The organism is Lactobacillus sp. WILCCON 0059 (assembly GCF_057197985.1).
In genome coordinates this window covers 114,397-171,325 of sequence record NZ_JBUBHN010000001.1, presented here as the reverse complement: position 1 = coordinate 171,325, position 56,929 = coordinate 114,397, and the positions used below count along the sequence as shown (strand labels likewise).

General features: G+C 50.0%; 54 protein-coding genes and 1 tRNA gene. 24 read left to right on the top strand and 31 right to left on the bottom strand.

Features of this window, described 5'->3' with window-relative positions; translation table 11 throughout:
- Positions 1-91 precede the first annotated feature (91 nt).
- The 4 genes from ACYVUT_RS00850 to ACYVUT_RS00835 all read left to right on the top strand — a co-directional run bounded on the left by ACYVUT_RS00850 (position 92) and on the right by ACYVUT_RS00835 (position 3,851).
- Entirely contained in the window at positions 92-1,237 is a 1,146-nt protein-coding gene (locus ACYVUT_RS00850; protein WP_484501357.1) for an SLC13 family permease, read from the top strand.
- A gap of 157 nt (positions 1,238-1,394) precedes the next feature.
- Positions 1,395-1,949 carry a LemA family protein gene (locus ACYVUT_RS00845; RefSeq protein ID WP_484499667.1) on the top strand — a complete coding sequence of 185 codons (555 nt, stop codon included), beginning with the start codon at positions 1,395-1,397 and terminating at the stop codon, positions 1,947-1,949.
- A gap of 16 nt (positions 1,950-1,965) precedes the next feature.
- Positions 1,966-2,865 (top strand): zinc metalloprotease HtpX, encoded by a 900-nt coding sequence (htpX, locus tag ACYVUT_RS00840; protein ID WP_484501356.1) that lies wholly within the window; start codon positions 1,966-1,968, stop codon positions 2,863-2,865.
- A 134-nt stretch (positions 2,866-2,999) separates the two neighbouring features.
- On the top strand, positions 3,000-3,851 hold the full coding sequence (locus ACYVUT_RS00835; protein ID WP_484499304.1) for an Rgg/GadR/MutR family transcriptional regulator: 852 nt from the start codon (positions 3,000-3,002) through the stop codon (positions 3,849-3,851).
- On the opposite strand, the gene ACYVUT_RS00830 is transcribed toward ACYVUT_RS00835, so the two are convergent.
- The 7 genes from ACYVUT_RS00830 to ACYVUT_RS00800 form a co-directional block, all read right to left on the bottom strand.
- Positions 3,845-5,068 carry a YcaO-like family protein gene (locus ACYVUT_RS00830; protein ID WP_439776139.1) on the bottom strand — a complete coding sequence of 408 codons (1,224 nt, stop codon included), beginning with the start codon at positions 5,066-5,068 and terminating at the stop codon, positions 3,845-3,847. The genes ACYVUT_RS00835 and ACYVUT_RS00830 overlap by 7 nt on opposite strands.
- A 45-nt stretch (positions 5,069-5,113) precedes the next feature.
- Positions 5,114-5,266 (bottom strand): hypothetical protein, encoded by a 153-nt coding sequence (locus ACYVUT_RS00825; protein WP_484501355.1) that lies wholly within the window; start codon positions 5,264-5,266, stop codon positions 5,114-5,116.
- 32 nt (positions 5,267-5,298) lie between these two features.
- Positions 5,299-6,063, bottom strand: coding sequence for an ABC-2 family transporter protein (locus tag ACYVUT_RS00820; protein WP_439776140.1), 765 nt, complete (start codon positions 6,061-6,063; stop codon positions 5,299-5,301).
- Positions 6,060-6,806: an ABC-2 family transporter protein gene (locus tag ACYVUT_RS00815; RefSeq protein ID WP_439776141.1), complete on the bottom strand. Its 747-nt coding sequence runs from the start codon at positions 6,804-6,806 to the stop codon at positions 6,060-6,062. Before ACYVUT_RS00815 ends, ACYVUT_RS00820 begins: the two co-directional genes overlap by 4 nt.
- Positions 6,803-7,735 (bottom strand): ABC transporter ATP-binding protein, encoded by a 933-nt coding sequence (locus tag ACYVUT_RS00810; protein WP_484501354.1) that lies wholly within the window; start codon positions 7,733-7,735, stop codon positions 6,803-6,805. The genes ACYVUT_RS00815 and ACYVUT_RS00810 overlap by 4 nt, the downstream gene beginning before the upstream one ends.
- Before the next feature lie 144 nt (positions 7,736-7,879).
- Positions 7,880-8,728, bottom strand: a complete 849-nt coding sequence (locus ACYVUT_RS00805) for an AraC family transcriptional regulator (protein WP_484501353.1) — start codon at positions 8,726-8,728, stop codon at positions 7,880-7,882.
- 22 nt (positions 8,729-8,750) lie between these two features.
- A complete protein-coding gene (locus tag ACYVUT_RS00800; protein ID WP_484501352.1) occupies positions 8,751-10,226 on the bottom strand; it encodes an MFS transporter in 1,476 nt (491 codons plus the stop codon).
- A 305-nt stretch (positions 10,227-10,531) separates the two neighbouring features.
- Here ACYVUT_RS00800 and ACYVUT_RS00795 point away from each other — a divergent pair, with 305 nt between their 5' ends.
- From ACYVUT_RS00795 to ACYVUT_RS00785, 3 genes are all read left to right on the top strand, one after another.
- The gene (locus ACYVUT_RS00795; RefSeq protein ID WP_484499663.1) at positions 10,532-11,887 is read left to right on the top strand and encodes an ATP-binding cassette domain-containing protein; all 1,356 of its coding nucleotides are present in this window, start codon (positions 10,532-10,534) and stop codon (positions 11,885-11,887) included.
- Positions 11,888-11,899: 12 nt separating this feature from the next.
- Entirely contained in the window at positions 11,900-12,568 is a 669-nt protein-coding gene (locus tag ACYVUT_RS00790; protein WP_484499306.1) for an energy-coupling factor transporter transmembrane component T family protein, read from the top strand.
- Between the two features lie 134 nt (positions 12,569-12,702).
- On the top strand, positions 12,703-13,071 hold the full coding sequence (locus ACYVUT_RS00785) for a pyridoxamine 5'-phosphate oxidase family protein (RefSeq protein ID WP_439776147.1): 369 nt from the start codon (positions 12,703-12,705) through the stop codon (positions 13,069-13,071).
- Between the two features lie 65 nt (positions 13,072-13,136).
- Here the strand turns inward: ACYVUT_RS00785 and ACYVUT_RS00780 are convergent, their stop codons facing one another.
- From ACYVUT_RS00780 to yycF, 11 genes are all read right to left on the bottom strand, one after another.
- Positions 13,137-13,478 carry a hypothetical protein gene (locus tag ACYVUT_RS00780; RefSeq protein WP_484499662.1) on the bottom strand — a complete coding sequence of 114 codons (342 nt, stop codon included), beginning with the start codon at positions 13,476-13,478 and terminating at the stop codon, positions 13,137-13,139.
- 171 nt (positions 13,479-13,649) lie between these two features.
- Positions 13,650-14,030, bottom strand: coding sequence for a hypothetical protein (locus ACYVUT_RS00775; RefSeq protein ID WP_484499661.1), 381 nt, complete (start codon positions 14,028-14,030; stop codon positions 13,650-13,652).
- Between the two features lie 17 nt (positions 14,031-14,047).
- Positions 14,048-14,491, bottom strand: a complete 444-nt coding sequence (locus ACYVUT_RS00770; RefSeq protein ID WP_484499660.1) for a hypothetical protein — start codon at positions 14,489-14,491, stop codon at positions 14,048-14,050.
- Positions 14,492-14,605: 114 nt separating this feature from the next.
- Complete coding sequence (locus ACYVUT_RS00765; protein WP_484499659.1) at positions 14,606-15,421, bottom strand: helix-turn-helix domain-containing protein; 816 nt, start codon at positions 15,419-15,421, stop codon at positions 14,606-14,608.
- Between the two features lie 114 nt (positions 15,422-15,535).
- Entirely contained in the window at positions 15,536-16,015 is a 480-nt protein-coding gene (rlmH, locus tag ACYVUT_RS00760; RefSeq protein ID WP_003620648.1) for a 23S rRNA (pseudouridine(1915)-N(3))-methyltransferase RlmH, read from the bottom strand.
- Between the two features lie 491 nt (positions 16,016-16,506).
- Entirely contained in the window at positions 16,507-17,793 is a 1,287-nt protein-coding gene (locus ACYVUT_RS00755; RefSeq protein WP_484499657.1) for a S1C family serine protease, read from the bottom strand.
- A 90-nt stretch (positions 17,794-17,883) separates the two neighbouring features.
- Positions 17,884-18,681, bottom strand: coding sequence for an MBL fold metallo-hydrolase (locus ACYVUT_RS00750; RefSeq protein ID WP_439776163.1), 798 nt, complete (start codon positions 18,679-18,681; stop codon positions 17,884-17,886).
- Between the two features lie 18 nt (positions 18,682-18,699).
- Positions 18,700-19,500 (bottom strand): two-component system regulatory protein YycI, encoded by an 801-nt coding sequence (locus tag ACYVUT_RS00745; RefSeq protein ID WP_439776153.1) that lies wholly within the window; start codon positions 19,498-19,500, stop codon positions 18,700-18,702.
- Entirely contained in the window at positions 19,500-21,065 is a 1,566-nt protein-coding gene (gene yycH / locus ACYVUT_RS00740; protein ID WP_484499656.1) for a two-component system activity regulator YycH, read from the bottom strand. The genes ACYVUT_RS00745 and yycH overlap by 1 nt, the downstream gene beginning before the upstream one ends.
- Complete coding sequence (gene walK / locus ACYVUT_RS00735) at positions 21,055-22,950, bottom strand: cell wall metabolism sensor histidine kinase WalK (protein WP_484499655.1); 1,896 nt, start codon at positions 22,948-22,950, stop codon at positions 21,055-21,057. Before walK ends, yycH begins: the two co-directional genes overlap by 11 nt.
- A gap of 48 nt (positions 22,951-22,998) precedes the next feature.
- Positions 22,999-23,727, bottom strand: a complete 729-nt coding sequence (gene yycF, locus ACYVUT_RS00730) for a response regulator YycF (protein WP_270448343.1) — start codon at positions 23,725-23,727, stop codon at positions 22,999-23,001.
- A gap of 126 nt (positions 23,728-23,853) precedes the next feature.
- Between yycF and ACYVUT_RS00725 the strand changes: the two genes are divergently transcribed.
- From ACYVUT_RS00725 to ACYVUT_RS00705, 5 genes are all read left to right on the top strand, one after another.
- Positions 23,854-23,926: transfer RNA gene (locus ACYVUT_RS00725), tRNA-Lys, on the top strand.
- Between the two features lie 60 nt (positions 23,927-23,986).
- The gene (locus ACYVUT_RS00720) at positions 23,987-24,763 is read left to right on the top strand and encodes a lysophospholipid acyltransferase family protein (protein WP_484499654.1); all 777 of its coding nucleotides are present in this window, start codon (positions 23,987-23,989) and stop codon (positions 24,761-24,763) included.
- Between the two features lie 31 nt (positions 24,764-24,794).
- Positions 24,795-25,619: a glycosyltransferase gene (locus ACYVUT_RS00715; RefSeq protein ID WP_484499653.1), complete on the top strand. Its 825-nt coding sequence runs from the start codon at positions 24,795-24,797 to the stop codon at positions 25,617-25,619.
- Between the two features lie 35 nt (positions 25,620-25,654).
- A complete protein-coding gene (locus ACYVUT_RS00710) occupies positions 25,655-26,602 on the top strand; it encodes a glycosyltransferase family 8 protein (protein WP_484499652.1) in 948 nt (315 codons plus the stop codon).
- 18 nt (positions 26,603-26,620) lie between these two features.
- On the top strand, positions 26,621-27,484 hold the full coding sequence (locus ACYVUT_RS00705) for a lysophospholipid acyltransferase family protein (RefSeq protein ID WP_484499651.1): 864 nt from the start codon (positions 26,621-26,623) through the stop codon (positions 27,482-27,484).
- Between the two features lie 67 nt (positions 27,485-27,551).
- Here the strand turns inward: ACYVUT_RS00705 and ACYVUT_RS00700 are convergent, their stop codons facing one another.
- The 5 genes from ACYVUT_RS00700 to ACYVUT_RS00680 all read right to left on the bottom strand — a co-directional run bounded on the left by ACYVUT_RS00700 (position 27,552) and on the right by ACYVUT_RS00680 (position 32,970).
- Positions 27,552-28,019, bottom strand: a complete 468-nt coding sequence (locus ACYVUT_RS00700) for a hypothetical protein (RefSeq protein ID WP_484499650.1) — start codon at positions 28,017-28,019, stop codon at positions 27,552-27,554.
- 38 nt (positions 28,020-28,057) lie between these two features.
- The gene (locus ACYVUT_RS00695) at positions 28,058-28,966 is read right to left on the bottom strand and encodes an alpha/beta hydrolase (RefSeq protein ID WP_484499649.1); all 909 of its coding nucleotides are present in this window, start codon (positions 28,964-28,966) and stop codon (positions 28,058-28,060) included.
- 63 nt (positions 28,967-29,029) lie between these two features.
- Entirely contained in the window at positions 29,030-29,779 is a 750-nt protein-coding gene (locus ACYVUT_RS00690) for an alpha/beta hydrolase (RefSeq protein ID WP_484499648.1), read from the bottom strand.
- Positions 29,780-29,797: 18 nt separating this feature from the next.
- Complete coding sequence (locus ACYVUT_RS00685) at positions 29,798-31,039, bottom strand: MFS transporter (protein ID WP_484499647.1); 1,242 nt, start codon at positions 31,037-31,039, stop codon at positions 29,798-29,800.
- A gap of 50 nt (positions 31,040-31,089) precedes the next feature.
- Positions 31,090-32,970 carry a flavocytochrome c gene (locus ACYVUT_RS00680; protein ID WP_484500877.1) on the bottom strand — a complete coding sequence of 627 codons (1,881 nt, stop codon included), beginning with the start codon at positions 32,968-32,970 and terminating at the stop codon, positions 31,090-31,092.
- Positions 32,971-33,150: 180 nt separating this feature from the next.
- On the opposite strand from ACYVUT_RS00680, the gene ACYVUT_RS00675 reads away from it, so the two are divergent.
- On the top strand, positions 33,151-34,077 hold the full coding sequence (locus tag ACYVUT_RS00675) for a LysR family transcriptional regulator (RefSeq protein ID WP_484499646.1): 927 nt from the start codon (positions 33,151-33,153) through the stop codon (positions 34,075-34,077).
- Positions 34,078-34,206: 129 nt separating this feature from the next.
- A complete protein-coding gene (locus tag ACYVUT_RS00670) occupies positions 34,207-34,497 on the top strand; it encodes a hypothetical protein (protein WP_484501351.1) in 291 nt (96 codons plus the stop codon).
- Positions 34,498-34,536: 39 nt separating this feature from the next.
- On the opposite strand, the gene ACYVUT_RS00665 is transcribed toward ACYVUT_RS00670, so the two are convergent.
- On the bottom strand, positions 34,537-35,469 hold the full coding sequence (locus tag ACYVUT_RS00665) for a shikimate dehydrogenase (RefSeq protein WP_484501350.1): 933 nt from the start codon (positions 35,467-35,469) through the stop codon (positions 34,537-34,539).
- 224 nt (positions 35,470-35,693) lie between these two features.
- Here ACYVUT_RS00665 and ACYVUT_RS00660 point away from each other — a divergent pair, with 224 nt between their 5' ends.
- The 3 genes from ACYVUT_RS00660 (at position 35,694) to ACYVUT_RS00650 (ending at position 40,343) form a co-directional block, all read left to right on the top strand.
- Positions 35,694-36,530, top strand: coding sequence for a PRD domain-containing protein (locus ACYVUT_RS00660; RefSeq protein ID WP_484501349.1), 837 nt, complete (start codon positions 35,694-35,696; stop codon positions 36,528-36,530).
- Between the two features lie 305 nt (positions 36,531-36,835).
- The gene (locus ACYVUT_RS00655) at positions 36,836-38,722 is read left to right on the top strand and encodes a beta-glucoside-specific PTS transporter subunit IIABC (RefSeq protein WP_484501348.1); all 1,887 of its coding nucleotides are present in this window, start codon (positions 36,836-36,838) and stop codon (positions 38,720-38,722) included.
- Positions 38,723-38,855: 133 nt separating this feature from the next.
- On the top strand, positions 38,856-40,343 hold the full coding sequence (locus ACYVUT_RS00650; protein ID WP_484499642.1) for a glycoside hydrolase family 1 protein: 1,488 nt from the start codon (positions 38,856-38,858) through the stop codon (positions 40,341-40,343).
- An 82-nt stretch (positions 40,344-40,425) separates the two neighbouring features.
- Here ACYVUT_RS00650 and aroD read toward each other — a convergent pair whose 3' ends face one another.
- The 3 genes from aroD to ACYVUT_RS00635 all read right to left on the bottom strand — a co-directional run bounded on the left by aroD (position 40,426) and on the right by ACYVUT_RS00635 (position 43,478).
- Entirely contained in the window at positions 40,426-41,184 is a 759-nt protein-coding gene (gene aroD / locus ACYVUT_RS00645) for a type I 3-dehydroquinate dehydratase (protein WP_412136795.1), read from the bottom strand.
- A 35-nt stretch (positions 41,185-41,219) separates the two neighbouring features.
- Positions 41,220-42,440, bottom strand: a complete 1,221-nt coding sequence (locus ACYVUT_RS00640) for an MFS transporter (RefSeq protein ID WP_484499641.1) — start codon at positions 42,438-42,440, stop codon at positions 41,220-41,222.
- A 102-nt stretch (positions 42,441-42,542) separates the two neighbouring features.
- A complete protein-coding gene (locus tag ACYVUT_RS00635) occupies positions 42,543-43,478 on the bottom strand; it encodes a shikimate dehydrogenase (RefSeq protein ID WP_484499640.1) in 936 nt (311 codons plus the stop codon).
- Between the two features lie 182 nt (positions 43,479-43,660).
- On the opposite strand from ACYVUT_RS00635, the gene ACYVUT_RS00630 reads away from it, so the two are divergent.
- Positions 43,661-44,581: a LysR family transcriptional regulator gene (locus ACYVUT_RS00630; protein WP_484499639.1), complete on the top strand. Its 921-nt coding sequence runs from the start codon at positions 43,661-43,663 to the stop codon at positions 44,579-44,581.
- Positions 44,582-44,724: 143 nt separating this feature from the next.
- Here the strand turns inward: ACYVUT_RS00630 and ACYVUT_RS00625 are convergent, their stop codons facing one another.
- Both ACYVUT_RS00625 and ACYVUT_RS00620 read right to left on the bottom strand, forming a co-directional pair.
- The gene (locus tag ACYVUT_RS00625) at positions 44,725-46,509 is read right to left on the bottom strand and encodes an FAD-dependent oxidoreductase (protein WP_439774688.1); all 1,785 of its coding nucleotides are present in this window, start codon (positions 46,507-46,509) and stop codon (positions 44,725-44,727) included.
- A 118-nt stretch (positions 46,510-46,627) separates the two neighbouring features.
- Positions 46,628-47,809: an MFS transporter gene (locus ACYVUT_RS00620; RefSeq protein WP_439774687.1), complete on the bottom strand. Its 1,182-nt coding sequence runs from the start codon at positions 47,807-47,809 to the stop codon at positions 46,628-46,630.
- A gap of 217 nt (positions 47,810-48,026) precedes the next feature.
- On the opposite strand from ACYVUT_RS00620, the gene ACYVUT_RS00615 reads away from it, so the two are divergent.
- From ACYVUT_RS00615 to ACYVUT_RS00595, 5 genes are all read left to right on the top strand, one after another.
- Positions 48,027-48,773, top strand: coding sequence for a YczE/YyaS/YitT family protein (locus ACYVUT_RS00615; RefSeq protein ID WP_484499638.1), 747 nt, complete (start codon positions 48,027-48,029; stop codon positions 48,771-48,773).
- A 117-nt stretch (positions 48,774-48,890) separates the two neighbouring features.
- Positions 48,891-50,117, top strand: a complete 1,227-nt coding sequence (locus ACYVUT_RS00610) for an MFS transporter (RefSeq protein WP_484499636.1) — start codon at positions 48,891-48,893, stop codon at positions 50,115-50,117.
- Between the two features lie 722 nt (positions 50,118-50,839).
- Positions 50,840-51,763 carry an L-lactate dehydrogenase gene (locus ACYVUT_RS00605; RefSeq protein WP_484499635.1) on the top strand — a complete coding sequence of 308 codons (924 nt, stop codon included), beginning with the start codon at positions 50,840-50,842 and terminating at the stop codon, positions 51,761-51,763.
- A 241-nt stretch (positions 51,764-52,004) separates the two neighbouring features.
- Positions 52,005-52,889 (top strand): hypothetical protein, encoded by an 885-nt coding sequence (locus ACYVUT_RS00600; protein WP_484499634.1) that lies wholly within the window; start codon positions 52,005-52,007, stop codon positions 52,887-52,889.
- A gap of 12 nt (positions 52,890-52,901) precedes the next feature.
- The gene (locus ACYVUT_RS00595) at positions 52,902-53,240 is read left to right on the top strand and encodes a hypothetical protein (RefSeq protein WP_484499633.1); all 339 of its coding nucleotides are present in this window, start codon (positions 52,902-52,904) and stop codon (positions 53,238-53,240) included.
- A gap of 42 nt (positions 53,241-53,282) precedes the next feature.
- On the opposite strand, the gene ACYVUT_RS00590 is transcribed toward ACYVUT_RS00595, so the two are convergent.
- Positions 53,283-54,200 (bottom strand): LysR family transcriptional regulator, encoded by a 918-nt coding sequence (locus ACYVUT_RS00590; RefSeq protein ID WP_484501347.1) that lies wholly within the window; start codon positions 54,198-54,200, stop codon positions 53,283-53,285.
- 101 nt (positions 54,201-54,301) lie between these two features.
- Between ACYVUT_RS00590 and vprA the strand changes: the two genes are divergently transcribed.
- Entirely contained in the window at positions 54,302-55,744 is a 1,443-nt protein-coding gene (gene vprA / locus ACYVUT_RS00585) for a vinyl phenol reductase (RefSeq protein ID WP_439775095.1), read from the top strand.
- A 135-nt stretch (positions 55,745-55,879) separates the two neighbouring features.
- On the opposite strand, the gene ACYVUT_RS00580 is transcribed toward vprA, so the two are convergent.
- Positions 55,880-56,818 carry an ROK family glucokinase gene (locus ACYVUT_RS00580; RefSeq protein WP_484499629.1) on the bottom strand — a complete coding sequence of 313 codons (939 nt, stop codon included), beginning with the start codon at positions 56,816-56,818 and terminating at the stop codon, positions 55,880-55,882.
- Between the last annotated feature and the right edge of the window lie 111 nt (positions 56,819-56,929).

Sequence of the window (56,929 nt, the reverse complement as noted above, 5' to 3'; positions counted from 1 at the left end):
ACAATGGAACTACACGAAAGTAAAGTCCGTTTTCGCTTTTCGTTAACTTTACGTAAATTTTGTAAGCATGATTCTGAGTAGAGGAATTTATATGGAAGCCGCCAAAAGCAAAAGTTCAAATAATTTTTTGACCGTCTTAAAGAAAATTTTTAGCGACCGAATTCTGCAGATCACCATCGTGATCACCATCATCAGTCTCTTCTTTGCCCGGCCGCGCAGCGCCGACATGAACTGGCACACGATTGAGTCCGTCACGACCATGCTGGTCTTGATCCAGGTCTACAGCTACCTGCACGTCTTGGATATTATTGCCTATAAACTGACGGCGATCGCTGACTCCACCCGGAAACTGATCCTCCTTTTTACTCTCTTGTCCGTCTTCTCGGGCATGTTCCTGGGCAACGACATCACCTGCTTGACTATGATTCCCCTGTACTTGAACATCGCCAAGAAGTACAAGTTGCCGGAAATCCTGCCAGCCACCTTGATCGGGATGGGGGCCAACATCGGGGCGGCCTTCACCCCATGGGGCAACCCCCACAACATCTTCGTGGTCTCCAACTACCACTTGATGCCAGCCACCTTCTTTAAGTGGACCCTGCCTTACTTGATCGCGGCCATGGTTGTCTTTCTCTGCGTCTTCTTCTTTATTCCAAAGAAGGACATCCCAACCCAGGAAGTGGTTGAAATCGACGTCAGCTGGCCAATGACGATGATCACCACGGTCATCTTCGCCTTCTTCTTCGTCGGCGTCTTCAAGTTCGTTCCCATCTGGATGCCAATGCTGGCTTCCATCATCTGGGCCTTGATCGTCAACTGGAAGATCCTGCTCCACATTGACTACTCACTCTTGCTGACCTTTACCCTGTTCTTCGTCTTCATCAGCGACATCCAGCAGATTCCTTTTGTCGTGACCTTGATCCACGGCCTGGTCGGCACTGAAATGAGCACTTACTGGACGGCCATCCTGTCCAGCCAGGTCATGAGCAACGTCCCGTCCACCATCCTGGTCGGCAAGTTCTCCAAGTACGCTGAAGCCTTGACTTTAGGTTCCAACATTGGTGGCTTCGGGTCACCAATCGGGTCCATGGCCAACATGCTGGTTATGCGGACCTTCTACGCCCACGCTTCCAAGGATGCTAAGAAGAAGTTCTTCCCGAAGTGGCTGGGCTACCAGATCGCCGGCTTGATCATCCTCTCCCTTATCGGCTGGATCATCGTCAAGCTGAACCTGTAGCAACATTTCAAATCTCTCAAGCGTCTCCTTAGGAGGCGTTTTTTGTTTAAAAACTAGTGCTCAGTTAGCTTTTAATATATAATCTTATTAAAACGGCCGGAAGCATCTGGCCAAAGTGAATTCACGCCCCTCTGGGGCCTAGAAAGGGAGGCAAAAAATGGCAGTCTGGATTATTGCTATTTTAGTCGTATTAATCGTTATTTTTTACATTTCAGCCTACAACGGCCTGCAAAAGGCCAAGGTTAACACTGAAGAGGCCTGGAGTCAGATCAGCGTTCAGCTCAAGCGGCGGAACGACTTGATCCCTAACCTGGTGGAAACCGTCAAAGGCTACGCCAAGCACGAAAAGGAAACTTTGAGCAAGGTGGTTGAACTCAGAAACCAGCTGACTCAAATTCCGGCTGACGACCACGAAGGGGCCATGAAGGTCTCCAACCAAATCACTGACAGCTTGAAGACCATCTTCGCCTTGTCTGAAAGCTACCCGGACCTGAAGGCCAACACCAACTTCGCCAACCTGCAGGAAGAACTGACCAACACGGAAAACAAGATTGCCTACTCACGGCAATTGTTCAACTCCAGCGCGGCTGTCTACAACAAGATGCTGGTGGTCTTCCCATCCAACATCGTAGCCAACATTCACCACTTCACCAAGGTTGACTACCTGGACATCCCTGAAGAAGAAACCAAGGTACCAAAGGTATCCTTTTAAAGATTAAGGGATCGCCATGCTATATCAACAAATTGCCCAAAACAAGCGGAAAACGGCCGGGGTCCTGGTCGTTTTCGTTTTGATCTTTGCCCTGGTGGGCGCTGGGTTAGGCCAGCTGATGTGGGACAAGCCCCTGCCAGGCATTTTGACCGCCGGCGTCATTGCCTTGATTTACTCTTTCCTGGTCTTCCAGGATCCGGTCAATGTCGTCATGAGCATGAACCATGCCCAGCATTTAAATAAAGAGGACAATCCCCAGCTTTTTCACATCGTGGAAGACATGGCCTTAGTAGCCAATATTCCCATGCCTGAGGTCTACTTGATTCCGGACAAGAGCCCCAACGCTTTCGCAACCGGCCTGTCCCCGGACAAGTCAGCCATCGCTGTTACCCAGGGTCTCTTAGACATGATGAACAGAGAAGAGCTGGAAGGGGTCCTGGGCCACGAGATTTCCCATATCCGCAACTATGACATCCGCCTGTCCATGGTGGCCCTGGTTTTGGTCAGCGCCATCAGCTTTATCGCTGACTTTGCCCAAAACTGGGTCTGGTTCGGCTTTGGCATTGACAGAGACGATGACGACGACCGGGAAGGCGGAACGCTTGGGATGATCATCGGCGTGATCGGGGTTATTTTCGTTCTGATCCTGGGTCCGCTGGCGGCCAGCCTGGCTCAGATGGCCTTGTCCAGAAACCGGGAATACCTGGCTGACGCCAGTTCAGTTGAATTGACCCGGAACCCGCACGGCTTGATCAGCGCCTTGACCAAGATTGAGAACAGCCAGCCCATGCAGGCGGCCAACAGCGCCAGCGCGTCTTTGTATATTGAGGACCCGATCAGACGGCACAGCTTAAGCCACTTGTTTGACACCCACCCGCCAACGGCTGACCGGATCAAGCGCTTGGAAAAAATGTAATTTCAACACAAAAGCTTCCAGATTTTTCTGGAAGCTTTTTTGCTCTACCTAAATTTAAGTTATATTTATCTTCCGTCTTCTATTTGTTATAATGCACGTATTAAATTGCTACCTTTTTCAAAAATGTGTATTAGATGAAAGAAAAAATGTACGGACAATATTTTAAAAGGCTACGGAATTATAAGAAGATGACGCTGCAGAAAGCAGCGAAAGATATCACTTCAAGCCCTGCCTTGTCACGCTGGGAAAATGATGTCGACGATATTCGGCTCAAAAAGTTTTTAGCCTTATTAGACCGGGTGGGAGTCACCCCCCGGGAGTTTTTTGCGTATACGGAAGTCCAAGGATATCTAGACAACTCCTACTATGATGAGCTGCAATTGCTCATCCAGCAAAAAGACAGCCGGAGGCTTCATCAGATCTTTTTACGGCAAATCAGCAGCTTTCATCAAACAAAAGATCCAGATATTTTAGGAAAGGCAGTCGCCGCGGCCAACAGCTATTTTACTTTGACTAAAATAAATTGTTTAACAGAAGCTGACCTAGAGATTTTTAAAGATTTACTGCTTGATAGCGAGTACTTAGATTTCAAAAGCCTACGTTTTCTTGAGAATTCTGTTTATTTGCTTGACTCTGACCTACTCATTTCATACAGCAGTAAAATCATCCACCAACTCAACCACTTAGAACAGGTAGACTATGAACTGTATTTGAATGCCTGGACGGCTCTGACCAATATTGTTTTCAGCTTGATCCAACAAAAACAAAACTCTGTCGCAAGCCACGTTTTGAATCAGCTTCTGACAATTGATTTGCCACAGCAAATGGCCGCTTTTAAAATCAGAATCGTTTTTTTAAAAAAATTGCTGGCTTACCGGGAAAGCGGCGATGACCGGGAAATCAATGCTTATTTAAAATCTCTAACTGAAATTGGCTTAAGCAATTTGGTAAGTGAACTATTGGATTATTGGGGTAGCGTTTACTGATAGCCGTTGCTACTCAGCCTAGGCGTTACAATTTGACCTTCAAAAACCAGATTGAAGCGTTCAAAATGAGGTATTAACGACTGAACGAGTACAAAGCCCGGATCTTCTTTCACCACTCGATAATAAATTTTCCTGCCTTCTTGTTTAAGCCTCTCCCTCTCATAGCTGATCATCTGGTCAACTTCTTTTGCATATATATCATATTGACGATATCTCACGCTAGCCAACTTTTTTGTAAAAGTTAGAGACAGCATCTTCTTCATAGGAGAGATTTCAGACCATATCAAGTTCAAACGTTTCCGTAATTGTTGACTTTCGCTTTCTTTTTTTACGGATACTAATTGGTATGCCTCCGTGAGCGATCTCATTATAGCGTATCGCTCATCTACTGAGCTCCCTGAACCGTAAATTGGGAGAATATCGCTACCTTGAGATAGAACAGCGGTAAAATAGGTCGGTATTTGATAGCTATTAATTACTTTTACCAGTATTACTTCTGTATCTGCCGTATCTTTTAGTCCTAGATAGATTTTATACAAATCTTTAGGCAAGGATTTAGGAATTATCTTAAATGCAGTTACCGAGTTTTCCTTAAGACCTAAGCCATACTTGATGATGAACCTTGAAATACTGTCTCTTTCAATCAATTCGTTAATGGAATGAAGCAAAGCTTCATTTACAGTTGATCCACTTGCATAACCACTATCAGAAGCATACTGGTAGGCATGATTGTTTATCGAAACACCATCGTCTATGAAATTAACGTCGCTTAAAAAGGATGGATAATAGACTTCTTTTGAGCTTTCGATATCGACAAAAGAATCTACTGTCAGCTTTGTGCTTTTTGAAAGCTGATTTAAAGCTGGATCATCCAAAAAATCAAGATCTTGTTCCATAATCTGCGACACAAGCACTCGTTGCTTAGCCGAATGTATCTGCGAGTTATAAAACAAATGCTCTATACTCTCGAATTCAGCTCCTAATACGGGCATATGACTCATCCCTTTGCCCATTCCAACGGAAACTTGTTTCTTTTTTGAGTCCCTTAAAATACACTGAACGGTTTGCAAGGCTAGATTAGCAGAAACCCACATTCTATAGTCAGCAGTTAAATGCAGTCGATTGATTAACTCAAGCCAATTAGTGTGTGCATCAGTATCTGGCACTTCTCTCTCAATTTGCAAATCTTTCCCTCCATAAAATAAAAGATCACGCAATATTGGCTTTCCTAAAAGATGCCATTAGCCGTGATCTTTTCTACTCTACTTAACTACTTCTGTTTTAAAATTGTTTAATTGGTCAGATAATTCTTTCGGACTGCTCATTAAAGCGTTGAAGAAGTTTAATTCTTCATCATTTAAGCCTTCCACAAGAAATGGTCCGCCTTTCGTTAATTCAGTTCTAGTACGTCCCATATCGCAACACCTCCTTTCTAGATAATCATTTCTCAATTAGCCGATGAATAACGCCTCAGCCCCCGCTGCCAAAACTTAACCGAGAGCCAGTAAAGGATGGGCAAAAAAACGAGCAGATACAAGAGCAGGATTTTTCCCCGTCCTAGCAGCCAGTCCACTGGCAAATTGCTGACTAGCAAAAGTGGAATGATCCATGTAAAAAACTGCTGAATAACTCGGGGGAAAATCTGTTTTGGCCGTCCGGCCAAACTGACCAGGTCCTCTACAATACCCCCCAAGGCCGTTAAGCCCTCAAACCAAAAAAGCAAAGTTAAGCACAATTGGTTCAAAATGAAAATCAAGGCTGCGGGTAAAACGATCATGCAATTGATCAGCATGATCTGGCCAAAACTTGCCCCTTCATGAGTAAGGTAATAAGCCAGTAATCCAAGCGAAAGCAGCAAGTTGAAAAAACTTGGAATATCCAAACTTCTGCCAACTGCCAGCCAGTAACTCGAACTGGGCCTAACCAACAGATAGTCGAGATTACCTTCAAGGATGTCTTCACCCAGTCCTTCATGGCCTAAAATGAAAAACAAATTGTAAAGATAGGTCGCGCTATTCATGAAACTGATCATGACGTAGTAGCGGTTCGCTGTCCAGCCAGCCAAGTTCTCACGCTGACTAAAATAAACTTGCCCCGCAAGCAGCTCAATCAACAGAAAGACAGTTGCCAAAAGAAAAGTAATAATGCTAGTACCACGGTAGATCATAAACTCAGCTAAGCTTTGCCGCCAAATAGCCTTGACCTTTCTCATGCTCCTGCCCCCTCAAAAGTTTTAATGCCTTTTTTGAACAACGCTTTTCCTAGCAGCACGCTAAGAAGCAGCCAGCAGCAAACGGCTAGGCAATTTGCGAAAAAATCGCGCTGGCTTATTGTTCCCGTCAACAAGCGCGCTGGAAAATCCGTCACCAAGGAAAAAGGGTTGTATTTCAAATACTGGTAAACCGGGCCCAATAAATTCAAAGGAAAATATAATCCTCCTAGCAAGAGGTAAACTGCGTTAATTCCGCTTCTAAGCGGCCACATATTGATCAACCAAAAGCTGAGCATAGCCAGGACCATCATCAAACTGAAAAACATCAGACTGCTCAAAAGAAGGTAGATCAAGAGCAAAAACACTGGTCCAGCGCTTTTTACCAAGAACAGAAGCAAGATAAAATACAACAGCAATAGTGGCGTCTGCAGGCCTAAATTGTAATTGAACAGGTACCAGTACAAGGATAAAGGTCTCGTTAAATAGAGGGAAAGATTCCCAGATTCGACCATGTCCGCGAATTGAAAAACCGGCCCGGTTGTAAAAATTAAACTAATCAAATTGGTTGCCAGCAGATAACGGGCCATTTGCTGAAAGTTGCCGGACTCTGCCAAGATAAACTTCCACATTAAAACTGTAACCAGCAGACTCGCCAATTGCAGGACCAGCTTCATGATCATATTAGCCCGGTAGATCAAACTGTTCTTCAAGCCAAGATAATAAACAGGCAGATATCTTTTCATTGTTTCTCTCTTTGATATATTTTCAAGATGACCTCTTCGGCTGATATTCCACTTTTGCTTAAAGAAATGATCTGTTCCGGCTGGAATTTTTCCATCTTCACAAAAAGCTGCTGAGGATCATGAATGATTTCTTCCCGCACGTCAGTCTGGTCATTGATCCAATACTTCAAGCAATAGCTATCGGATTGATCGATCTGAAGAGGCAACTTATTCAAGCTGTCATTAAAAATCAACTCTCCTTTGCTCAAAATCAGCAAACGCTGGGCTAAGGCCTCAATATCACGGACATTGTGCGAAGTTAAAATAATCGTCGTCTGATGCAGTCTGTTTTCAGTTTTTAAAAAATTGTAGATTTTTTCCTGCGTTAATAGGTCCAGGCCAATGGTTGGTTCATCCAGAAACAGGTAGCTTGGTTCATGGATCAAGGAACAAGCAAGTTCACAGCGGATCCGCTGGCCCAAAGACAATTTGCGGACCGGCGTTTTTACGATCTCGCCAATATCCAGTAAATCGCACAACTCCCGCAATCTGGCTTGATAACGGTCTGGCTTTAATTGATAAATGGCCGCCAGCATATTCAAAGTGTCAACAGCAGGCAAGTTCCAAGACAGCTGCGACTTTTGCCCAAACATGACCCCAATTTGCCGCAACAGCTTCTTTTGACGACTTCCTGGAATAAGCCCAGCTACTTTCACGCTGCCACTGCTTGGCTGAATAATCCCCGTCAGCAGTTTGGTCAATGTCGTCTTCCCTGCTCCATTTGGTCCAATCAAGCCAATAATTTCACCATCTTTTATAGTCAAATTCAGATCTTTCAAGGCAGGCACCAGCTGGTATTTCCGGTGGAAGATATCCTGCAGAGCTCCCTTTAATCCCGGTTCCTTGCTAAAAGTCCGATAATCAAAAGAAAGCTGGTTGATTTCAATCATTCTTTCTCCTCCTCATATTTAGTTAATAATTGTCTAATATTCTAACACTCAAACTGTTCCTGCATCCTTACTTTTCATATTTGAAAATTTCTATTTCTTTTCATGCAAAAACCGCTGAACTTACAGTTCAGCGGTTTTCTCTCTTTATAAATTGATGCCCTGCTGGCGGAAGAGCTCCTTGCGCTTGGCCGCCGGTGACATCCCATAGTACTTGCCGAATTTTTCATAAAAGAAGGACTTGCCCCGGTAGCCAACCAGGCCGATGATCTGCTTGATCGACAGGTCTGGCCGGGCCAAAAGGCGGACGGCCGCCTCCATCTTCTGCTCGTCAACCAGCTCAATAAAACTCTGCCCGGTCTTCTTTTTGACCAGGTCGGAAAAATAGTTGGGACTGAGCTGGTAGTAATCCGCGGCCGCCTTCAAGCTGGTCGAGACGTAGTTTTCACTAATATAGCGGCGGATCTCCCGCTCACTCAAGCTGCCCGCTTCATTTAGTGCTCGCTGGGCCAGGGCCAAGGCAGTCAGCAGCTGGCTTTTGAGCAAGACTGAAGATAAAGAATCGCTGGTCTGGTACTCAGTCAAGGCCGCCAGGAAGGCCTCCCCAGCCGGCCCGTCAACCGCCACCCGGCCGTGAGTCCCTACTTCTTCAGCTTCTCCCAGCATAAGCTCCTTTTTCAAGTCCTGCATGGCAAAAGCTTTTGGCAAGACAAGCTGGACCAAGAGCCCCTCTTTTAAACTGGCCTGGCAAGATTGGCCAGCTGCCAGGAGAAACCAGTCGCCGGGCTTGACCTGCCACTTTTGCTGGCCAGCCCGGAAGCGCCCCGTCCCCGCGAGCAGCAGCAAGGCAGTCACAGAGTCAGTCTTCCAGCCTTCAGCCTTGTCGCCTAGTAAAACAAACTGACAATCAGCAGTCTGACCTTTTCCTTTGTTCAGCGGCAGGGCGGCATCCCCCGCCTCCAGCAATTTTTTCCGCAGCTTGGCAATTTCAGTCATCGGCTCTCTCCTTTCTAAAAAATTACCGTAACTTGGCCAATTTTTTCTCCCGCCAGCGGGCCCAGATGGCGATAAGCAAAGACAGGAAGACCAGGATAAAGGCGGCCCAGAAAATCGCGTGAATAGCCCCGTAGAGGATGTTCTCCATCTGGCCCAAGTCCTGCTTAGGCAGATTGGCCCGGGTCTTGGCATCCGACAGGTGGTTGAGCATGGACAAAGTGATCTTGCCCCCGCTAGCCTTGACCCCTTTAGCCAGGTGCTCATTCAAAATGACCCCGAAGACGCTGGAAGAAACAGCCATGGCCAGCATCCGGATCAGATAGGAGAAGGAAGTCGCGACCGGCACGTCCTTGCTTTCCGCGTCTTCTTGCACCTTAACCTGGAGCTGGTTGAACATGACCCCGTTGCCCCAGCCCTGCAGCATCCCGGCGATTAAAATCCCCCAGTAAGGGAAGTAGCGCGGGGCCACCGCCATCATCAGGTAGCCCGCCGCCAAAATCCAGCAGGTAGCCAGCATGACCTGGTAGGCCGACCAGCGCCGGCGCATTTTTTCCACCGACAAGGAGCCCAGCATGTCGGTAAAGGCCCCAGGGATCTGGGTCATCCCCCCAACCAGGGCAGTCGTGGCCATCAAGCCTTCCGCCCACATCGGCGCGTAGACGCTGTAAGCCGACATAGCAGCCCAGATCAAAACAAACAAGGTAAAGTCGACGACCAGGGGGATATTTTTGAACAAACGGCCTGGGATAATCGGGTCTTCCGCCCGGCGCTCAATAATGACCAAGAGGCCGATGAAAATCAAGGCCGCCGCGAAGATCAGCAGAGCCGTGGCGATTCCCGCCGATTCTACCAGCTGGGTCCCGAGCAAAAGGGCCACCACCCCAAAGGACAGGCAGATAGCCCCGCCCAAGTCGACCTTGTGGACTGACCGGGCTTTTTCCTCTTCCTGGAAAAAGATCTGGATCAAGACGATGGAAATCAAGGCGACCGGGATATTGATGTAAAAGACCCAGCGCCAAGACAAGACGTCAACGATCCAGCCCCCGAAAAGCGGCCCTAAGATGGTGGCCGTGGTGAAGAAGGCGGACACCATACCCAGCACCTTTAAGCGCTTGTGGGCATTTGGATAAAGGTCAGAGTAGATAATATAAGGAAGCGACACCATTCCCCCGTTGCCAATCCCGGCCAAAAGGCGGAAGGTCAAGAGAAAAGACATCTGCTGGGCGCAGCCTTGGAGCAGCGCCCCCAGCAAAAAGCAGGCGGCTGACAACTGGTAGGCCAGTTTATTCCCCCGCCGCTCGCCCAACTTGCTCCACAGAGGCGTAGAAACAGCCGTCCCCAATAAGAAGATGGCTACCAGCCAGCCGGTATATTCAATCCCGTGCAAATCAGCAATGATCCGCGACAAGGCCGTGTTGATGATCGTGTTGTCCAAACCGGACATGACGTTTGACAGCATCAAGGCCACGGTAATTATTCGTCTTCGTTGATCTGACATTTTTTCGCTCCCACTAAATTCTAAAAGTCCTTAATTTTAGGATACAGCTAAAAAATTGCCAGTAAAAGCTTCTTCCAAGATTATTTTAAGAAAAGTGCTATAAATCGGCTTTTTCAATCAGTTTGGACAAAGTTTGAATTAGACAGGCTTTAGCAGATCCAATATAATAAAATAAGAATCAATTAGACGAATCAACGGGGTGCCGGAAGGCTGAGATGATACCCATGGAACCTGGCCAGGTAATGCTGGCAAGGGAAAATGAAACTTTACTTCTGGTCACCCTGCTTTTGAGGTGACTTTTTATTTTGCAAGCAGAACTGACAATTGACCACTTAACTTTTTCCTACGGGGACCGGGAGGTTATCCGCGACCTGTCCTTGACCCTGCCGGCGGGGACTTTTTCCCTCTTGATCGGGCCAACTGGCTGCGGCAAGTCGACCCTCTTGAAGATCATGGCCGGCCTCTACCCGAAATACGGAGGCCAGCTGACCAGCGGACAGATCGATTTGGGCGGACGGAGTCAGGCCATGATGTTCCAGGAAGCTGGCGAGCAGTTTACCATGGCCACGCCCAGAGAAGAGATTATTTTTGCCATGGAAAACCTGGGGAAAAATAAAGAAGAATTTGAAAACCGGCTGCAAAAGGCCAGCGAGTTCGCGGAAATCGATTCCCTTTTGGACCAGAAGATCGTGACCATGTCTGGCGGGGAAAAGCAGCGGGTAGCCTTAGCTGTCCTGGTCGCCATGGACGTGGATCTCTTTTTGCTGGATGAGCCTTTTGCCAGCGTGGACCCAGCAGCCCGCCGCTTCTTGATCGGCCGCTTAGCCAAGCTGAAAGAACAGGGCAAGACCATCATCATTACCGACCACCTTTTTGACGACTACCAGGGCAAGGTGGACGGGGTCTACCGCTTTGAAGGCGGGCAGGTGGAACTCTTGAGCCAGGATGAACAAGCCCTTCTCCTGGCTACTGAGCCAATCGGCCTGCATTTTGCCCTGCCAGAGAACGAGCCAGCGGCTTTTGTCATGAAAAATTTCACCATCAAGCAGGGCCGGCCTTTAATTGAGCAAAAGGAATTAGCCATCCCCAAGGGGAAGGTGACCTTGATCACGGGGCCAAACGGCAGCGGGAAGAGCTCCCTGTTTAAGGCCATGACCAAGCTGCTGGACTACCAGGGCTCCTTAACCTGGGAGGGCAAGGAAGTGGCCAAGCTCAAGGAGCGGACCTACTTCCAGCATGTGGCGCAAATTTTTCAAAATGCAAGTGACCAGTTCATGGCGATTACTGTCAAAGAGGAGCTGGATTTGAGCCAAAAGCACCCTTCGCCCTACTTCAGCCCGGAAGTTTTGGACCAAGCCTTGGCTGATCTGGGTTTGGCGGACCACTTAGACCAGGTAGTCTACTCCTTGTCGGGCGGGCAGAAAAAGAAGCTGCAGATCCTCTTGATGCTTCTGTCGGGCCAGGAAGTGCTTTTGATCGATGAGCCCTTGAGCGGCCTGGACCAGAAGTCGATTGAGCAAGTCGTGAAGCTTTTGCAAGAGTGCCAGGAAAAGAGCAAGCAGACGATCCTGCTGATCAGCCACCAGTTTTACGGAATCAGCGATTGGTGTGACTATCACCTGCGCCTGGCTGACAAAAAACTGGCTTTTGTAGAAGACTAGGGGGAGGAGAAAATGACTAAAAGCAAAATGAATCCCAGCTTGAAGTTCTTGCTGACCTTGATCATTTCACTGGAGTTATCTTTTAGGGTCAGCCTCATCAGCAACATCATCGTTATTGTCCTGGCCTTTGCCTACCTTTTATACCGGCGGATCAAGCCCAAGGCCCTGGGCGGGATGCTTTTGGCGGCGGGCCTGGCGGCAATTACCGTCTTTTCTTCTGGCTACATCTTCAGTGACCACCGCGACCTCTGGTATGCTTTGGACATTTCCAGCCGGGTGCTCGTATATACCTTTACCACGGCCTGCCTGACCATTTCGACCACGGCCGAAGAGATGGCCCGGTCACTGGAACAGAACCTGCACCTGCCAAGCAAGTTTGCCTACGGGACCTTGGCGGCTTTGAACATCATTCCCCGCATGCAGGCCGCGGTCAAGCAGATCCGGGTGGCCGGGATGATGCGGGGAGTCTACCTCTCCTTTTGGTCCCCGGTTCTCTACTTTAAGGCAATTTTGGTGGCTTTAAACAGCGCCGACAACCTGGCCCAAGGGATGGAGTCCCATGGCTACCGGGAAGGCGCCCCGCGGTCGGTGATCGTTGAAGTGCCGCTGACTGGTAAGGACTGGCTGCTCTTTGTTATTGCCATTCTTCTTTTGAATCTGGGAGCTTTTTTACTGCCATAAAAGTTGCAAAAAAATTTTAGTAAAAAAGTTATAAAATTGACCTAGATCAATTTCTTTTGCCTGGGGAGGTCCTATAATACTAAGTATCAAGAGAAAAAATTGCTACTTAAGTAAAAAGAAGGGAAATTACTATTATGAAGAAATTAGACGCTACTACTTTGACTGCTGACCAACAAAAGTTCTTTAACGACGCTTTGGCATTCGTTGCTTCCGTTGACAAGGACGGCAACCCACAAGTTGGTCCTAAGGGTTCCGTAACTGCTTTGGACGACAAGCACCTGGTCTGGAGCGAAGTTACCTTCTCACACTTGTGGGAAAACATCAAGAACGGCAGCAAGGTTGCTGTTGTAGTTGCTGACGTGCCAAGCCACACTAACGTGCGCGTGGTCGGCAGCGTGACTATCCACGAAGGCGACGACTTCGCCAAGGAATACGCTGCTAAGGTTGGCAAGCCGGAAACTGCTGCTGCCGTAGTAGTTGAAGTTGAAGAAATCTTCGCTTAATCAAATCCGCATAATGAAAATGGCTTCTGGGAGAAAATCCCGGAAGCCATTTTTCTGTCTATCTATTATTTTTTAGCCCGTAAAAGGCCACAGGCCAGGGCCGCGTAGATTAGGTACAAAATGCCGATTGAGATGTATTCATGAATATTGAAGACAAAAATCAAGACGATAACTGCTAATGCTGCAACAGTTACGTAGCCTACTGCCGGGCTGAGCTTGGTCAAGGGCGTGAGACCCAGAAATAGGGTCAGCAGGGTGATCGCGATCATGCCAGCGATTGTCCATGAAACTGGACCTGGGTCGCCCAAGGCTAAGATCCACTGAACCGCCATAAACAAGGCCAAACAGATACCAGCCAGCAGAAAGACGGTTTTGACGGCTGGCTTAGTTGCAAAGTTTTTCATCATAATCACGCTCCTATTTCCAAAAAACTATTCACTTATATTATAAACCTAAGCTAAATTTTGGAGCAGTGATTTTTGCGGCAGCCGTCATTTTTTGCTTTTGTTAAAAATTACAGCAACCAGATTTACATATGTTAACGCGTGGTTCTTGCTAAGTTTAATAACTTTTTCTCTTCACAACGTTCTCTTCTGAGCTATGTTTTCTTGCAAAAAGCGGCTAACAGCCAATAACACTAAGGCCAAGAAGTTAAGTGGTAAATTGCCCGGACCAAAAGCGATTGGCGTAATCAGTCCTATCAACGTCAAGGCGATGCAAACTAGGCCAATAATCAAGAACGGCTTACGGGGAATTTTTTGGCTGAATACAGCTAAGGATAATTCTGCCAACAAGACCAAGATAAAAACCACATGGCCCAAAACCGTTACCTTTAAATCCGTCCCTTTGATCGTTCTTAGGGCATTGATGTAATCCTTTAAATTTGAGCAAACTACCACAGTCAAAAAGCATAGTAAGATTACATCAACCACTTTGACTAAAATCTTTAAGAATTTCATCTCTGTCACCTTCGTTTTTACCCAACCCAGGCCATCACGCAGCTGATTAGGCTGACGGCCAAGAGGATGCCGGCCAGCCAATAGTTAAAGACTGCCTTCCCCCGCCAGCGGTAGCTGGCCAGAACCAGACTGACCGCCAAAGCAACAACAGCCGAAGTCCAGTACCAGGTCAAGCCGAAATACAGGCCTACCACCCGGTCAATTACAAGGCCCAGCAAAAGGCAGGCGCCAATCACCCAAGCCGCTGCAGGAGCCAACCACTTGCTCAGCCATACTCCCAAAGCAGCCACGGCAACGAGCAAAATAAAGGCATCATAAAGCAGTTCTGTTGCCTGCCCATGACTGCCACTGAAGGCATAACCGGAAGCCGTCTGGCCGACTAAATTAATGATCAGCGACACTGCAGCTGCCGTCAAAAGCAGGTCATTAGCCAGCCACATGTAATGCTCTGTTTTAGTCATTTAAATCGTCCCTTTCATGACTCATAATCCGTTTACATGGCTATTCTACATCGCTTTTTCCAGCTAGAGAGCAAAATTGCAGATATGAATCAGCATTTGCAGATCTGCAAATCTTCACAAGAGAAAATGATCGACAAATCTTTCCAGTCCAGATTCTCTGAGTATCCCCTTGATTCTTTCCGCCTCCTCATCTTGCCCTGAAAAAAGCCCCGCGTAATACTTGCCAAGCAAGCGGTAGGCTACAAACTCCAGGCAAGGAGACAGCTGTCCTAGAACTTCTATGGCCGGCTTGGCCGCCTTGGCAATGCCTTCTTTCCTGCAGCGCTGACAGAAGCTGACACAGGCCTTGCCTACCGCTTCCTGCTGGTCTCTAGAAAAATTATCGATCTGTTGATACTTGTCTAGCAGTTCACTCAGCCAAAAGTAGGCAATATCAAACTTCATCAACTGAATCGCCGCGGCAAAAACAACAATTGCTTCCGTATCGTCCATCCAATTGTCCAGACTGAAGAAATAATCCGATACCTCGTTTTTTAGCTGCTCATGATCTTTAAGGTCTGGATCCAGCAGATAAGCCACCAGGTCCCCGCCAACCCGCAGGGCTGTCTTCCCCGTCAGATTGGCCGCCTGCTCTTTCAAAAAGCTCATCTTTTTCCAGTTCCAATCATAAAAGGCGCTCTTCACCCGGAACTCGATATTGATCCAGTCAGCCTCTTTTTCCTCTCGCCGGCTATAAATCATTTTGGTGAAAAAGTAGCCCAAATCATAGTTGTGGCTTTCCAAAAGCTCCAGCAGATCCTCAGCCTTGATCCGCTGCTCTCCGCTCTCAATCCGAGAGTACTGGGCCACTGACATGACTTCTCCCGCCATTCCCTGCTGGGTCAAGCCCAAATCTATTCTCGTCTGCTTGAGCAAATCACAGATCTCCATTTTTTATTCAGCTCCCCCTAATAAAACACTTTCACCTTAGATTCTAGCACTAGACTAATTCGTATACAAAAAGCCTCTCCTGCATATTTCCCAGGAGAGGCTAAAAAATCTATTCTACTTGTGGTAAGGACTGCCAGAGTTGATCATAAAGGCCCGGTAAATCTGCTCAATCAAAACCAGCCGCATCAATTGGTGGGGCATGGTCAGCTTGCCGAAACTGAAGAGATCGTTGGCCCGCTTGTTGACCGCGTCACTGGTCCCCAGGCTCCCCCCGATCACGAAAGTAATGTCGGAATGCCCGTAGGTTCCCAGATCCTTCAGTTCCTTGGCGAACTCTTCGCTAGCCCGCTCTTTGCCCTTAATGGCTAGGACGTAGACATATTCTTTGTCCTTGATCTTGCTCAGGATCCGCTCGCCTTCCCTCTTCTTGACTTCTTCCATCTGGGCCGGGCTGAGGCTTTCCGGCGCCTTCTCATCCGGCACCTGCACGATCTCCACCTTGGCAAAGCGGCTCAGCCGCTTCTGGTACTCCGCGATCCCATCCTTAAAATACTTCTCTTTTAATTTTCCAACGCAAACAATTTTGATATTCATAATGCACCTATTTTACCATTTTTGCTTCTATCCCCACAATTAACAATTTATCAACCGCCTTTTTCCACAGCTGTGGAAAGGCCTTTTCTAGATCTAGTGGACTAGAGCAGAATTCTATCTAGGTCTAGCTTTTTGCCAAAAAATTTCTAAAATTCCGTGTAACCATTCCACAAGCCGCCTGTGGACTGGACATTTTCACAAACAATCACCGAAAAAGCCCGGCCTGCCGCCTTGAACAGACGTTTTAACATGACTTTTGCCCGTGGAACTTACACACAATCCACAGCTTATCCACAGCTTTTCAGGAGCTTTTTACCCCATTTTTTGCACAATTCACGGTCTTTTCCACAGGATTGGGGATAAAGTTTCCCTAAAAATTTTCCTTGACAAGAAATATTTCCGAACTTTACCTTGGCTTTACCCCGCTTTTGTTTTGAAAAAAACAAAAAATCCAACAGATCTGCTGATCCACTGGATTATTTGTTCTTAAATTAGTTGCTTGCCTGCAGGGTTACCGTGAAGGTCATGGTCTTGCCGTTCCGGTTGACCGTGATCTTGACCTTGTCGCCAACATTGTGGCTGTACAAGATGCTGTGCAGGGTGGCCACGTCGTTGACCGTCTTGCCGTCAGCAGCCGTAATCACGTCGCCCTTCTTGATCCCGGCACTGGCTGCCGCGCTGCCTGAAGTTACGCTAGCCACGTACAGGCCCTTCTTCAGACTGGTTGAAATGCCCAGCTGCTTCTTGTAGTAGCTGTTCAGTTCAGCAATCGCCGCAACCTTGATGCCCAATTGCGGCCGGGTGATCTTCCCCTTCTTGACCAATTGGTTGACGATCGTCACAACTTCGTTTGACGGGATCGCGAAGCCCATCCCTTCAACTGAGTCGCCACTGCTGGAGCTGGACAGCTTCATGGAGTTAATCCCGATAACTTGACCATCTGAGTTGACCAATGGACCACCGGAGTTACCGGAGTTGATGGCCGCGTCCGTCTGGATGACCGTCATCTGGTTGGAGTTGTAAGTGATCGTCCGGCTTGGTGAGGAAATGATCCCTTGCGTTACCGTAGACGCATATTCAGACCCTTCTGGTGAACCGATGGCAATCACCGTCTGCCCAGACTGCAGGCTGCTGGAGTCGCCAAATGAAGCGGTTTGGGTCACGTACTTGGAGTCGATTGACAGGACAGCCAAGTCACTGGTTGAGTCCTTGCCGACAACCTTAGCGGAAATCGTCTTCCCGGAAGCCAGGATGACCTTCACCTTGGCTGCCCCGGAAATAACGTGGTTGTTAGTGACGATGTAGCCCTTGCCGTTGGCCGTCGTGTAGATGACCCCGGAACCTTCAGAGTACAAAGTCAAAGACTTCTTGGAGCTGGATGAATCTGAGCTGGAATCTGAATCGCCATAGCCGAACATGCTGTAGATGTCAGAGCTTGATGATGAACTGGAAGTGTACTTGTAGTTCAAGACTGAAACAACCGCGTTCTGGACCTTCTTGTAAGCGGAAGTCATCGTCCCGCTGGTGGTCGTTGACTTGTTGACCTTAGTAGTGCCGCTGGATGAAGTCGTCACTGACCCGGTTTCACCAGTGTTGCTGCTGCTTGAGCTGGCCGTGGATGATGAAGAATTGCTGTTCAAATTGGCTGCTGACAAGCCGCCGTAAGCAATCCCACCGCCCAAAAGACCGGCAACGACCCCAATGATGGCCGCTTTAGTTAACAAACGGTTATTTTCCTTCTTGCGCGTGTTTCTTTGCTTATCTTGTTCTTCAGACATGGTTATCACTCCTTATCGTTGTCATTATCATATCCAAGCTTTTTGAAGTATATATGAACAAAACGTATTAAAAGCTTTAAAGCCCTCGTATTATAAATTAATTAAAGAACTCGGCGTCATCGGCTCGGTATCGTGCAATTCCAGGTCACTGGAGACGTCGGCATCTTTTTCCGCCAGAACCTGCTCCGCCACGTCCCGGGCCAAATAGTTCAAATTGTTCTGCTGGCTGCGGTGGGCCATGAAAACATGCTTGGTTTTAGAACTGATAACCCTGGCCAGAGTCTCAGCCGCCTGCTCGTTTGACAGGTGGCCGTGATCTGACCGAACCCGCTGCTGCAGGCTCCAGGGATAGGGGCCGCTTCTCAGCATCAAGTCGTCATAGTTGAACTCGAGCAAATAGGCATCCGCGTCTTGAATCTCATATTCGACTTCTTCAGACACGTAGCCCGTGTCCGTCAAGCAGGCCAGGCGCTTGCCCCCGCTGGAAAAAACGTAGTACTGGGGCTGAGCCGCGTCATGGCTGGTGGCAAAAGCCGTCACTTCTAAGTCCCCATAGCACTTGGTCTGGCCCGGCTCAATCACATTGATCTGCTCTTCCGGCAGGCGGCCGATCTTGCCGGTCTCCTCCAGGTACTTCCAGGTGCCCGTGTTGCTGAAGGCGTTCAGCTGGGGATAGCGGCGCATGAGGACCCCCATTCCTCCGCTGTGGTCGCCATGGTCGTGACTTAAAAAGACCATGTCCAGGTCTTCAATCGCCACGCCTACCTTGGCTAAAAGCTCCTTGGTCTTCTTGCCCGAAAGCCCGGCGTCCATCAAAATCTTGTGCTGGTCAGTCATCAGCAAGCTGCAGTTGCCCGCTGATCCGCTTGATAATACCGCGAATTGCAAATTTGTCCCTTCCTGCCCTTAATCATCCAATGTACTGTTTTGCAAAAGCTGGCCATTAAAGGCGTTGACCCGCTTCAAACTGCTGCTCTTGCTGCTCTTGTTTTCGATCCAGACCAGCCAGGTCGGGACAAAGATCACGCTGCCCCGGACCTCGGTCAATTTGGTGTAGCCCAGCTTGACCTGCATCACCCGGGAGTTGTCGGCCAGTTCCCGGGTGGTATAGAGGTTAGTGACTGCCCGCCAGGGGCTGATGGTGGCCTGCAATTCCCGCACGCTGGTCAAGTCACTCAAATAGGTCTGGTAGTAGCCCGTGATCTTCTTGTCCTTGACGTTGACCACCAGCTGGGCCAGGCTGCTGTAGACCTGCCCGTACTGGGACTTCTGCACGTAAACGTAGCTGCTGTTGCTGGAAAGGTTCTTGGCATAAACATACTGCTTGCCATGCAGCACGTAATTTTTGTCATTCTTGAATTCACTTACCGTCATCCGCTCCAGCGAAATCGCGTTTTTCATAGTCGCGTACAGGGTCTTGTCCCCTTCAGCATAGCTGGTGGACACGTCGCTGCTGAGCTTCTTGGCGGCTTCTTTCAAGTCGCTCTTGCTTCTTGTGGCCAGGTAGTAGCCCGAGTCCCCCTTCCTGGACAGGGAGGGAACCGTGATATTGTCCGACTTCATTTCAGCCTTCAAGCTGGTCGAGGTCGTCACTGAGCTGGTTGAAGAAGTCAAAGTGACCGGTGCCCGCCAGAGCTCAATCAAAAGGTAAATGTCGACCAGGCAGAAGAGGATCAGAAAAAGCCATTCAATTTTGCGATGATCCATTAGTTTTCTTCCTCCTCTGAGCTGACTGAACTTGATGATACGGCTGAACTTGAGCTGGAGCTGCTGGAACTTGAGCTGGATTCAGACACTGATTGGCTGCGGCTGCTGGAAGACGCTTCCTGACTGCTTTCCGGAGCCTGGCTGCCCGCTTGGCTGCCGCTTGAGCTGGAAGCTGAGCTTGCCTCACTGCTGGACTGGCTGGAGCTAGTTGAAGACGAGTAACTGCTGGAACTGGATCCGTCAATCAAAAGATCAGCATTTTCGGCCTTAGCCTTCTTCCAGCCAGCGAGGCTGTTCCAGCTGCCGCCTACCTTGATAAAGTAGGTTGGCACCAGAGTGATCAAGTCGCTGCGCTTCTTGTCGGCCTTGATATGGTAGCCGATGGTGATCCTCTCGATTTCGCTTTCTTTGATGCCGATGCTGTCCAGCTCTTTAAGCAAGGTCGCGGTCTTAGGCAGGGTCTTGGCCTGCCCGTCATAAGGGATCGGGATCTGCAGGTTCATGCTGCTGAAAGCCACGCTGACCGTTTCCGTTCCCATGGTCACCTGGGTTTGGGCCAGGGTGTCATTGGCAAAAATCGGATAACCTTCAATATAGTTGATATAAGCCACCGTCTTGCCGCTGCTTTCAAAAAAGCGGAGGTCCTGCTCAGCCAGGCCCAGCTGCTTGACATAAGCGGCACTTTCCAGCATTCGCTGCGTGGCCGTCCGCTCTTGGCCGGTCAGATAGTTTTGGTAAAGATACTGGTGGTCACTGCTTTTGCCTTCCTTAGGAATCTGCAGGCGCTTGGAATAGCCGGCCGTGTAGACCGTACGGCCATTCTTGGCCACCGACTTGCGGTAGCTGCTGCCCAGAAGCCTGGAGGCATAGTAGCTGCTGGACTGGTAGCTGATGAGATAGCTGTATTCCTTAACTTTAACTGCTTGAGCATAAAAAGGCACATAAAGCTTCTTCAAATGCAGGAAGCTGACCTCCTGTTTGTCTTGAGCACTCTTTACGTACTTGACCAGCTGCTGAAAAGAGCCAGACTTGATCTTCACCCGGTAAACCCGGCTGCCGCTGTCGTTGCCAAAGTAAAGATAGCGAATCTTGCTCTTGGCCGGGACAAAGACCCGGTTGAACTGCAGGCTGGAATTGGCTTGCTTCTTGCCTAAAAGCACCGTGAAATTGATCTGGTCCGGGTAGGCAAACATGATATAGTTCTGGTCATCCAGCAGTTTCTTGTAATCGGCAGAATCATCCGATACCTTCTCAATTACCCCCAGCTTGACCTTTTCCAAGTACTGGACGAACTTCAAAGGCAGGTTCCGCTTGGCGTCATGCACCTGGTAGCGGACCCCGTCTTGAAAGACATAGGTCTGGCCCGGCGCGTAAAAAGTCTGGATATTCCGGTAGTGGGTCGTCAAAGAGGCCGAACTCTGCGAAGAAGACTCATTGCTGATCCGGCTGAAGCGCTGGTCACTGGTCATCACCGTGACCCAGAGGCCGATTGAGATCAAAATCACGGTCAAGGTCGCCAGGTGGAGGAGAAAATCATTGAATTTGAACTTGAATTTAAACTTCATCCCATTCATCCTCCTCATCCATTGGTTCATATGGCAGGGCAATGTAGAAGGTTGACCCATGCCCTTCCCGGCTGTCAGCCCAGATCCGGCCGCCATGGGCCGTCACGATTTCCTTGGCGATGGCCAGGCCCAAGCCGGTCCCGCCTTGGGCCCGGGACCGGGCCTTGTCTGCCCGGTAGAAGCGGTCAAAGATCTTGCCCAGGTCCTTTCTCGGAATCCCCAGCCCCTGGTCGCTGATGCTAAGCAGGATCTGGTTCTGGTTCTGGGTCAAGCGGACCGTAATGGTCCCCCCGTCAGGGGAATACTTGATGGCGTTGTTCATGATATTGTCGATCACCCGCATCATCTGGTCGGTGTCGATTTCCACCCACAGGGCCTGGTTGCCCAGGTCCCGCTTGATCACGTATTCCTTGGTATCGCTTTGGGCCTCGCCCTGGTCATGCTCGACAATCATGTCAAAGCGGTTGAGCAGGTGGGCAACAAAGTCGGTAAAGTTGACCCATTCCGGTTCCAGCTTGGTGGCCCCCCGGTCCATTCTGGACAAGACCAAAAGGTCATTGACCATCCGGATCATCCGTTCAGTTTCCTTTTGCGTGACTTCCAAAAACTGCGGGGCAATCTCTGGATCTTTCCAGGCCCCCTCATTCAAGGCTTCAATATAAGCCCGGACGCTGGTCAAAGGAGTCCGCAATTCGTGGGAAACGTTGGAAACGAACTGCCGCTGCTCATCTTCATTTTTGATCTGCTCAGTCACGTCGTGCAAGACGCAGACGGCCCCGGACACAAAGCCCGTTACCCGCTTGATCAAGGTAAAGCTGGCGTGCAGGATCATTTCATCATCCGTACCGGCATTGACCGTGACCTGCATGTCGCTTTGGTTGGAGATCAAGTCCTGGGAAGTGTATTCGTCCCCCAGGCCCAGAACTTGGGAAATCGGCTTGTTGATCGCGTCTTCGGCCTTGATGTCCAGGAAGTCCTGGGCCATCTGGTTCATGATCGACACGTTCCCGTGCCGGTCAGTCGCGATCACCCCGTCGGTCATGTGGGACAGGACGCTGTCCAGCCGCCGGCGCTCAGATTCTGACTGCTCATTGGACCGCTCGATCTTGGCTGAGAGGGTGTTAAAGGCCGCCCCCAGCTGGCCCAGTTCGTCATTTGAGTAGATCTTGACCTGGGTCGAGTAGTCCCCGTCAGCCACTTGGATGGCCTGCTGGCGGAGCTCTTCAATCGGCCGGGTTATTGCCCGGGAAATAAACATGGAGGCAATCGCCGCCACGATTACGGCAATAAGCGAGGCCGTCAAAAACATCATCGAGACGTTGCGCAAGTTGTTGAAGACGTCAGCCATGCTGGCCCGGACATAGACTGCCCCAACGATGTTGGTCCCGCTGGTCAGGGGCACGATTTGAACCATGAAGCTGCCCTTCTGGCCGCTAGTGATCTGGGTCTTCTGCTGGCCGGAGTTGATCACTTCCCGGATATCGCCATTGTTGGACAATTGCCCCACCCGGTTTTTGTCATTTAGGTTGGACACGGCCCGGATCACGTTTTTATTGTCCACGACCTGGATCTCAGAAATCGCGTCATTGCTGTAGTCGGTGATGATCTGATTCATCTTCCGGTCAGCGCTTTTGCCATTCTTGACCAGCTGGGTAGTCAACTGGTCGGTCACGATCGACTGCAGCTGAATCGTGGTTTGAAAGTTGTCAATGCTGGTCTGCTCCATCTGCCGGGTAAAGTAGGCCCCGATGATTTCAATCGTGGCCAGCAAAAGGAGCATGAAGATAAGGGCGATCTTGGTCTGGATCGAGCTGACCAGGCGTTTAAGCCGGTGGGTCTTCTCTCTCTTCACTTTCTCTTTGCGTGCTTTTTTATCTTTCTTCATTAATCCATCCACATAAAGAAAGCCACCTCAAACAGTGGCTCTGGAAAATTATTCTTCTGTTTGCTGCTTGACGAAGTAGCCGACACCCCGCCGGGTGACCAAAATTTTCGGCCGGACCGGGTTGTCTTCAATCTTTTCCCGCAAGCGGTGAACCGTTACATCGACCGTCCGGACGTCGCCGAAGTAGTCGTAGCCCCAGACCGTCTGCAAGAGGTGCTCTCTGGTCATGACCTGGTCCATATGCTGGGCCATGTAATAGAGCAGCTCAAACTCCCGGTGGGTCAGTTCGATTTTTTCCCCATTCTTTTCGACCAGGTAGGCATCCGGCTTGATCAGCAGGTTGCCGATCTGGATATCATTGCTTTCCTGTTCTTTTTCCTTTTGCTGGTTGACTTCCACTGCCTTCTTGACGATGTCCCGGCGGCGCAAATTAGCCTTGACCCGGGCCACCAGCTCACGGTTGGAGAAAGGCTTGGTCACGTAGTCGTCCGCCCCCATTTCCAGGCCGAGGACCTTGTCAATCTCGCCGCCCTTGGCGGTAACCATGATGATCGGCATGTCGTGGGTCTGGCGGACTTCCCGGGCTACTTCCAGCCCGTCTTTCTTCGGAAGCATTAAGTCTAAAATCATTAAGTCAGGGTTGTATTCTTCAACCTTCTCGACAGCTTCCTCGCCGTCATAAGCGGTCTCTACATCAAAACCCTCTTTGGTCAAGTTAAACTTGATAATATCGGAAATCGGCTTTTCGTCGTCAACGACGAGAATTTTTTTAGGCATCATAGACCTCCTTCACTGTCCCTATTATACTTGATTTGTTCGCGAAATTAAAAAAATTACAATTAATGTAAAAAAGGAGATTGCTTTTGCTGAGATTTATGGCATAATAAAAGTGTTGGTTGACACGGGTCGTTAGCTCAGCTGGCAGAGCACCGGACTCTTAATCCGGGTGTCCAGGGTTCGATCCCCTGACGACCCATCATCCCTAAGCACTGCACTCGCAGTGCTTTTTTTATTTTACAGCAAGCGGGGACTTTTTATGAGTAAAAAGACTTACTACTACCACAGCGAAAGCGAGGACCTGGTCAGTTCTGCCCAGCAGGACTTCCAACTCCCAGACGACTATCAGGTCTTCCGGAAGGGATTTGGCTGGCGAATCTGGAATGGTTTAGTCCGCAGCCTGGCCTGCGCCTTTGCCTGGCTCTACTCCCGCCTCTTTTTATTGGTCAGAGTCAAAGGCAAGGAAAAATTGCGCCCCTTTAAAAAGCAGGGCTACTTTGTCTACGGCAACCACACCCAGATGCTGGGTGACCCCTTCACCCCCATGACCATCGTCAACCCCTACCGCTACTATGCCCTGGCTGCCCAGGCCAACTGGGGTATTCCTTTTTTAGGCAAGTACGTAATTCCCGTGGCCGGCCTGCCGGTCGGGAAAAACATCAAGCAGTCCATCAGCCTGCTCAAGGACGTCAAGTACGCCTATGAAGAAAAGAAGGCGGCTATCGTCATCTACCCGGAAGCCCACCTTTGGCCCTACTACACCAAGATCCGCCCCTTCCCGGCGACCAGCTTCAACTTCCCGGTCAGCTTAAAGGCCCCGGCTTTTGCCATGACGACCACCTACCAGCCCTGCCGCTGGAGAAAACGGCCGAAAATCACGGTCTACATCGACGGTCCCTTTTACCCGGACAAGAATTTGGGCAAGAAGGCGGCCCAGGAAAAGCTGCATGATGAAATTGCTCAAAGCATGCGGGAGCGGGCAAAACTGAGCACTTGCGAGTATTGCTCGTATGTTAAAATTGACAGTAGGAAATAGGATTTTTTCTACTAAAAAAGGAGGCAGAATCATGAACTTTCTTTTTTGCGGTGACCACAACGCTGAAAGAGGCGTGCTGATTGCCGTTTTATCACTGCTGAAAGCCGAGCGCGGCGAGGAAATTCACGTCTACATCCTGACCATGAAGGCCCACAGCAAACACCGGTCCTTTAAGCCCTTCAGCCAGCACGCGGCTGACTTCATCCGTTCTCTCATCGTGGCTGACAATCCTAACAGCAGCCTGGAACTGATCGACTGCACCGAAAACTTCATCAAGGAGCCGCCGACGGCCAACATGGGCACCCGCTTCACCCCATATGCCATGCTCCGGCTTTTTGCCGACGAGCTGCCGCAGATTCCCGACCGCATCCTCTACCTGGATGACGACGTGATCATCCGCCGGCCGGTTGACCAGTTCTACACTCAGGACTTGGCCGGGACGGAACTGGTTGGGGTTCTGGACTACTTCGGCCGCTTCTTCTTCCACAATCAAAAGAAGCTTTTTGACTATCTAAATTCCGGGGTCCTCCTTTTGAACATGCCGGAAATCAAGCGGACTGGCCTCTTTAAACGTGTCCGGCACTTGATGCAGGTCCAGAAAATGTTCCTGCCTGACCAGACGGCCATCAACAAATTGGCCAAGGAAAAGCGGATTGCCCCGCGCAAGTACAATGAGCAATACGCCCTCCAGGACGACACGGTCATCCAGCACTTTACCACCAGCTTCCGCTTCTTCCCTTACTTCAGAACCCAGACGGTCAAGCCTTGGGACGTGAAACGGGTCCACAGCGTGCTCAACCTGCACGAATATGACGACCTGCTCAATGAATACCTGCAGCTGAAGGACCAGCTGTAAGACAAAAAGAGCAAGACTGCTTTCGGAGGAAAGAAATGACGATTCCAATTTTTTACACCATCAGCGACGACTTTACCCCCTACCTGGCCGTATCTTTGAGCTCTTTGGCGAAAAACGCCGGAAGTCAAAACGACTACACAATCATCATCCTGCACCAGGGATTGAGCCCAGCCAACCAGCAAGCCCTGGCTGCTTTTGAAAAAGACAATGTCAAGATCATCTTCCGGCAGCTGGATGACCAGCTTTTTGCCCAAATCCAAAATAAAAAGGGCAACTATCTCCGGGCCGACTTCTTCACCCTGTCGATCTTCTACCGCCTTTTCATCCCGGACCTCTTCCCCGAATACGACAAGGCTGTTTATATCGATGCTGACACGGTCGTGAACGCCGACATCGCCGGCCTCTACCAGACGGAATTGGGAAACAACCTGGTCGCTGCCTGCCATGACCAGTCGGTCCACTACATTGAGCCCTTGCAGACCTACATCAGAGACTGCCTGGGGATCGATCCGGACAAATACGTCAACTCCGGCGTTTTGGTCATGAACTGCCAGGCCATGCGGGAAGAAGGCTTTTTAGACAAGTTCCTGCAGCTACTGTCGACCTACCAGTTCAACTCGATCGCCCCTGACCAGGACTACTTAAACGAGATCTGCTCTGGCCGGATCAAATTGCTGGACCCACGCTGGGACGCCATGCCTAACGACTTTGACCAGGAAATGGCCGGCCCTTACTTGATCCACTACAACCTCTTCTACAAGCCTTGGCACTTTGAAGAAGTCAAGTACGGCAGCTACTTCTGGCAGGCTGCAAAAGAGACGCCTTTTTACGAAGAATTGCAAAAGCAGCTGGCTGCTTTCAGCGACCAGGACCGGAAGGACGAACTGGCCAAGATGCAGGGCATGGTCGACATGGTCGGCCAGATTTTGCAGGATCCGCAAAACTGGTTCCACGTGAAACAGAAAGTCAAGGTTACCCTGTAAGGAACTAAGGAGAATAAGATGATTATCGGTGACAAGCGCCTGGACGTGATTCACAATATCAAGCAGGCCGCGAACGAACGGAACTTTACCGCCAAGACAGAAATCGGCGATCCAATGATGACCAGCGAGGAAAAGCTGGCTCTGGTGGAAGACTTTTGGCAAAAGCAAGACAAGGTCAAGACAAAATTTGACGGGGCCGTGGGCCACGAGCTGCTGCAGGCTTTGACCAAGACGATTTCTGGTTCAACCAAGGTAACTGGTATAGATAAGCTGAGTGGCCTGCCAAAAGGCGGGGCCATCGTGACCGCCAACCACTTCAACCAGATCGACGCTTTGGCTGTTAACCGCCTGGCTCAAAAGGCCCACCGGCGGATGGACATCGTGATTGAGGAGACCAACTTGAAGCTGCCGGGCTTCTTCTCCTACATCATGAACAATATGGGTTCAATTCCTTTGACCCAGAGTCCCAACTACCTGGGCCGGGAATTCATCCAGCACTTGAACCACGCCTTTAATCAGGATCACTGGGTCCTGATCTTCCCGGAGCAGGAGATGTGGTGGAACTACCGCAAGCCCCGCAAGCCGCAGCGCGGAGCCTACTACTTCGCGGCCAAGTGCAACGTGCCGGTGATTTCGACTTTTGTGGAAATCCAGGACCTGCCAAAATTGGAAAAGAAGAACGAGCACTTCTACCAGACCCGGTACACCGTACATGTTCTGGACGTGCTTTACCCGGACCCGACCAAGACGGCCAGCGAGAATGCCAGCCGCTTGATGGAAGAAGATTACAAGCTGAAGGTCCAGGCCTACGAAAGAATCTACAAGAAGAAACTGGACTATGACTTCACCAGCTGGGATATTGCCGGCTGGCGGGGAGAATAATTTTTGCCAGAGACAAAAAGATCATGAAGGAAAATTGCTCCTTCATGATCTTATTTTTTATTGGCAATTACTTGACGTATTTTTCCGCAACTTTCTTGCCCAGCCAGACAGCCGCGAAAGAAGCGATGTAGGATACGATGAAGCATGGGATCCAGGCTTCCTTGCAGCCGTTAAGGTAGGCGGTCATCCGCGCTGCCTTAGGGATAGACTCGTTGTAAAAAATGCTGGCACCAGTACAGATAAAGGTGTTGAGCGTGTTCAAAACGGCGGAAGGGATAATCCCTTGGACCAGCTTGAAGGCAACCGTGCCTTCTTTTAAGTGGAAGAGGCCGGCAAACCAGTCACCCCAGGCGTTGTAAGGGATGAACAAGCTGAAGAAAAAGACAATCAAGTTGATTTCCGCAGTCAATTCAAACAGGTTAACCCAGTTGAATGGCAGGTGGTTCAAGATGATGATAAAGATGGCCATCACCAGGCCCATGAACATGGACAATACAGAAGTCAAAATGGTGCCAAAGTGGCTTTTGTAGAACATAGTATTACTCCGATCCTAAAATATTTTTTGTGTCTGTTTTACAACAGGTGGTACAAGTTATTCTCACTGAGCCAGCCCAAGTAGAGTTTTGTCCAAGAAGCAGCTTGCGGGTCGCTAAGAGAATGATCTGGCCGGCCATCAGTCCGCTTGTCTGCCAAGGACATTCCGTGATTGCCCTTTTGATACATATGGAACTCAAACGGAACTTTATTTTTGGCTAGGTCACCGGCAAAGTTAATCGCATCCCCAACATGACAGTTTAAATCTTCCGTCGTTCCCCAAATGAAGGTCCGCGGAAACTGGCTGGTCACTGCCTGATCCAAGTTGATCATGGCAATTCTTTCAGCTGACTGGTCCAAGCCAGTTGCCGCGTAATTGATCAAGTCCACGCTAACCTTGACCTTGTTCAAAACTGCAATATTATGATTATTCAAATCGACCATCTTGATAGCCGGGTAGCAAAGGCCTACTGAATCTGGCCGCATCTGTTCTGCTTTCAAGCCTGTCAGCTTGGCCAGCCAAGGAGTCTGCCAGTAGGCAGCCAGCTGAGCCGTTAAGTTACCACCGGCTGAAAAGCCAATCACATTTATGCTTTCCGGATCGAGTTGCCATTCTTCAGCATGTCTTCTGACTTCAGCAACCAGCTTTGCCAAGTCAATCAAGGGATTGGGAAATGCACTGACTGGATCGCGGCTATAGTCATGATTTCCATCAAAAAATTCTGCTCCCTCAGTCGCGTAGTCAAAAATGGCACATGAGAAACCTGTGCTGATGAACTCAAAGGCGATTGGTTCTCTCTCCCGCCAGGCCGTGTAGCAGTAAGCCCCGCCCGGCACGATGATTAGGAAAGGCGCTTTGCGTTTTTCATCAACTGACGCGTCGGCTTCTTGGATGTAGTAACTGGCCTTGGCGCCCCGGTCGCCGATTTTTTTAGTAAAAATTTTCATTGCTCTCACCCATTTTTTCAAAAATAATAGGCTGCCAAACAGCAGCCTACATAATTCAAAGGATTAATCAGTCAAAAAGTTCAAAACGCGATCATAGACTTCATCGCGGTTTTGGTGCAAGCCGTGGTCGCTGCCCGAGATCAAGTGGAATTCGCAGTTATCATAGATGGCCTGGTAGTGACGGCCTGCGTAGTTATTGACGATCTTGTCATCTTCGCCGTGCAGAACCAGGACTGGTCCGCGGTAGGCAGCCGCGGTGTTATAAATGTTGATGAACTTGGCGGTTCTGAAGTACCAGCCGTTAAGCTTGAAGTCGCCAAAGTCCAGCTTGTCCGGTACGACGTTAGGGTCATACTCTTCACCCATGCAGGTGCCGATTCTTGCATCGTCAACCAGGGTTGCGGCCGGTGACATCAGCACCAGCTTGGAGATCTTATCGGCGTAAAAGCCGGCCATCATTGATGACAAAACCGCGCCTTGGGAGTGGCCGATCAGGTAGATCTTCTTGATGCCCTTCAAGCCCGAAACATACTTCATGACTGCTTCGTAGTCTTCCAGTTCGTTGAAGATCGACATATTGTCCAGAGGACCTTCGCTTAAGCCGTGGCCGTTGAAGTCAAAGCGGACCGTAGCCAGGCCCTTTTCCTGCAGCTTTTCCGCAATCACTGGCAGCAAATCGTTGACCTTCGGGTCCATCATGCCCACAAAACCGTAAGCCAGGATGGCCAGGTCGTATTCTTCACTGTCTGGAATTGATACCTTAGCGGCCAACTTGAGGCCGTCCCGCATGATCGTTACGTCTTTTTCACTCATTTTTTTATTCTCCTGTTCTTAGCTTTCCAAGTTGGTAATGTTCTTTTTTGCCCGCTTGTTTTGGCTGATGCGAACGATGATGCCGAAGACAACCCCAATAACTGCGATGACCATGTTCATCAGCAGGATTACTCTAGGAGCGTTGCTGCCGGCAGTTGCGGTGATTGAACCGCAAGCCCGGATAACCAGCCAGTTGGACAAAGCGTTGCCCAAGCCGACGATTGAGATGGCAGTGGCCTTGTGAGCTGGGTAAAGGCCAGCCAGCAATGCGACTGCCAGCTGCATCAAACCACCGGCTGCAAACCAACCCATGATTGCGGCCAAAACATACAGAAGCGGACCGCTTTGTACAAAGTAGGACAAGAGCAGGCCAGCGGCACAAACTGCCGGGTAGACAATCAAAATCGTTGATTCACGGACACCCTTAGCCACCATTGCTGAAGTAGTCAAAACTGAGACCAGAGAGGCAATTGCGTAAACTGATTGCAGCATCGCCGGGTTAGATAAGCCGTACAGCTTGCCCAGTTCTTGATTGGTGTTGGTCCACACCATAAAGACAGCAGTAGTACTGAAACCCATCAGCCCCAAAATTACAGCTTCCAGAGTTACTTTCATCTTTGGCTTGGCAACATCTGCCGAAGCAATTTGCTCAGCAGCAGCTTGCTTGTCACCACCAACTTCCGGAAATGGCAGGAAAAAGCAAGCTACGCCAATCACTGCATAAACAATTGCAATGCCCCAGAAAGCAACTTGGAAAGGAATATGTTGGGCGTTAAAAGCAACAATGACGAATGGCAGAATGAATTGCCCGAAGCTGACAAAGAATTTTGTCAAAACAGTCAGCATTGACCGCTTATCTGGGTAAGCGTCCTGCATTGATGGGGTCAAGCCAGCATTCATGAATGAGTTGCCGATCCCGCCAATCAAAGAGCAGACGTACGCTACTGTTACGTTAGGTGCCAGCATGAAACCGGCAAAGTTGATGACCGTGCACAGGCAAGCCATGATAGCCGCAAACCGGCGACCAAACTTGTCGGAAATCGGGCCTGCCAGAGTACCAATGATCCCCCCGACCCCAACAGCCGAGCTTACCGAGAGTACTGCGGCGATATTGCCTTTCTGGCCCCAAAGTGCGGCCAGTTGTGGCTTGTATTGAGCGGAGATTGACATGATAATCCCGCACATTAAAAACGTGGTGTAAACGGCTACGGCCGTGGACAAATAGCTGCGCTTTTTGCCACTTGTTACAGTTGCATCCAACTTTCTTCTCCTAAAAAATAATCGTATTTTTATTACTTTTTACTCGTTTATTAGTGCTGGGATGCCCCGCTGACCGCGTCAGCCGCTGGAGCTTCTTCGTTGGCCGTGTCGGCAGCGATCCGGCCAAAGGTAAAGATGTCAGCCAGGGAGTTCCCGCCCAAACGGTTGCCGGCGTGCAGGCCGCCCGCGTTTTCACCAGCTGAGTACAAGCCCGCGATGACGTGGCCTTCTTCGTCCAATACGTGGGCTTTGGTATCGATGACCAGACCGCCCATAGTGTGGTGGATGGCCGGCTTCCGCGGAGTTGCGTAGAATGGTGCGACTTCGCACTTCAGGTGGAAGGCGCTCTTGCCGAATTCCGGGTCGTGGCCGGCATCAACGTAAGAGTTGTACTTCTTGATAGTGTCGGTCAATACTGCTGGGTCCATCCCCACCTTTTCAGCCAGTTCTTCCAGAGTATCAGCTCTGAACAAAGTGCCGGCTTCAACTTGTGCGTCGATTGATTCTTGCGTGGTGTTGTAGGCCGTTTCCTTGATCTTGTCGTCGGCAATCAGGTAGAAGAGGCCACCGTTGTCGATCGCTGCCTTGGCCAGAGTGTCACGTTCCGCAAATTCGTTAACGAAGCGTTTACCCTTTTGGTTGACCATGATGAAGTTTTCTGGCGGAGTTTGCAAGCCAGTGAAAAGTTCCCCGGTTACCGGGTCAGAAACTGGCATGAGTTGAATGAAGCCCATCCCAGTCAAAGCAGCACCTGCTTCTTGGCCCAGAGCGATACCGTCACCGGTGATGGCTGGTGAGTTGGTCGTGGCGATGTCGTCAGCAATTTCACTCCAGTAAGTGTTGTACTTTTGCACCATCTTGGTGTTGGCACCGAAGCCGCCGGCAGTCAAAATCACGCTCTTGGCGTGGACAGTTACCTTGGAGCCGTCAGTCTTTTCGGCAATCACGCCGGTAACCTTGCCGCCTTCAATGATCAAGTGCTTGGCCCGGGTTTCAGTCAAAACGGTTGCCCCATGTGCCTTGACCCAGTCGCCCAAAACGTGGATGAAGGCAAAGCCCATTGGTTCAACCGGCTTGTGGCCTCTGCGCCATAAAGCACCAACTGGCATGGTTACGTCGCTGCGGTCAAACTTCACGCCCAAGTCGGTCAGCCAGTTGACTGAGTCCAGGACATTGTTGACCAAGGTCGTTACCAGTTCGTACTTGCCGTGGATTTCGTTGCCCTTCAGGTCTACCCGCTTGCCGCCGAGGTAGGTTTGAATTTCGTGCAAAAGAACTGAGTCAAAGAGGTAGTCTTCACCTGAGTCAAGGTAAGCCTTGATTTGGTCACGCAGCTTTTCGAAGTCTTCCACGTATTCTGGGTCGATTTCGCTGGTTGGCGTTTCAGCCAGTTCCTGTAAGGTTTCCTTTTCACCAGGCAGAGCCTTGAAGCCCTTTTGCCATTCAGGTTCAGCCGCGTTCATTGGACCACCGGCCCGGGCAGTGTTGCCGCCCAGTTGCGGGAACTTTTCCAGAATAACAACTTTCTTATCATGTTGCAGAGACCGGGTAGCAGCGGCCAGACCAGCCCCGCCAGCACCGATGACAACCACGTCAGTGTCGTATTCTTCATCCTTGGCTGCTGAAGAAGCTGGCTTGTCGCGCTTCTTCCATTCTTCAGCATCCCCGCCGGCTTCATTGATCGCTTCGGCGACCCCGTCGATCACCCCTTGTGAGGAGATTGAAGCCCCGGAAACGGCGTCGACGTTCAAGGTTTGCCCGTCGATGATGGCCTTTGGCAGGCGCTTGAAGACTTCATCAGCGATCCCGCTGGTTTCTCCGGCTGAGTCAACCGTGATGTCCGCCACCTTGTCGTTTTCAATAGTGACTTCCATTGGCATGAATGATGAGCCGTGGCCTTTGGCCTTAACCTTGTAGGTACCTGATTTCATTGACATGATTTTTGCTCCTTTGTTTATATTTTTATCAGCTTGTTAGCGTTTTCTTTACTTGATAAGTCAATTCTAATATTTTCCCGATAAAAAATGAACGACTTTTAATATTATCAACCGATAACATCTGTGTTATCGTAAAAACAAGACTTTTTTAGCAAAAAATGGAGACAAAAGAAAATGAACGATCCCGACATCATGCTCAACTACCTGGAAGTCCTGCTCAAGGAAAGCAACTTCACCCGGGCTGCCGAAAACCTCTACATTTCCCAGCCCTACCTGACCCAGCTGATCAAGCGGGTGGAAAAGAAGCTGGGAACCACCATCATCAACCGGGACAAGGTTCCCTTTACCCTGACTGAATCCGGCCAGATCTACTACCAGTACCTGGAAAACATTTCTGCCCAGCGCCACCAGCTGGCCAACGCCCTGGAGCGCTTCAGCAACCACAAGGAAGAAGTCATCCGGATCGCCATTCTGGAAAGCCTGGGCACCTTCCTTTTGCCTAAAATCCTGCCCGCCTTCTTGGACAAGCACCCCCAGGTCAAGATCCAGATCGCTGAAGGCTTCCCCCACACCAGCGAAGACCGGCTCTTGGGCGGGGACGTCGACTGCTATATGGGGCAAACGCCGGAAACTGTCGCGCAAGGAATTGACACTTATATCAATGGCGGGGAGGTCTACTATATTGTGATCCCGGAAAATTCCAAATACTATCTCAAGGACCGCTTCATCCTCGATCCAGCTGATTATGATCCCAAAGAGCTGCTCCAGCAGCCTTTTGTCTTAAGCAACGGCGAATCCGCCATCCGCCACCAGGTCAATGGGCTCTTTCATTATTTCCGCGTCCGGCCAAATGTCCGGATGACCTCCAACAGCGTCATCACCGCCACCAACCTGGCTGTCAATGGGGTCGGCTTTACGGTCTCCTCAGCCAGCATCTTGAAGCGGCTGGAGCACCTGCCAATCAACCTCTACCCCCTTGATCCCAAGCAGATCAAGCTGACCTATTTTATCGGCGTCCGCCGCGGGGCTGACCTCTCGCCAGCCTTAAAGGACCTGGTCGAGGCCTTCCAAGCGGCCGAGCTGCAGGAAGAGATCAGCTAATTCAAATATTTTTTGGAGAAAATAAAACCCTCTACCCCGTGCTCACGCTGGTGGTATACTACGGGAAAGAAGGCTTTTGACGAGTTAATCAAGGAATTGGAAAAAAGAGATAAGAACGAGGTGACTACCATGACTGAAGTAATGCCACAATTTATCCAGGTCAAGCTTGATCGGGCCAAGAAGGAAACGACTGAAGAAGTGACTGCAAAGGTGACCAAGGAAGTCACTAAAGAAGTGACTAAAGAAGTGACTAAAGAAGTGACTAAAGAAGTGACTAAAGAAACGACCGAGAAGGTAACTAGAGATCACTTGATCAACATTCTGAACACCACCAACTTAACTCCAGACGGAGCCATGGACCTCCTGGGCATCCCCGAGGCAGACCGGGCCATGTACAAGAAGCTGCTCAAGAAGAAGTAAGCAGCAAAAAAGCGGACAAGCCAAACTTGTCCGCTTTTCTTACGCCTTAGCGACGATTTCCTTGATGTAGTCAACCGGCATCTCCTTGCCAGTCCAGAGCTTGAAGGACTCTGCTCCTTGGCCGACCACCATGCCCAGACCGTTATAGATGTGCTTGACGCCGGCCTCTTTGGCGATCTTCATCAACTTGGTCTCCCGCGGTTCATACACCGTGTCGCTGACAACCATGTCCTCATGCAGCCAAGATGGATCTTCCACCAGTGACAGGTCGTCCAGTGGCGGCATCCCTACTCCGGTCGCGTCGCAGTAGATCCTGGATTCAGCGATCGACTGCTTGAAAGCTTCCTTGTCTTCCATTGGGTTCAAGCTGCAGACACAGTCAGTCGCTTCATTGATCGCGGCTACCTTGCCTTTGGCTGGTTCCCAGTTGCGGTCGTGGATATTAAAAATTCTGATTTCCTTGGCTCCGCCCATAGCCGCGGCTACAGCAATCGGAATCGCTGCCCCGCCGGCACCGGCTAAAGTCATGACCTGCCCCTTCACGTCCTGGCCGTCTTCTTGCAAAGACCGCAGCCAGCCCGTCCCGTCAGTGGTATAGCCCGTCAAAAAGCCATGGTCATTGACCACCGTGTTGACCGCCCCGCAGATTTTTGCTGCCGGATCCAGCTTGTCCAGGTAGGGGATGATTGCCTGCTTGTTTGGCATAGATACATTGGCTCCCCGCATGTCCAAAGTCCGCAGAGCCTTGACCGCGTCCTCAATCCGGTCCGGCCCGATCTCAAAGCAGAGATAGGCCCCATTCAAGCCCAGCTTAGCCATGGCATTGTTGTGCATGGTCGGTGAAACTGAGTGTCTGATTGGATTCGCGAACAGGCCCAACAAGATGGTATGTCCGTCCAGCCAGCCCGTCACTGGTCCGGTAATCCCGTTGATTTTTACCGGTAAAATGTCATTGCTTCTTTCGTCAGTCATCTTTTCAGTCCTTTGTTTTTATCTCTAAAAAATATGCTAGCGCTTGCCACTCTATAAAGAAAGGCAATCTGCCACTTTTATCAATCTATTTTTTCTATTGTTTTACCAATAATTTCAAAAATACCCACTAAACTCTCTATGTAAAAAGCAGGATTGACAAAATCTCTCTGTTAACGCTAACATTGAATAATGACGCGATTATGATTTGTTAACGAGGACTTGCTATGGAATTTATCAAAAACTACAACAACAACGCTGCCCTTGTCAAAGACTCAGCTGGCAAAGACTGGGTCGTAATTGGCAAGGGGATTGGCTTTGGGCTTAAACCAGGGATGCCTGTCGATGAAAGCAAAATCGAACGCCGCTTTAAAGCTCAAGACGAAATCGACCAGGTCGAACCGGACATCGTCAAGGGCATTGATCCCCAGTCCTTTGCCGCCACTGACCAGGTCTGCGAAATGCTGGAAAGCAAGTACGGCATCTCCTTTACCGGCTACCAGTACTTTGCCCTGGCTGACCACATCGACTTCATGATCAAGCGGACCCTGGACGGAGCGGAACTCAACCCAATGAGCGGCAGCTGGGAAACCAAGACCCTCTTTCCAAAAGAATACGCCGCGGCTAAAGAAGCCCTAAAGATCATCTCTGACACTGTCCACCTAGAATTCGATCAATCTGAGGCCGTATCTTTAACCTACCACTTCATCAATGCTGAATCAGACGGCTCCAAACTGCAAGATACCATGCGGATGACCCGCTACTTGGGCGGGATTGTCAATATTGTCCAATACCAATACGGGATCACCCTGGACACAGACAGCTTCAATTATGAACGTTTCATCACCCACCTCCGGGCCTTGATCATCCGCCACTTGACCGGCAAGGAAAATAGCGCCGAACTGGACCCAGCCCTCCTGCAGCTGATGGTTGCCAAGTACCCAAAAGAAAAAGACACGGTCGACCGGATTGCCCAATATCTCAAGCGGGAAGATGACTGGACCCTGTCAGCCGATGACCAGACCTACTTGATTCTTCACATCTGGCGGGTGACTCACCGCTAAAAAATAAAAAATTCCGCATTTTCTGTTGACAGCGCTTTTATGAAGCGTTATCATAATAAATGTCTTAAGCGTGTTACTGTTAAATCAGGCATGAACCTATCACGAAATCAGCCGCTGGCAATATCATTTGTCAGTCTTACTTGATTTACCGATAGGTTCTTTTTTTCGCTTAAACCAGGTGTGTTACTAGTTCGACTAGGCATGAACCCGCAAGCATATACAGGACTCTTTCTATCTTTTCCACGTGAAGAATCCTGGCTTGCGGGTTTTTATTTTGACAAATTGTAAAAGTGAGGATAACGATTATGGCAAAAAATTACGATGAACTAGCCAAAGACATCGTCGCGCACGTCGGCGGGGAAGAGAACGTCTCCTCCCTCAAGCACTGCGTGACCAGACTGCGCTTTGTGTTAAAAGACGAATCCAAGGCTGACACCGACTACCTGAAGAAGCGGGACGGGGTCATCACCGTTGCTAAAGCCGGCGGCCAATACCAAGTGGTTATCGGCAACGAAGTCGCCGACGTTTACGACGCGGTTCTCAGAAACTCCCACATCAAGGGGGTTGGGGAAGTCGCTGAAGACGACGCGGAAGACGCGCCTAAGGGCAACCTCTTCGACCGCTTCGTCGACTTGATCTCCAGCATCTTCCAGCCTTTCCTGGGCGTCCTCTGTGCCGCCGGTATGCTTAAGGGTCTGACTGCCCTCCTGGCTGCCACTGGGATGGCTTCCACTAACGGTATTTACATCATCTTCAACACCATGGGCGATGGGATGTTCCAATACCTGCCATTCTTCCTGGCCTTGACTGCTGCCCGGAAGTTCAGACTTGACCAATTTACCAGCCTGGCCTTGGCCGGGGCTATGCTCTACCCGACCTTGAGCACGACCGTTAAGGCGACTACTACCTTTTTCGGCCTGCCGATCAAGCTGCCTAGCGGCGGCTACTTCCAAACGGTGATTCCAATTATCCTGGCCGTTTGGTTTGCCTCCCTGGTTGAAAAGCGGATGAAGAAATGGATGCCAACTGACATCAAGATGTTTGCTGTTCCATTCTTCACCCTTCTGATCTCAGTACCTTTATCCATTCTCTTGATCGGGCCAATCGCCAACACCCTGTCAAACTGGGTTGGGGTTGCCTTCCAGGCTATTTACAAGTTCAGCCCAATGCTTTACGGGGCAGTTCTTGGTGGACTCTGGCAAGTACTGGTTATGTTCGGCCTGCACTGGGGTCTGGTTCCTCTGGCTATCATGGACTTTGCCCAAAAGGGCTGGTCAGTTCTCCTGAACCCGTCAGTTGCCGTCTGCTTCGCCCAAACTGGGGCTTTGGCTGCCATCATGATCAAGACCAAGGAAAAGAAGGTCAAGGAGCTTGCTACCCCGGCCCTGATTTCCTCAATCTTCGGGGTTACTGAACCGGCTATCTACGGGGTTACCCTGCCGATGAAGACGCCATTCATCATGACTTGTATCGCTGGTGCCATCCAAGGTATCTACTGCGGCTTAACCAACGTTACCGGCTACGCTATGGGTGGTATGGGGATCTTCGCCTTCCCTTCATACATCAACCCTAAGACTGGTTCATTTGCCAGCGTGATCAACCTGGCTATCTGCGCCGTCATCTCACTGATCCTGGGCTTTGCCTTGACCATGATGACCAAGGTTCCTCGCCTTTACGGGGAAGAAGAAACTACTCAAACTACTGAAGCTGCTCCAGCAGAAGCTCCTTCAGTAACTGTTGCCGGTGAAACTATCCTGGCCCCAGTTGCCGGTGAAGTTTGCCCGCTGAGCGAAGTAAAAGACGAAGTCTTCTCTTCCGGCGCTATGGGCGATGGCATTGCCATCAAGCCAAGCGAAGGGCTCTTGAAGTCACCAGTTGACGGCACGGTCAGCCTGGTCTTCCCAACTGGCCACGCTATTGGCCTGAAGAGCAAGAACGGCGCGGAAATCTTGATCCACATCGGCATGGACACGGTTGAACTTAACGGCGAAGGCTTCGAAGTCCTGGTCTCCAAGGACCAAGAAGTCAAGGCCGGCCAGCCACTGGTCAAGTTTGACCTGGACGCCATCAAGGCCAAGGGCTACGACCTGACCACGCCGGTCATCATCACCAATTCCAAGTCCTACCATGAAATTGGCGACAGCAAACTTAGCGCGGTTAAGGCCGGCGACCAGCTGCTGGCTCTGTCCTAGCGGCAAAACACTAATACATATTTCTCTCAAAAACGTTCATGGAAAGATTTGCCTCCGGCAAATCTTTTCGTGCATTAAACACAGGTAATATAGCTAGTAAAAATTAAAGCAATAACAGATAAGGAGACAAATCATGGCAAAATTTCCAAAAGACTTCCTTTGGGGCGGGGCCACTGCCGCCAACCAGTATGAAGGCGCCTATTTAGAAGACGGCAAAGGCCTCAGCACGGCCGACGTAATGACCAACGGCTCCCACACTGAAGCCAGAAAGATCACTTGGAAGAACCCGCAGACCGGGGAAAGCGGCTATGTGCCAATGGCCTTTGGCCAGTCAATGACCTTCCCGGAAGGAGCAGAACCGGCTGTTTTGGACGGCTACTACTACCCAAGCCATACGGCAACTGACTTCTACCACCACTACCAGGAAGATATCAAGCTGATGAGTGAGATGGGCTTCAAGTGCTTCCGCCTCTCCATCAACTGGGCCCGGATCTTCCCGAATGGTGACGACACTGAGCCAAACGAAAAGGGCTTGGAATTCTACGAAAAAGTTTTCCAGGAATGCCGCAAGTACGGCATTGAACCTTTGGTGACCCTGTCTCACTACGAAACTCCGCTCAACCTCTCTATCAAGTACAATGGCTGGACCAGCCGCAAGCTAATCGACTTCTTCGTCAACTACGCCAAGACGGTCATGCAGCGCTACAAGGGCCTGGTTAAGTACTACCTGACCTTCAACGAAATCAACATGATGAGCCTCAGCCCTTACATGGCAGCTGGTATTTTGACCGATGATGCCCAAAGCAAGGCCCAAGGCGCCCACAACCAATTCGTGGCCAGCGCTTTGACGGTCAAGGCGGCCCGGGAAATCGACCCGGAAATCAAGGTCGGCCAGATGCTGGCTTACGGCCCGGTCTACGCCTTGACGGCTGACCCGAAGGACCAATTGAAGGCCCTCAAGCAAAGCGACGCTACCCTCTTTTACAGTGACGTCCAGACCGGCGGCCGCTACCCAGACTGGATCTTGAAGAAATACGAAGCTGAAGGGATCAAGCTGGACGATGAAGACAGCGACTACGAGCTCCTGGCCCAGTACCCGGCTGACTTCCTCAGCTTCTCCTGCTACTCTTCATCCGTAACGACTACCCATGAAACTGGCGACACAGCTGGCGGCAACCTGGCTATGGGGGTCAAGAACCCTTACCTTAAGACCAATGACTGGGGCTGGACGATCGACCCTGACGTATTGCGGATCGCCTTGAACCAGCTCTGGGACCGTTACCACAAGCCGCTCTGGATCGTGGAAAACGGCATCGGGGTCAAGGACCAGATCAGTGAAGACGGCAAGATCCACGACCCGGAAAGAATCTCCTACCTGCAGCAGTGCATCTCTTCCATGCGCGACGCCATCAACCTCGATGGCGTTGATCTAATGGGTTACGAAATGTGGGGCTGCATTGACCTGGTTTCCGCCGGGACCGGTGAAATGCGCAAGCGCTACGGCTTTGTCTACGTTGACCGCGATGACAAGGGCGAAGGCAGCCTCAAGCGGATTCCAAAGGACTCCTTCTACTGGTACAAGAAGGTTATCGCCAGTGACGGCGAAGACCTAAGCGACTAAACAATCTCTCCCCACCAAAAAAGCTCCCGTATCGCGAGTGATACGGGAGCTTTATTTTCAAGAAAAGCGTTTCTCTTGGTTATTAGTGCAGTTCCAAGTAATTTTCAGCGTTTCTCAAGTCTTCGATTGACAATTGGCCAGGTGCTGAAGTCTTGCCAACGGCACCGAATGACAGGCAGGAGCCGAAGACTTGGCCGGCAATCCGGCTGACCTTGCCCAAGTCAGCCATTGCCATGGTGATGATTGGCGTTGAGAGTGCCTTGCGGGCGTCGTTAGTAGCGCTTAACAGAGTCAAAACGTCGTCAGCGCTGTGCGGCATGCAGGCCAGTTTTGGCACGTCAGCACCCAATTCAGCCATCTTCTTCAAACGGAATTCGATGACGTCCTTGGCTGGCACCTTTTCAAAGTCGTGGTTGCTCATGATAACTACCACGTTGTAGTTGTGAGCTTGCTTAACCAGGTCCTTGACTCTTTCTTCATCGTGGAAAAGTTCGATGTCGACCGCGTCACCCAAACGGTTGGTTACTACAGTAGCCACCAGGTCCAGGTATTCGTCTTCACCCAGTTCCAGGACGCCGCCTTCGTTCTTGGTTCTGAAAGTAACCAGGATCGGCAGTTCGCCGACTACGTCCCGCAAAGCCTTGGCCGTAGCGATCAGCTTTTCATTGTCCTTGATGCCGGCTTCGTAGTAGTCGATCCGCCATTCCATGATGTCCGGCTTGGCAGCCGCGATTTCCTTGGCGGAAGCCAGAATTTCTTCTTCAGTCACGCCAACGTTTGGCACGGCAATCTTTGGCAGGCCTTCGCCCAAAACAATGTTTCTAACTTTTACAGTAGTCATATTAATACCTTCTGTTTTTTGCTTTTTTAAAAAAATTACTTCTTCAGTGAACCAAACAGGTGCTTGTAACGGATAGCAATGATGGTCGTGTCCACGAAGCCCAGCAGGGCAACGATCACGTCAAAGAACATAACTTCTCTCATCCCTGGCAAAGCGTTGATGACCAAAGGAATAGTGAAGGAAGCGATTGAACCGGCAGTGTAGAAGAAACCAGTAACCGTCCCCTTGCCAGCTGGGAAGAAGTCGGCCATAACCGTCAAGCCCAGCTGCATTACGCCACCAGCGGCAAAGAAACCAACGGCGAAGGCCAGAATGCCCATCAAAACCGCGCTGGCTGGGTATGCCCACATCAAGAAGATGGCGATAAAGGCACCCAAAGTGTAGATTGGCACCAATTGCACTTCCTTGAACTTGCGGCCGATCACTGCAGTAAACAGGACGCAGCAGATTGAACCAAGTGAGTACCAGGAAACCAGGGCGTGGGCAGCGCTGTCGCTCATGTGGCTGATTGACTGCCCGTATTGGGTCAGCATTTGGCTGACCATGTAGAAGGTAGCTTGGGAAATGTAGCCATAAAGGATGAACAGGGTACCGTCCAGCCACTTGTTGGACTTGACTGCCGGCTTGTCGCTGTCAGCAGCTGCTGCTGCTTCAGCTTCTTCAGCCTTCTTTTCTTCAGCTTCAGCAACTGCCTTGGAGTCTGGGAAGGCACCCTTAAGGAAGTAGATGAAGGTGATAACCAGGATGGCAGCTGGAATCACGATTGACCAGCCGTACCATGCGCCGGCACTTGCCAGGCCACTGACGATGAATGGCAAGAGGAACTGAGCACCAGAGATGAAGGCCTTCAAAACAACGTTGGAAGTCCCCTTGGCATCTGGGAAGATTTCCATCAGGGCTGGGTAAGTACCAGTGTCCAGGAAGGAGTTGGCCATCCCGGCGCAGATCCCCAAGATGTAGGCCACAGTCACGCTCTTAGAGAAGAGCAGGCCGACGAAGAAGATCAGGTAGAAGACAATCCCCAGTTGCACGAATGGCTTTCTGCCGAACTTGTCAGACAGGATACCTGAGATCAAAAGGTTGATGATTCTCCCAACCCCCAAAGAGGAGACTACGGCAATGGCGCCGGTCGCGGTCGTGCCCCATTGGTGAGCCAAATTGGTGGCGTTTTGTGAGATGATGATAACGCCCATCCCGTGCACGAAGTAGTTCATGTACAGCATGAAGGCAGTCATCATGTACTTGTTCTTTTTCATGATTTTGTCCTTCCAAAAATACCTTCTGTCGGCGAGTATTCAGCTGCAGAAGGTATTGATTTAAACCAATTTCTATTAAATTTGCAGGTTAAAAATTACAGATTACTTGTTGGCATCCATGATTTCCTGGATGTAGTCGGTTGGCATTTCCTTGCCAGTCCACAGCTTGAAGGCAGCAGCGCCTTGTTCGATCATCATGCCGATCCCGTTGTAGATGTGCTTTACGCCAGCCTTTTCAGCGACTTCCATCAGCTTGGTCTTGCGTGGTGCGTAAACAGTGTCGGAAACAACCATGTCTTCGTGGAACCATGATGGGTCTTCAACCAAAGTCTGGTCTTGCAATGGGTTCATCCCTACGCTGGTAGCGTCGCAGTAGATGTCTGATTCAGCGATTGACTTCTTGAAGTCTTCCTTGTCTTCCAGGTGGTGAACGCTGGCCACGCAGTCAGTTTCCTTGTTGATGGTTTCAACGTTCTTGACTGCTTGTGCCCACTTGTCGTCGTCCTGGTTGAAGATGCGGATTTCCTTGGCGCCTTCCAGAGAAGCAGTAACAGCGATTGGAGTAGCGGCACCGCCGGCACCGGCCAAAGTGATAACCTTGCCCTTAACGTCTTGGCCGTCCTTCTTCAAGGCCCGCAGCCAGCCCATGCCGTCAGTGGTGTAGCCGGTCAAAACGCCGTGTTCGTTGACGATGGTGTTAACGGCGTCACACATTTGTGAAGTCTTGTCCAGCTTGTCCAGGTAAGGGATGACCTTCTTCTTGTTTGGCATTGAGACGTTTGACCCCCGCATGTCCAAGGTCCGGATAGCGTCGATAGCGCCTGGCAGCTTTTCGTTGTCGATTTCAAAGCAAAGGTAAGCCCCGTTCAAGCCCAACTTGGCAAAAGCGTTGTTGTGCATGGTTGGTGACATGGTGTGGCGGATCGGGTAAGCCATCAAGCCGACCAAAATCGTGTGCCCGTCAAGCCAGCCGGTGATTGGGCCGCTTACGCCTTGAATCTTCGTTTCTTCAATCTCGTTGTTTCTTTCGTCTGCCATTTCTGGAATCTCCTTTAAACTTTTAACAAGTTACTTTTTTCTCAATTCACTATTATGTTATCGTTTTCAGCCTTCGTGATAAATAAGGCAAAGCAAAATTATTGATAAAAGCATTTTATCAGTTCTTGTTTAACGGTATAATATAGGCATGGAAAAACTGTTGTGATGATTTGGAGGCAAATATGAACATTCGACATCTGCGTTTCTTCGTCGAGCTGGCCAAGACGGAGCACATGGCCAAGGCCGCTGAAAAGCTGGGCATCTCCCAGCCTTCCCTCTCCTACGCCATCAGCAGCATTGAGGAAGAACTCGGCGTACCCCTTTTTGAAAAAGAAGGCCGGAACATCCGCTTAACCAACTATGGCAAGATCTACCTGGAATACGTCAAGAGCGGTTTAAGCGACCTGGACCGGGGCGGCGAATACATTGCCGAATTGCTGGACGTCAACCGGGGTCATATCCGGGTCGGCTTCACCTTTACCATGGGCCAGGACTTGATTCCCCAGTTGATCTACAAGTTTAAGCAGGAAAAAGACACCAAGGACATTTCCTTCTCCTTCGTGCAGGGGACAACTGACGATTTGGTTGAACAGCTGGTCAATGATGACCTGGACCTGGTCGTCTCATCCGCTCCTGACCTGCCTGGCCTGGAGGACAAGGTCGACATCTCCCACCTGGTTGACCAGGAAATGCTGGCTGTCGTCCCCTTCTCCAATCCTCTAGCCAAAAAGGACTCTGTCTCCCTGGCTGATTTGGCCAAGTTCCCGATGATCTACTACAGCAAGCAAAGCGGCCTGCGCCAGCGCCTGGACAAGATGTTCGCTGAAGCCGGCGTGAAGCCGAAGATCGTCATGGAATCCATGGAAGACCACACTATCATCGGCTTCGTTCACTGGGGCTACGGGGTAGCTATCGTGCCGCATTTGCCCCAGCTGGACCCGCAGACGGTCAAGCTTTTGCATATTGAAAACAATGTCGGCGTTCACCCGATCTTTGTCGTGAAAAAGTCCGACCACTTCTTGACCCCGGCCGTAACCAGATTCGAACAATTTATCAAGTCTTACTGCCGGAAGCATTACAATAACGAACATAAACTCGTTTAACAAGAAAAAGCCCAAGCATCAGCTTGGGCTTTTTTAGCAAGTTTTTGTAAGGAAGATGGTTCCCGCGGCAAAAAAGGACAAAGTGTATATTTTCACATAGCCCCTTTTTGCCTTAGGAGGAAATTTGTGAATAGTTAGCAATGCTAGTGGCTGGCGCCGGAAGTTGCTTCTGGCTTAGGAGCCGGAGCGTGGCTGGCGCTGGTCACGGCGTCAAGCACGTAGTTGTTGGCATTGTCAGCTGCGGCCGTACCAGCAACGAAACCGGAAGCGTAGGACCAGGAGTTCATCATTGACGGCATTGAGTCCTTGCCGTTAGCCCCGCCAACCAGTTCACCAGCAGCGTAGAAGTTGGCAACTGGCTTAAAGTCGTTGTCCAAAAGCTGCATATCCTTAGTGGCTTCGTAGCCGCCCATGGTGGTGCAGAAACGGAGCTTTTGTTCAATGACGTAGTAAGTGTCGCCTTCAAGTTCATGCAGGAACTTGGCATCGCGGCCGAATTCCGGATCGCGGCCAGCCTTGGCGTATTCCTGGTAGTGGTCGAAGGTTTCCTTCAAGTTGCCGTAGTCGATGCCAGCCTTTTGCGCTACAGTGGCCAGGTCACCCTTGACCAGAACTGGGCTCTTTTTGCCATCATTGGCAAAGAAGCCTTGGACTTCTTCAGCAGTGAAGCCGTACTTAAGCATCAGTTCGTAGTAGCGGTCCCAAATCCGCTGGTCCATCAAGACAAAGCAAGTCTTGTCCTTTTCATTGGCGATCGCGTCACGGAAGTGGGTGTAAGGCAGGCTTTCGTTGACTACCCGCTTGCCGGCCCGGTTGACAAAAATTGCCCCCATGTCGCTGGCTTCCTTGGTTGAGTAAGTAGTCAATTTGGCAATGCCAGGTTCAACTTCCAAGCCGTGCGGGTAGACCTTGTACCAGTCCAGGTTCCGGGTAACCAGGTTCATGCCCTTGGCAAAGCCGAAGTAGTCACCGGTTGAGGTCATTGGCCCGTAGTAAGGAATATCAGTCTTGTGTTCCTTGAAGTCCTTGGCGCCCCAGCCACCGGCTGCTAAAACCAGAGACTTGAAGTTGACCGTGGTAGTTTGGTGCTTGCCTTCAGCAACCAGGCTGGTCAAGACGCCGGCAGGGTTCTTCTTCAATTCTTCAACCCGGGCGTCGGTCAACAGGATCCCGCCCTTGGCCTTGAAGGCGTCAGCCACCTTGGTTACGACTTCGTAAGAACTTTGGCTTGGCATTTCCACTTGCCGGTTGACGCTGTGTTCAATGGTCTGGGTTTCCGCCTTTTGGTAGGTCAAGCCAGCAAAGTCAGTGATAAAGTCGATGGCCTTGCCGATGTTGTCGGCCAGCAGATGGGACATTTCCGGGTAGTTGGTCCCCCGGCATTCTCTGGTAATATCGTCAAAAAGGCGCTGGGCTGAGTCTTCTTCAGCTAAAGAGCCAAAGATTTTCTTGGCCAGTTTTGACCCGGTAGCGGTCACGTTGGACCCGTTTAAGATTGAAGCCCCGCCGACATAGCCGTTCTTTTCCAAAACGACGACCTTCTTGCCCATGGACAAGGCCCGGCAGGCAGCGATGAGGCCGGCCATACCGGAGCCGACAACGGCCACGTCAACGTCCAAAGTAACAGCCTTGTGGCTTCTGTCAACTGGGCGGGGAGCTGGCTCAAGACCTGCTTCGTCCAGCGCCTTTTGGCCGGATTCCAGGATGGCCTTGGTCATGATGGTGGCCCCGGAAACAGCGTCAACGTTGAAGCTGTTGGCAGCCAGAACGTTGTCGCGGAGCTGGCCGAAGGCCTGGTTGAAGACAGCCTTGGTTTCTGAACTCTTGGTTACCTTGATATCGGCGATTTCCCGGTTTTCGATTTCGATGTCAAAGTCGATTTCCCCGTTACGGCCTTGTGCTTGCGCTTTAAGTGTTTCTTTGCTCATGAGATCTTCTCCTGCTAATCATTTTTCTACAATCGCTTTCATTATAAAAAGACCGGAAACTTAAAAAAATAAGTCCCGGTCTTTTTATTAATAGATCGTCTTTATTGAAAGTAGTATATTAATTAGTCTTGCCCTGCTTTTTCTGCCCAACCCGCTTAACCACGAAGGCCAAAGCCGTGCCAAGCAACATGTTGGCCACGTTCAAAAGCAGGATCAAACGCGGGGCAGCCGCGCCGGTCCGGGCCGTAATGGAAGCCGCCAGCTGGATGATGGCGAAATTGGCGAAGGCAGAGAAGAAACCGCCCCAAGACTGGACAGTCGCCTTCATGTCCGGGTACATCTGACCCAGGACGCTTTGGCCCAGCTGATAAAGGCCGCTGGCCGCGAAGAAGCCTACCGCCAGACTGGTCAGGTAGAGAATCTGCGGGGCCTTGATGAAGTAGGCCAAAAGCAGGCCAGCCGCGCTGAGCAGGGGGTACCAGATCAAAATGTCGATTTCCTTGACCCCTTTTTTAATGATAAAGGAGTTGAAGAGGACGGCAATTGAGGCCCCGACCGCGTAGACTGACTGCAAAGAGCTGGGGTTGGCGATCCCGTAGGACTTGGCCAGTTCCTGGTAGGTGTTGATCCAGAGCAGGAAGGCAGCCGTGGAGGTAAAGCCCATCAGAACCAGGCTCCAGACGCCCAGGTTGAAATCGTGCTTGGCTTTTTCCTGCTTTTTTGGACCGCTGACCTGGTCTGGATATGGTGAAAAGGCCAGAATCAAGGCCATGACGATGTACAAGATACCAGCCAGCATGAAGACGGTCCGGTAGCCAGAACCCAGAGCCGTCCCCAGCAAAATGGCTAAAGGCAGGCAGAATTGGCCGATATTGATGGCAAACTTGGACATCAGGCCCGCTACTGAGGCGCTTTCTGGGAAAATTTCCATCAAGGCCGGGAAGTTGGACGCGTTCAAGAAGGAATTGGCGATCCCGCCCAGGATCCCGATAATGTAGGCAACAGCAAAATTCGGAGCGTAAAGCAGGCCGATGTAGTAAACAGCCCAGAGCAAGTGGCCGATGACGGCTGAGGCCCGGCGGCCAAAGTGGTCTGAAATAGGGCCAGTGATCAAGATGGAGACGATCCCCCCGATCCCAACAGCGCTGACCACGCTTAGGACTCCGGAAATTGAAGAGTGCCAGAGGGAGGCAAACTGGGGCTTGAACTGGGCCAGAAGGGACATCCCGATCCCCATCATAAAGTATGAAAAGTAAACAGTAGAGGCCGTGGCGGCATACCGGTGCTTCTTAGCTGACATAGCTTTCACTCCTTTTGTTATTTTTCTCACTTTTCAGTATACCGTAAACCGCTTACATTTAATAATAAGTAATTTTATTTTATTGATAGATTCGTCCTATTGAAAATGCTTCTAAGCTTGCACTTGCTTTTATAGATAAATTCTATTGGATATATGATAATCAATAGACTAAAATTGTTAATACTAAATCAGTTGACTTTTTTCATTGAGGCATATTTTGGATATCAGCAAATCTCACTTTTCTCTCCATACTCTTTTGTCTTCCTTTAAGCCAAAAACAGGTGAAGGCTTTGACCCTCTGCCCCGCCGCCTGGCAGCTTTGGCGATCGGCCTGGTCTTGAACGCTTTTGGCAACGGGATCACCATTTCCAGCAATATCGGCACGGCTCCCTGGGGGGCGTCAGAGGTCAACCTGGCCCATATTTTCCACACCAGCATTGCCCTGGCCATGTTTTTGACCGGCTGCCTGGTAGCTCTGGTCAACCAGCTGCTCTTGCGGCGCTTCGACCTGCCCCGCTTTTTGGGTGAGGTCGTCTTTATCGCCTGCTTCAGCTACTTCATCAATTTGTTCACCAGCCTCTTTTCCGCCCTTGGCCTGCCGGGACTTCCTTTGCCTTGGCGGCTGGCGGCCGGGCTTTTTGGCATCATGACTTTAGGCTGCTCCATTTCCTTTTATCAAAGGGCAAACTTGATCATGCACCCCAATGACGACACAACCAACATTCTCCGCTTTCTCTACTGCAGAAACAAGGTCGTCCGGGCCCAGCTGATCAACTTCAGCGTACCGCTTTTGCTCACTGGCATCTGCTGGCTGATTACTGGCAAAATCTATGCTGTCAATATTGGCACCATCCTTTGCCTCCTGGTCAACGGGCCGATGATTGCTTTAGCTGACCGGCATCTTTGGCCCAGCCTCCACCACAATATCGCCCTGCCAAAGGCCATCAGCGACCGGACCGAGTGATTAAATAACGATTGTTTTTCAATAGTCCTTGACAATCTTAAGAAAAACGCAAATAATTGGTAACGATACAAAATAAGTAATGTCCGTGAGCATTAATTTTGGAGGTACAAGTTAATAATGGATAATACCAGCTCAATGTCCACTAACCAAAAGTGGGTTTTGGCCTCCATGTCTTCCGGCTTCCTGCTGGAAAACATGGACGTCATGTTCCTGTCATTCTCCCTGTCGGAAATCATCGCGCAGATGCACATCAGCTCCGCGGCCGGCGGCTGGATCGGAACCTTTACCAACCTCGGAATGTTCTTCGGTGGCGCGCTCTTTGGGCTGCTAGGAGATCGTATCGGCCGGGTCAAGACTTTCAGCTATACGATCTTTCTTTTTGCCATCGCGACTGGCTTAACCTACTTTGCCCACAACATCACCGCCCTCTATGCCCTCCGCTTCTTGGCCGGGATCGGGGCCGGGGGTGAATACGGGGTCGGGATTGCCTTGATCGCGGAAAACTTCCAGGCTAACCAAATCGGCCGGGCCAGCTCAGTGGCGGCCATCGGAGGCCAAATCGGGTCTATCGTGGCTGCTCTTCTGGCTGCCTGGATCATTCCGGCATATGGCTGGAATACTCTCTTCCTCTTTGGGGTAGTGCCGGTTGTCTTGACCTACTTTGTCCGCCGCCACGTCAAGGAAAGCGATGAATTTTTGGCCGCTCACAAAAAGGCGGAAGAAACGAGTGAAAAGATCTCCTTCGGCCGCTTGTTTGAAACGCCCCGCCTGGCTTTGCAGACCTTGGGCCTGATGGTTATGACGATCGTACAGATCGCCGGCTACTTTGGCTTGATGAACTGGCTGCCATCAATCGTGCAACAAAAGCAGGGCTTGTCAGTTTCTGGCTCTTCTTACTGGATGATCGCTACTATCATCGGCATGAGCATTGGGATGATGGTCTTCGGCACCATCATGGACAAGATCGGTCCCCGATGGGCTTTTGGCATCTTCCTTTTGGGCAGCGCGGTCGTGGTCTTTGCCATCGTCAATGTAACCAGCTACTGGGCCATGCTTTTGGCCGGAGCCTTGACCGGCTTCTTCTCCAACGGGATGTTCGGCGGCTACGGGGCGGTAATCAGCCAACTCTACCCGACTGAAATCCGGTCCACTGCCAACAACTTGATCATGAACACCGGCCGGGCCATTGGGGGCTTCTCTTCCGTCATCATCGGCGCCCTGATGGACCACTACAACCTGTACGTGGTTATGGGCTTCTTGTCCGCCCTCTACATCATCAGTTTCTTGGTCATGATCACCCTGCCAGGCCTCAAAGAAATCCAGGCCAAGAAGCGGGCTGCTTAAGGCAGGAAATACAAAAACTAGTAAGCAAACTAGAAAACAAACAAGAATTAGAATATCTACCATGTCACGGCTCCCATCTTGCTGGAGCCGTTTTCCTTTTGGTACCTACCTTTTAGAAAAGTTGACCAGATCACAAGCTTAATTATCTGCAGTTTTTCTTCTCTCCCAACCGCTTACAAAAAGCCCGCTTTTTTAATAATCAAAAAAGTAGGCATTTTTTTTGATTATTGAGATAAACCGTAGTACTATATTCTTCGAAAGTTATGCGGCTAGTTATTTTTCTCATTTTTTCTCCTTCAGTCGTTATAATTTTCGGTACTACTGACGGGTGGCGATCCGAGCATGCCACCGGTTGGTAAAACCTCTTAACAGGTTCTGGAGCGGCTGTTGCCATGCTTTTGCTTTTCTATTATGTTACTTGTTTTTTACAGGCAAGAGCCGGCTCTGAACTCAGATATGTATTTCAACATTTTTCGGTTCCTGTCTCTTACAGACAGACAAACTTATTTTTTCCTTACTCATCACATGCGGCGCCTCTACTCCTATCACTAACAGGCGCCGCCAAGCAAACTACTTTGTCGTAGCAAGCTTAAGTTTTATCACATCACATCACATTTCTAAGAAACGCAGTCCTCTGGGCCGCGTTTTTTATTTCCCGGGAAATATTTGACCCGAATTCAGTTATAATAAGGTTAACGAATTTCCTTGAGGGAGGAACAAATATGAATAGAAAAGTCCTGCTGGTTGGCGATGGTGCTGTCGGCTCCAACTTTGCCAACGATTTATTGCAAACGACGCGGGTGGACGAACTGGTCATCTGCGACTTGAATAAGGACCGGGCCGCGGGCGACTGCCTGGACCTGGAAGACTTGACCTACTTCACGGGCCAAACCAAGCTCAGAGCTGGCGACTACAGCGACGCGGCTGACGCTGACGTGGTAGTTATCACGGCTGGCGTGCCCCGCAAGCCAGGTGAAAGCCGCCTTGACTTGATCAAGAAGAATGAAGCCATCTTGAGGAGCATCGTTGATCCAGTCGTGGCTTCTGGCTTCAGCGGCATCTTCGTCGTTTCCGCCAACCCGGTCGACATCTTGACTACTTTGACCCAGAAATTGTCCGGCTTCCCGAAGAAGCGGGTCATCGGGACCGGGACTTCCCTGGACTCAGCCCGTTTGCGGGTGGAGCTGGCCAAGCGGCTGCAAGTGCCAATTGAATCAGTCAACGCCTGGGTTCTGGGCGAACATGGCGACAGCAGCTTTGAGAACTTCTCAAGCGCCGTGGTCAACGGCAAACCCTTGCTTGAATATCCGGGCATGACGGAAGAAGCCTTGGATGAGATTGAAGCCCACGTCCGGGAAAAGGGCGGCGAGATCATCGGCAAAAAAGGCGCGACCTACTATGGCGTAGCTATGATGCTGGCCAAGATCGTAGCTGCCATTTTGGAAAACAACGACCTGGCCCTGCCTCTTTCTGCTCCATTACATGGGGAATACGGGATCAAGGATGAGATCTACCTGGGCACCCTGGCCATCATCAACGGGCAAGGGATTAGCCACGTGCTGGAATTGCCGTTAAATGACAGCGAATTGGCCAAGATGCAGGCTTCAGCCGCGACAATGAAGGCTACCCTGGACTCTTTAGAATAAACAAAATAAGCGTGAAGCAAGTTTTAACTTGTTTCATGCTTTTTATTTTGTATGCTATTTTTTCTTTTCCATCTCTCTTTCAAATGAGTATAAGCTCCTGGGCGTGTACTAATTGGGCCAACAATTTTAAGTTCACTGTTGACATTATAAAGAGACAGACCAATAATAGAGGCAAATCAGAAAGGATAAACACCTTTTTATACATTTTCTGTTGCTTCAGATATTATTTGGAGGGAATATCATGAGATTACAGCATAAGAAGTTTATACTACTTTTTTGTGTTACTTTGCTTTGCTGTATAAATATGACTAAAACAACTCTTGCAGAAACAAGTGATACTTCTAGTCAACAAAATAGCGAATTTGTACAAGCATACAATGAGGGACGCCAGAAAGGAATATTAACTGATAATAATATGCCTAAAAGCGATTTTATACAGCTTTGTAAAAAATCTGTCTTTCCTGCATATTTAACTTATGTTCAAGATAACCCGACTATATCTTTCTCGCAGTATATTGCAGAAGACAATTATGAAGTTCCAGAACTGAGCCCAAAAGATAATCCTACCACGGTTAGTGCACATAACGACAGTCATTCCTCTGCATTTTCAAGCTTATTTACCAATCTCATAGCTGCTCACAGCGGTTATAACATGAAGGCCGGAGATATTCTAATATGCTATGGAACTAACTCAATGGGCAAATATGTGGGGCATGCTGCAATTGCAACGTCATCAAAGTATGTTCTTGAGATGCCTGGTTACCTACACCGTGCTGAGCACCACACAAAAGAATATTTCTTTAAGCACCATTCAGGCGGATCCAATTATGTTCTTGTATACAGAATTAAAGCCCATCCAAAATATGCAGATGCTGCTTCCACATATGCTTATAACCATATGTACAAAAAAGACAACCCTTTATATGCGATAACTTCTAACTTAATCCATAAATCACCAAGTTACTGTTCAAAGTATGTCTTATTGTCATATTATTGGGGAGCGACAAAGTCTTCTGTACGTACCTCCTATAATGATAGTACGATTGTCCGCCCACACGATCTTGCTACACACTGGTTTAAAGGCACGTTTAAGCCAACTTGCATACATAAAGTAACAAAGTATTAACGAGGTGCTCATATGAAAAGATCAACCCAAAAAGCACTCAACTTGCTACTTTTGTTATGTGGCCTTGCTTGCTCACTTTTCTTATTGATCGAGGCGGTACCAAGTTTTCCAAACCTTACAGAACCTGGCGATACATTTATCAAGTTTTTGGTTATCGTAGAGGCAATTTTACTGATAGTTCTGCCAATTTTGTCCTACTTCCCCAACCTAAGAACGGCCGATATCGTTTTAGCGATCATTTTGGTCGCCCTACTGTTGCTTAAGTGGCAGCACCTATTTTCGATAATTTTTATTATCTATTCCTTGCTGATTATTGGATTTAATATCTACCTTAAACAGAAAAAAGCATAAACTACAAACGAAACAGGAGAGAACCATAGCTCTGGTTCTCTCCTATTTTTTCTCCCGGTCAGCGACGATGCTGGCAGTAAACTTTTTCAAAGCCGGAGACTGGTCATCAGCTCTGAAGACTAATTGCATAGTATAGTTCTGGCTGATCCGGGCCGAGTGAAATCTCTTGAAGACAAGGCTGTCATCCGGCTGGCTGAACTTGTCCAGCAGGTCCTTAGGCAGATAGGCCAGGCCCTGGTCCAAGGAGCAAGCCAAAAGCAGGTTTTCCAAAGACGCGACCCGCTTAATCTGGTATTGGCCGACATCGCTGCCCAGCGTCGCCAAAAAAGTATCCTGCATGTACTGGGAATTTTCACTGCTGTAGTAAAGCAGGTCCTTGCCCACGAGATCTTTTTCCTCAAGATAAGGCTTTTTAGCCAAAGGGTTCTGCCGGCTGAGCGCCAGCATCATCTCCCCTTGATAGACATCGATAAAGTCGTAAAGGCGGCGGTTGAGCTTGGTGTAGCGGCCATAGTTGTTGATGAAGCCGCAGTCCAGCTTTTTCAAAGCCAGGTCAGACAAGATATGCTCCACCGATTCCTCGACGATATTGAACTTGATCTCATCCTTGCCTTTTTTCTGGTAATTCAAGACCTGCTCACGCAGCAAGACCCCGTCAAAAGCTGAGAAAAAGCCAATATTCAAGTGGCTGACCTGCTCTTGGCCGATCTTCTGGGCCAGAGTCACCATGTCTGAAAACCTGGTCAAATAGTCTTCCACTTCTTTAGCAAAATATTCACCGGCTGGGGTGAGCTTAATCCGGTTGCTGCCCCGGGAAAAAAGCTGCATCCCCAGTTCCTCCTCCAGCCGCTTGATCAAGCGGGAAACCGCCCGCTGGCTGACGTAATTCTCCTCTGCCACGCGGTCGAAGCTGCCTGCCTGGGCGACTTTTACAAACATCTGCAATTGGTTCAAATCCATTTACCCGTACCTCAATGTCCATCTGGTGACCTATTTACACCTACAATTCTACTACAAAGCCAGTCTATAATGTAAGCGAAAACATGAAGGAGGAAATACAGATGACTTTGAAGAAGCAATACGATTTGGTAATTGTCGGTGGCGGGGCTTCCGGTTTCGCTGCAGGTTATGAAGCAGCCCACAACGGCCTGGACACGGTGATCCTGGAAAAGGGCCACTCAATCGGTGGCAGCGGCAACCACGTTGAAGGTATTTTCGCGGTCAACTCATTCATGCAAAAGAAGCATGACGACTACAAGCTGACTGAAGAAGACGCCTTGAACGAAGAATTGAGCTATTCCCACTACAAGGCTGACACCAACACCTGGAAGCAATACATCGCCGGTTCAGCCGACATCATCCAATGGTTGGACGACTTGGGCGTTAAGTGGTTGGACGTTGAACCACTGGGCAGCGGTGAAAGAACTTGGCACTTGTTTGACGGCCGCTGTGAAGCTGTCATTCACCAAGTTATGGCACCTAAGTTCCAAGAACTTGGCGGGGAAATCGCTACTCAACACGAAGTCGAAGAACTTTTGACCGAAGGCGGCAAGGTTGTCGGCGTCCGCGTCAAGAACCTGGCTGACCAAACCGTTAGCGACATCAAGGCCAAGAACGTCATCCTGGCAACTGGCGGCTACTTGAACAACAAGGACTTGATCGCCAAGTACACCAACTACAACGCTGACCAATTGATCCCATGCAACTCCGGCAAGAACACTGGTGACGGCCTGGAACTGGCTTGGAACGTTGGCGCTCAACGTTACGCTATGGGCATGGCCATGCTGTTTGGTGGCTACATCAAGGACCCAGACAAGCCAAGCTACATCTACCGTTACGACGAAATGAACGGTGCAGCCAACCAGCAATCACTGCTTTGGGTCAACGAAAAGGGTCAACGTTTCGTTAACGAAGAAGTTGTTGACAACTTCTCAGAAGCCGGCAACGCCCTCTTCACCCAAAACAAGTTCTACACTATCGTTGACCAAAAGACGATTGACCACCTGCAAAACGAAGGTCTCTACAAGGCAATGGGGACTTACGACTACCACGACACCAAGCTTCCACACCTGCAAGCAGAACTTGATGAAGCTTTGGGCCGGAACGCTAAGTTCTTGACCAAGGCTGACAGCATTGAAGAACTGGCTGAAAAGCTGAACCTGCCAGAACTTAAGGCAACTGTTGACCGTTACAACGAACTGGCAGCCAAGGGCGAAGACGTTGACTTCGGCAAGAGCAAGGACTTCATGATTCCAGTTGCTGAAGGTCCATTCTACGCTATTGAACAAGGTATCGGTGCCTTCTGTACGATGGGTGGCTTGAAGGTCAACTTGGAAAACCAAGTTCTTGACCAACAAGGTGCAGCTATCGAAGGCTTGTACGCTATCGGTAACGACGCTGCCGGCATGCTGATCGGTGACACTTACGGCCCGAACATGCCAGGTACTGAAGGTGGCTACTGCTTCTACTCAGGCAAGCACGTTGCTGACCTCCTGTCCAAGTAAAGCAAATCTGTTTCTGGTTTCAATACTAAGCAATATACCCTTGATAAAACTTAAGCAAGCAAAAAACGAGACAAGCCGAAAGGCCTGCCTCGTTTTTCGCGTGTTATGGAATTTTAAGATTTTTTCTTCTTTATCTTACAGAACCATCTTAACGGCACCGTACATGCCGGCATCGTTGCCCAGTTGGGCCAGGGCAATTTCCGTGCCTTCAGAAGCGTGGAAGGCTGCTTCAACGAAGTACTTTTGCACCGTGTCGATCAAGATTTGACCTGCCTTGGAGACCCCGCCGCCGATAACGTAGACTTCTGGATCAAAGACGCAGGAGATGGAAGCCAAAGCCGCGCCCAGGGTCTGGCCGACAAAGTCAACGATTTCCAAAGCCAGCTTGTCGCCTTCCTTAGCCGCGTCAAAGACGGCCTTGGCGTCAAGTTCTTCAACTTCGCGCAGGCTGGATTCTTCATTGCTTTCCATCAAAAGTTCCTTGGCCTTGCGGGCAATACCAGTCGCGGAAACGTATTGTTCCAGGTGGCCCTTCTTGCCGCAGCCACAAAGCTGGGTTTCATCCTTGTTGACCAAAAGGTGGCCGATTTCCCCGGCAGCACCGAAGGCACCAGCAACGATCTTGCCTTCAGAGATGATCCCGCCGCCGACGCCGGTACCCAGGGTAACCATGACAACGTTTTGGTGGCTTTCACCGCCGCCTTGCCACATTTCACCCAAAGCGGCAGCGTTGGCGTCGTTGGCTACCTTGACTTCGTCCAGGCCAGTCAGCTTGCGGACCTTTTCAGCCACGTTGAAGACGCCCCAACCCAGGTTGACGCAGCGGTTGACGATTTCATCATCCAGGATTGGACCTGGCACGTCAATGCCGATCCCGGCTACTTCTTCCTTAGGAATGTCCAGTTCCTTCAGCTTGTCGTTCAGAGAAGCCGCGATGTCAGGCAGGATCTTGGCCCCGTTGCCTTCTTTTCTGGTTGGGATTTCCCACTTTTGTGACAATTCACCGTTGGTTTCAAACAAACCAATCTTTACAGTGGTACCACCGATGTCAACACCAAATGCATATTTCTTCAAAGTAGTTGCCTCATTTCTTCAATGTTCTCTTTTTGCTAGTCCTATTATAAAGAAGAATTCAGCTTTGCGAAAGCGCTTCGGCTGACTTTTTGAAAAAATTATCAGACATGT

What these genes read in the sequence shown, in the direction of transcription:
- ACYVUT_RS00850 (WP_484501357.1), top strand. Translation starts at nt 92, where the DNA reads ATGGAAGCCGCCAAAAGCAAAAGTTCAAATAATTTTTTGACCGTCTTA.
- ACYVUT_RS00845 (WP_484499667.1), top strand. Translation starts at nt 1,395, where the DNA reads ATGGCAGTCTGGATTATTGCTATTTTAGTCGTATTAATCGTTATTTTT.
- htpX (WP_484501356.1), top strand. Translation starts at nt 1,966, where the DNA reads ATGCTATATCAACAAATTGCCCAAAACAAGCGGAAAACGGCCGGGGTC.
- ACYVUT_RS00835 (WP_484499304.1), top strand. Translation starts at nt 3,000, where the DNA reads ATGAAAGAAAAAATGTACGGACAATATTTTAAAAGGCTACGGAATTAT.
- ACYVUT_RS00825 (WP_484501355.1), bottom strand. Translation starts at nt 5,266, where the DNA reads ATGGGACGTACTAGAACTGAATTAACGAAAGGCGGACCATTTCTTGTG.
- ACYVUT_RS00820 (WP_439776140.1), bottom strand. Translation starts at nt 6,063, where the DNA reads ATGAGAAAGGTCAAGGCTATTTGGCGGCAAAGCTTAGCTGAGTTTATG.
- ACYVUT_RS00815 (WP_439776141.1), bottom strand. Translation starts at nt 6,806, where the DNA reads ATGAAAAGATATCTGCCTGTTTATTATCTTGGCTTGAAGAACAGTTTG.
- ACYVUT_RS00810 (WP_484501354.1), bottom strand. Translation starts at nt 7,735, where the DNA reads ATGATTGAAATCAACCAGCTTTCTTTTGATTATCGGACTTTTAGCAAG.
- ACYVUT_RS00805 (WP_484501353.1), bottom strand. Translation starts at nt 8,728, where the DNA reads ATGACTGAAATTGCCAAGCTGCGGAAAAAATTGCTGGAGGCGGGGGAT.
- ACYVUT_RS00800 (WP_484501352.1), bottom strand. Translation starts at nt 10,226, where the DNA reads ATGTCAGATCAACGAAGACGAATAATTACCGTGGCCTTGATGCTGTCA.
- ACYVUT_RS00790 (WP_484499306.1), top strand. Translation starts at nt 11,900, where the DNA reads ATGACTAAAAGCAAAATGAATCCCAGCTTGAAGTTCTTGCTGACCTTG.
- ACYVUT_RS00785 (WP_439776147.1), top strand. Translation starts at nt 12,703, where the DNA reads ATGAAGAAATTAGACGCTACTACTTTGACTGCTGACCAACAAAAGTTC.
- ACYVUT_RS00780 (WP_484499662.1), bottom strand. Translation starts at nt 13,478, where the DNA reads ATGATGAAAAACTTTGCAACTAAGCCAGCCGTCAAAACCGTCTTTCTG.
- ACYVUT_RS00775 (WP_484499661.1), bottom strand. Translation starts at nt 14,030, where the DNA reads ATGAAATTCTTAAAGATTTTAGTCAAAGTGGTTGATGTAATCTTACTA.
- ACYVUT_RS00770 (WP_484499660.1), bottom strand. Translation starts at nt 14,491, where the DNA reads ATGACTAAAACAGAGCATTACATGTGGCTGGCTAATGACCTGCTTTTG.
- ACYVUT_RS00765 (WP_484499659.1), bottom strand. Translation starts at nt 15,421, where the DNA reads ATGGAGATCTGTGATTTGCTCAAGCAGACGAGAATAGATTTGGGCTTG.
- rlmH (WP_003620648.1), bottom strand. Translation starts at nt 16,015, where the DNA reads ATGAATATCAAAATTGTTTGCGTTGGAAAATTAAAAGAGAAGTATTTT.
- ACYVUT_RS00755 (WP_484499657.1), bottom strand. Translation starts at nt 17,793, where the DNA reads ATGTCTGAAGAACAAGATAAGCAAAGAAACACGCGCAAGAAGGAAAAT.
- ACYVUT_RS00745 (WP_439776153.1), bottom strand. Translation starts at nt 19,500, where the DNA reads ATGGATCATCGCAAAATTGAATGGCTTTTTCTGATCCTCTTCTGCCTG.
- yycH (WP_484499656.1), bottom strand. Translation starts at nt 21,065, where the DNA reads ATGAAGTTTAAATTCAAGTTCAAATTCAATGATTTTCTCCTCCACCTG.
- walK (WP_484499655.1), bottom strand. Translation starts at nt 22,950, where the DNA reads ATGAAGAAAGATAAAAAAGCACGCAAAGAGAAAGTGAAGAGAGAGAAG.
- yycF (WP_270448343.1), bottom strand. Translation starts at nt 23,727, where the DNA reads ATGCCTAAAAAAATTCTCGTCGTTGACGACGAAAAGCCGATTTCCGAT.
- ACYVUT_RS00720 (WP_484499654.1), top strand. Translation starts at nt 23,987, where the DNA reads ATGAGTAAAAAGACTTACTACTACCACAGCGAAAGCGAGGACCTGGTC.
- ACYVUT_RS00715 (WP_484499653.1), top strand. Translation starts at nt 24,795, where the DNA reads ATGAACTTTCTTTTTTGCGGTGACCACAACGCTGAAAGAGGCGTGCTG.
- ACYVUT_RS00710 (WP_484499652.1), top strand. Translation starts at nt 25,655, where the DNA reads ATGACGATTCCAATTTTTTACACCATCAGCGACGACTTTACCCCCTAC.
- ACYVUT_RS00705 (WP_484499651.1), top strand. Translation starts at nt 26,621, where the DNA reads ATGATTATCGGTGACAAGCGCCTGGACGTGATTCACAATATCAAGCAG.
- ACYVUT_RS00700 (WP_484499650.1), bottom strand. Translation starts at nt 28,019, where the DNA reads ATGTTCTACAAAAGCCACTTTGGCACCATTTTGACTTCTGTATTGTCC.
- ACYVUT_RS00695 (WP_484499649.1), bottom strand. Translation starts at nt 28,966, where the DNA reads ATGAAAATTTTTACTAAAAAAATCGGCGACCGGGGCGCCAAGGCCAGT.
- ACYVUT_RS00690 (WP_484499648.1), bottom strand. Translation starts at nt 29,779, where the DNA reads ATGAGTGAAAAAGACGTAACGATCATGCGGGACGGCCTCAAGTTGGCC.
- ACYVUT_RS00680 (WP_484500877.1), bottom strand. Translation starts at nt 32,970, where the DNA reads ATGAAATCAGGTACCTACAAGGTTAAGGCCAAAGGCCACGGCTCATCA.
- ACYVUT_RS00675 (WP_484499646.1), top strand. Translation starts at nt 33,151, where the DNA reads ATGAACGATCCCGACATCATGCTCAACTACCTGGAAGTCCTGCTCAAG.
- ACYVUT_RS00670 (WP_484501351.1), top strand. Translation starts at nt 34,207, where the DNA reads ATGACTGAAGTAATGCCACAATTTATCCAGGTCAAGCTTGATCGGGCC.
- ACYVUT_RS00665 (WP_484501350.1), bottom strand. Translation starts at nt 35,469, where the DNA reads ATGACTGACGAAAGAAGCAATGACATTTTACCGGTAAAAATCAACGGG.
- ACYVUT_RS00660 (WP_484501349.1), top strand. Translation starts at nt 35,694, where the DNA reads ATGGAATTTATCAAAAACTACAACAACAACGCTGCCCTTGTCAAAGAC.
- ACYVUT_RS00655 (WP_484501348.1), top strand. Translation starts at nt 36,836, where the DNA reads ATGGCAAAAAATTACGATGAACTAGCCAAAGACATCGTCGCGCACGTC.
- ACYVUT_RS00650 (WP_484499642.1), top strand. Translation starts at nt 38,856, where the DNA reads ATGGCAAAATTTCCAAAAGACTTCCTTTGGGGCGGGGCCACTGCCGCC.
- aroD (WP_412136795.1), bottom strand. Translation starts at nt 41,184, where the DNA reads ATGACTACTGTAAAAGTTAGAAACATTGTTTTGGGCGAAGGCCTGCCA.
- ACYVUT_RS00640 (WP_484499641.1), bottom strand. Translation starts at nt 42,440, where the DNA reads ATGAAAAAGAACAAGTACATGATGACTGCCTTCATGCTGTACATGAAC.
- ACYVUT_RS00635 (WP_484499640.1), bottom strand. Translation starts at nt 43,478, where the DNA reads ATGGCAGACGAAAGAAACAACGAGATTGAAGAAACGAAGATTCAAGGC.
- ACYVUT_RS00630 (WP_484499639.1), top strand. Translation starts at nt 43,661, where the DNA reads ATGAACATTCGACATCTGCGTTTCTTCGTCGAGCTGGCCAAGACGGAG.
- ACYVUT_RS00625 (WP_439774688.1), bottom strand. Translation starts at nt 46,509, where the DNA reads ATGAGCAAAGAAACACTTAAAGCGCAAGCACAAGGCCGTAACGGGGAA.
- ACYVUT_RS00620 (WP_439774687.1), bottom strand. Translation starts at nt 47,809, where the DNA reads ATGTCAGCTAAGAAGCACCGGTATGCCGCCACGGCCTCTACTGTTTAC.
- ACYVUT_RS00610 (WP_484499636.1), top strand. Translation starts at nt 48,891, where the DNA reads ATGGATAATACCAGCTCAATGTCCACTAACCAAAAGTGGGTTTTGGCC.
- ACYVUT_RS00605 (WP_484499635.1), top strand. Translation starts at nt 50,840, where the DNA reads ATGAATAGAAAAGTCCTGCTGGTTGGCGATGGTGCTGTCGGCTCCAAC.
- ACYVUT_RS00600 (WP_484499634.1), top strand. Translation starts at nt 52,005, where the DNA reads ATGAGATTACAGCATAAGAAGTTTATACTACTTTTTTGTGTTACTTTG.
- ACYVUT_RS00595 (WP_484499633.1), top strand. Translation starts at nt 52,902, where the DNA reads ATGAAAAGATCAACCCAAAAAGCACTCAACTTGCTACTTTTGTTATGT.
- ACYVUT_RS00590 (WP_484501347.1), bottom strand. Translation starts at nt 54,200, where the DNA reads ATGGATTTGAACCAATTGCAGATGTTTGTAAAAGTCGCCCAGGCAGGC.
- vprA (WP_439775095.1), top strand. Translation starts at nt 54,302, where the DNA reads ATGACTTTGAAGAAGCAATACGATTTGGTAATTGTCGGTGGCGGGGCT.